The following is a 43,601-nucleotide window of genomic DNA, read 5'->3' as shown; positions in this document are numbered from 1 at the left end:
GTTCCGGCGGCCGCAGGCAGCGCGCTCGGCGGCGCCGTCGCGGGCACCCAGCCCCTCTGGGTGGTGGCAGCGTGGGTGCTCGGGATTACGGCAGCGGCGATCCCGGCGGGTGTGCATTTCTGGCAGGGTCCGCTGGTAGTGCTCGTCGCCCTGCTGTGCAGCGCGGCCCTGGTGTCGCACTGTGTGCGCCGGTTCGGCGGCATCACCGGCGACGTGCTTGGTGCCGCGGTCGAAATGACGACGACCGTTGCCGCGGTCGGGATGGCGATCAGCTGAGCCGGGCCATCCAGCCGTGGGTGTCGGCGAAGGTGCCGCGCTGGATGCCGGTCAACGTGTCGCGCAGCGCCATGGTGATCTCGCCGGGCTCGCCGTCGGCGATGGTGAACTCACCGTCACCGTGCTTGACGTGCGACACCGGTGTGATGACTGCGGCGGTGCCGCACGCGAACACCTCGGTGATCTCCCCTGCCGCGGCCTTCTTCTGCCATTCGTCGACGTCGATCTTGCGTTCCTCGACCGCGAATCCCGCATCGGTTGCCAACTGCAACAACGAATCCCGGGTGATGCCCGGCAGCAGCGAACCGGACAGCTCCGGGGTCACCAGACGGGCGGTGCCACCGCTGCCGAACACGAAGAACAGGTTCATGCCGCCCATTTCCTCGACATAGCGGCGTTCGGTCGCATCCAGCCAGACCACTTGATCACAGCCCTGCTCAGCGGCCTCGGCCTGCGCCAGCAGCGACGCCGCATAGTTGCCGCCGAACTTGGCGGCGCCGGTACCACCGGGACTGGCTCGCACATATTCGGTGGACAACCACACGCTGACCGGTTTGATGCCCCGCGGGAAGTAGGCGCCGGCGGGTGAGCCGATGACGAGGTACCGGTATTCGTTGGCGGGGCGCACCCCCAGCCCGGGTTCGGTGGCGAAGATGAAGGGCCGCAGATACAGCGACTCCTCACCACCGGCCGGCGGCACCCAGGGCTCGTCGACGGCGATCAGCTGCCGCAGCGACTCGATGAACAGCTCGGGAGGCAGTTCGGGGATCGCCAACCGCCGCGCCGATCTGCACAACCGGGCGGCGTTGGCGTCGGGCCGAAACGACACGATCGAGCCGTCGGACCAGCGGTAGGCCTTCAGACCTTCAAAAACCTCCTGCGCATAGTGCAGGACGATCGCCGACGGGTCGAGCTCGATCGGGCCGTACGGAAGGACCTTTGCGTCGTGCCATCCCTGTCCGGCGGTGTAATCGATCGAGACCATGTGGTCGGTGTGGAACTTGCCGAAGCCGGGATTCGCGAGGATCTCGGCCCGTACCCCGTCGCTCGCCGGATTCGCGTTGCGATCGACGGTGAACTCGAGGCCTGCAGTCATGAAAGCGATTGTATAACCGGCAGGCTAGCGATTTAGCGGGTGCGCGTGTCCACGAACGGTGGCTTGACGACCTCGCATTCGATCATGCGTCCGCGGACGTCGACGGCAACCTGCTGACCGTCGGCGATGTCGGCCGCAGTGTCGATCAGCGCCAGTGCGATCCCGATTTTCAGCGTCGGGGAGAACGTGCCCGATGTGGTCACACCGATCGGAGTATCGCCGTCGAGCACGGTGAGATCTCCTCTCAGCACCCCGCGGCCCACCGCCCGCAATCCGCGCAGTGTCCGTCGCGGCCCGGCTTCCTTCTCCGCGAGCAACGCCTCGCGACCCCAGAACGCCTGCTTCTTCCAGCCGACCGCCCAGCCGCAGCGCGCCTGCAGCGGTGAGATGTCCAGCGACAGTTCGTGTCCGTGCAGCGGATAACCCATCTCGGTGCGCAGGGTGTCGCGCGCGCCGAGGCCCGCGGGTTCCCCACCGGCCGCGGCGACGGCCTCGACCAGCGCGTCGAACACCACCGCAGCCTCGTCCCAGAGGGGTAGCAACTCGTAGCCGTGCTCTCCGGTGTAACCGGTGCGGCAGACCCGGACCTCGACACCACCGAACACCGCATCGGCGTAGCCCATGTAGTCCATGTCGGTGGGCAGACCCAGCCCGCCGACGACGTCGGCCGACTTGGGTCCCTGTACCGCCAGCACGGCGCGCGATCGGTGCTCGTCGGTGATGGTCAGGCCGTCGGGGGCATGCTCGATCAATGCGGCGACGACGGCCGCGGTGTTGGCGGCGTTGGGCACCAGGAAGATCTCGTCGTCGGAGACGTAGTAGGCGATCAGGTCGTCGATGACGCCGCCTGATTCGGTGCAGCACAGCGTGTACTGCGCCTTGCCCGGACCGATTCGGCCCAGGTCGTTGGTGAGGGCGGAGTTGACGAACTCAGCTGCCCCCGGCCCTTTCACCAGAGCCTTTCCCAGGTGGCTGACGTCGAACAGGCCTACCGAGGTGCGAGTCGCGGTGTGTTCGGCGACGGTGCCGACGTAGGACACCGGCATGAGCCAACCGCCGAACTCGGCGAAGCTCGCGCCGAGGTCGCGGTGACGGTTCTCCAGAGGGCCCTGCAACAGGTTGTCGGTCACGCCCAACCACACTAGTAGCCCAGTGGATAGGGTGAACCACCGTGAGCACTCCTGCCGGTTACCAGTCCCCCACCGTCACCGTCGCGAGCGCGTTGCCGAAGCGCAACGTCGCCTCTTCGGTGCTCATCGTGCCCGTCGTCGCCAGCGGTGCAGACCAAGATGGCACCGAAGCGGCGGCCAAGGTCGTCGCCAACCCCTACCTCGATGCCGAGGTGGTCGGCGAGATCGAGGCCGCCCTCAACGCGTTGGGCGCCAAAGGCGGTTCGGAACAGTTGACCCGGGTGGTGGCACCGTCGCTACCGCTGCGAAGCGTGCTGGCGGTCGGCTTGGGCAAAGAACGCGACGAGTGGCCGGCCGAGACGATCCGCCGGGCCGCCGGTGCCGCCGCGCGCTCGCTGACCGGCGTCGAGACCGTCTTCACCACCCTGTCGGATCTCGACCTGGAGGCGGCGATCGAAGGCCTGATCCTGGGCGCCTACCGGTTCACAGACTTCCGCAGCGAGAAGACCGCTCCCAAGGACGCGGGTCTGCGCAGGATCACCGCGCTCACTCCCGACACGAAGTCGGCGACGAAAGAGGCAGCCGCGCGCGCGGAGGCGATCGCCACCGCGGTCGCCACCGCCCGGGATTTTGTGAACACTCCGCCGAGCCACCTGTATCCCGCCGAATTCGCCAAGCGCGCCAAGGCTTTGGGTGATGCGACGGGTCTCGAGGTGGAGGTGCTCGACGACAAGACACTCGCCAGGGACGGCTACGGCGGCGTCGTCGGCGTCGGCAAGGGGTCCTCGCGCCCGCCGCGGCTGGTGCGCCTGACGCACAAGGGCGCCAAGAACAAGAAGTCGAAGAGGGTCGCGCTGGTCGGCAAGGGGATCACGTTCGACACCGGCGGCATCTCGATCAAACCCGCCGCCAACATGCACCACATGACCTCCGACATGGGTGGCGCCGCGGCCGTCATCGCGACGGTGGCCCTAGCTGCCAGACAGCAGTTGCCGATCGATGTCATCGCGACCGTGCCGATGGCCGAGAACATGCCGTCGGCCACCGCGCAGCGGCCCGGCGATGTTCTGACCCAGTACGGCGGCATCACCGTGGAGGTTCTGAACACCGACGCCGAGGGCCGGTTGGTCCTGGCCGATGCCATCGTGCGGGCGTGTGAGGACGAGCCCGACTACCTGATCGAGACCTCGACGCTGACCGGCGCGCAGACGGTGGCACTGGGAGCCCGCACCCCGGGCGTGATGGGCAGCGACGAGTTCCGCGACCGCGTCGCCGAGATCAGCCAGGGTGTGGGCGAGAACGGCTGGGCGATGCCGCTGCCCGAGGAGCTCAAGGACGACCTCAAGTCAACGGTCGCCGACCTGGCCAACGTCAGCGGCTCCCGGTACGCGGGCATGCTGGTCGCGGGAACCTACCTGCGGGAGTTCGTCGCCGACGGAGTGCAGTGGGCCCACATCGACGTCGCGGCCCCTGCGTACAACTCCGGCGGCCCCTGGGGTTACACACCCAAGGGCGGCACCGGGGTGCCGACGCGGACGATGTTCGCGGTCCTGGAGGACATCGCCGAAAACGGCTGATGGGCAGAGCCGAGAACGGCTGATCGGCAGAGCCGAGAACGGCTAGCAGCCGAGCGGCCTCACATCACGCTTCCGCCGCGTGCGGCGCTCCGCATCGCAGGCGGCAGCGCGTGAGCGGCGCCGTAGACGAAGTATGCCTCGGGGGTCACCGGCCGGATGGCCTTGTTCGCCGTCACCGCGGCGACGATCGCGCTGGCGACCTTCTCAGGTCCGTAGCGGCGTGCCCCGAATCCCTTGCGCGCCCGTCGGCGAACCGTTTCGGCGTCGTTGCTGCGGGACTCGGGCAGCGAGAAGCGGGTGGTCTCCACGATATTGGTGCCGACGACGCCGGGACAGATCGTCGTCAGCCCGATGCCGGCCGTATCCAATTCCGCACGTAGGCAATCCGAGAACATGTAGACCGCCGCCTTGGACGTGCAATAGGCGTTCATGACGTTCACCGGCGCATAGGAGGCCATGGACGCGACATTGACGATGTGCCCTCCGGTCCCCCGTTCGACAAGTCGCTTGGCGAACGACCGGCAGCCGTTGACGACCCCGCCGAAGTTGATGTCGAGCACCCGATCGAATTCCTCGGCCGGGGTGTCGAGGAAGAAGCCCGCATGGCCGACGCCCGCGTTGTTCACCACCACGTCGGGAACGCCGTGCTCGGTACACACCCGTTCGGCGAACGCTTCGACGGCGACCGGATCGGAGACGTCGAGGGTGTAGCTGTGCACCGCAGCGCCGGTGGCGGCGACCAGATGTGCGGTTTCGTCGAGCCCGGCTCGGTCGACGTCGCTGATCACCACGTCGGCCCCCTCCCGGGCGAAAGCCACCGCTGTTTCTCGACCGATGCCACTGCCGGCGCCGGTCACCGACACCAGGGTATCGCCGAAGGCTTTACGTTGGCGACCGACCTTGGCGCGCAACAGTTCCCGGCTGGCGGGAGCACCTTCGAGGTGTTCGACGAGTTGGCTGACCGAGCGCGCCAGCACCTGCGGGTGCGTAGCAGGCGCACGGTGTCCGGCGATGATGTCGCGGCGCCACAACCGCGGCGCCCACGTCGCGATGTCGTCATAGAAGTGCGGTCGCAGGTAGGGATCGTCGGCACCGACGATGAGCTGTACCGGCACGTCCACCCGGTGATCGGGACGGGCCCTGTTGAGCGTGGTGCCGAAGTTGGCGCGGTACATCTTCACCGGAACCGAACGGGGCACCATCAACACCAATCGCCCGGCCTGGCTGAGCCCCTTCAGGAACCGCCGGGGACGGTACGGCCGGCTCAACGTGTCGACGAGGTAGCGATTGACGTGATCGTGGCTCGGTCCCGAAACCGAGGTGAACGAGGCGACGCGCTCGGCGGCCTCGGGGCGGGCGAGGAACTCCCAGACTCCTGTTGACCCCCAGTCGTGGGCGAGCACGTGCACGGCGTGCCCGTCGGACACGGCGTTGACGACAGCGGCGAAGTCGTCGGCGAAGCGCGCCATGCGATACGCCGAAGTACGTTTGGGCGCAGAGGAACCACCCGCTCCACGGTTGTCGTAGCGCACGATCCGGAAACTGTCGGCCAGTAGCGGCACCACCGCATCCCAGAGCACATGGGAGTCGGGGTGGCCGTGGACCATCACCAGCGTGGGTCCGTCAGGGTTGCCCTCTTCGTACACGGCGATCTCGACGCCGTCGCTGCTCTCGACACACCGCTGGGTCATGACACCTCCGCGAGCGGACACTACTAGCGGTCGTCGAGCTCCTCGCGCAGGGCACGCTTTCGCTGCACCCGCGCGCGGGCGTCGTAGTCGCGCATGCGCTGCGGGTATCCGACCTTCTGGACGTCGTACACCGGGATCTTCAAGCGGTCGCTCAGCCGACGCGCTCCGCGGTCCCCTCCGGCCTTGCGCCGAGTCCATTCACCGTCGGCGGCAACCAGGACGACGGTGACCTCGGTGACCGTCGTCTTCGGTTCGATGAACGCCTCGACGCCCTTGTGCTCCGCGACCCACTGCTGCAGATAACGGAGATCGGAAGCCGGGCCCCCGGATGCGGCGCCACTCCCGCCGCGTCGGCGTCGAAGCTTGTCGAACAGTCCCACCTGGGTTGGCTCCTTCCGGCTTATCCGCGCTCAGTGCTTTCATTGCATTCTTTTCGATAGTGCCAGAGCAGCCAGTACCCCCGTCCGCGACGAAACGTGAGAGCGGACGTGACAGGATGGGAACCGACACTTCGATCACCTCAGACCGTGCAAGGGAGCCACGACACAATGGCCATCTCCGTCCAGATGCCCGCACTCGGTGAGAGCGTTACCGAGGGGACAGTGACCCGCTGGCTCAAGCAAGAGGGAGACACGGTCGCGGAGGACGAGCCGCTGCTGGAGGTGTCGACCGACAAGGTCGACACCGAGATCCCGTCACCGGCCGCGGGTGTGTTGAAGAAGATCGTGGCCCAGGAGGACGACACCGTCGAGGTCGGCGGCGAGCTGGCGGTGATCGGTGATGCCGACGACGACGGCGACAGCGGTGACGGTGATGACGCTGCCCCCGCCGAGGAGCCGGAAGCCGAACCCGAAGAGCCCGAGGCTGAGGCGGAACCCGAACCCGAACCGGAGCCGGAGCCGGAGCCGGAGTCCAAGCCCGCCGCGAAGAAGGCCGGCTCGTCAGGTTCGGCCACCCCGGTGAACATGCCTGAACTCGGCGAGTCCGTCACCGAGGGAACGGTGACCCGCTGGCTGAAGAAGGTCGGGGACAGCGTCGAGGTCGACGAGCCGCTGGTCGAGGTCTCCACCGACAAGGTCGATACCGAGATCCCGTCCCCGGTGGCCGGGACCCTGGTCTCCATCACCGCCGAAGAGGATGACACCGTCGAGGTCGGCGGCGAGCTCGGCAAGATCGGCGATGCGGATTCTTCGAGCGCTGACGAGCCGGAACCTGAGCCCGAGCCGGAACCCGAGCCCGAGCCGGAACCCGAAGCCAAGCCCGAACCGAAGTCCGAGCCCAAGCCCAAGCCCGAACCCAAGCCCGAACCCAAGCCCGAGCCCAAGCCCGAGCCCGAGCCGGAACCCAAGTCCGAGCCCGCGCCCGCTGCGGCCGAGAGCTCGTCGAGCGGGGACAGCGGTCCGTACGTCACCCCGCTGGTGCGCAAGCTGGCCAATGAGCACGGCGTCGAACTCACCTCCGTCAAGGGCACCGGCGTCGGTGGCCGGATTCGCAAGCAGGACGTTCTCGCGGCAGCCGACGAAAAGAAGGCTGCAAAGGAAACCCCCAAAGCGGAGCCTGCCACCGAAGCCCCCGCCAAGGCGGCCTCGGCCGCACCTCCTCCGGAGGCGGCGTTGGCTCATCTGCGCGGAACCAAGCAGAAGGCCAACCGGATCCGTCAGATCACCGCGAAGAAGACGCGCGAATCGCTGCAGACCACAGCGCAGTTGACGCAGACCCACGAGGTCGACATGACGAAGATCGTGTCGCTGCGATCGAAGGCGAAAGCGAAGTTCGCCGAGCGCGAGGGTGTCAATCTGACGTACCTGCCCTTCATCGCCAGAGCGGTGATCGATGCGTTGAAGATCCACCCGAACGTCAACGCGAGCTACGACGAGGACGCCAAGGAGCTCACCTACTACGACGCCGAGCATCTCGGCTTCGCGGTCGACACCGAGCAGGGTCTGCTCTCGCCGGTGATCAAGAACGCCGGTGACCTCTCCCTGGGTGGGTTGGCGCGGGCCATCGCCGACATCGCGGCGCGGGCTCGCTCAGGTGACCTCAAACCCGACGAACTGTCCGGCGGAACCTTCACCATCACCAACATCGGTAGCCAGGGAGCGCTGTTCGACACGCCGATCCTGGTTCCGCCGCAAGCGGCGATGCTGGGCACCGGGGCGATCGTCAAGCGGCCGCGGGTGATCGTCGACGAGTTCGGCAACGAGTCGATCGGCGTGCGGTCGGTGTGCTACCTGCCGCTGACCTACGACCACCGCCTCATCGACGGCGCCGATGCCGGTCGCTTCGTCACCACGATCAAACGGCGCCTCGAAGAGGGTGCGTTCGAGGCGGATCTGGGTCTGTAGCGCGCTGTGTCGATGCCATCAGATTCGGTCATCGCTATCGCGGGATCCTCGGGTCTGATCGGTACGGCCCTGGTCTACGCGCTCCGCGCCACCGACCGCCGCGTCCTGCGCATCGTGCGACGGGCACCGTCGAACGCCGACGAGGTGTACTGGGATCCCGACAGCGGCGAGTTCGATCCGGGTGCACTGCGTGGGGTGGGTGCCGTCGTCAACATGTGCGGGGTGAACGTCGGCCAGAAGCGATGGTCGGGGGCGTTCAAGCAGAGTCTGCGAGACAGTCGCATCGGCCCCACCGAGGTGCTCTCGAGCGCCGTCGTCGACGCCGGAGTACCCGTGTTGATCAATGCGAGCGCGGTGGGTTACTACGGTGACGCCGGCAGCCATCCGGTCGACGAGACGGCGCCTCCCGGGCGCAACTTCCTCGCCAGGCTCACTGTCGACTGGGAGGCCGCGACCGCTTCGGCCGCACGCGCCGGGGTGCGGGTGGTGCTGACCCGCACCGGCCTGGTGATGGCTCCGTCCGGGGGCATGCTGGGCCGACTCAAACCGCTGTTCTCGCTGGGTCTGGGCGCGCGACTCGGGAACGGGCGTCAGTACCTGCCCTGGATCAGCCTCGAGGACCAGGTGCGCGCTCTGCTGTTCGCCATCAGCCACGATGACCTGGCCGGCCCCGTCAACTTCACCGGACCTGCGCCGGTCACCAACGCCGAGTTCACCACCGCGCTCGGGCGCACCACCAACCGTCCCACGCTGCTGGCGGTGCCCGGCTTCGCGCTGCGAACGGTGTTCGGCGAGTTCGCCGACGAAGGACTGCTCGGCGGTCAGCGTGCCATTCCCGCGGAGTTGGAGCGCGCCGGGTTCCAGTTCCACCACAACACCATCGGCGAAGCCCTGGCTTTCGCCACCGCCCCCAAGGGCGACTGAGGAGTACCGTCGATATCCATGGCGGAATCGATCCGGTCCGGCAACGGAACCATTGAGGTCAGGCGGCTCGGCACCGTCGACTACCAGACGGCGTGGGACCTGCAACGCGAACTGGCAGACGCTCGCGTCGCGGGCGGTCCGGACACCCTGCTGCTGCTTCAGCATCCCCCGGTGTACACCGCCGGTCGGCGCACCCTGGCCGAGGAGCGCCCTGCCGACGGCACCCCCGTCGTCGACACCGACCGGGGCGGCAAGATCACCTGGCACGGGCCCGGACAACTCGTCGGATACCCGATCATCGGCCTGGCGGAACCACTCGATGTCGTGAACTTCGTTCGCCGCCTTGAAGATTCGTTGATGACAGTATGCGAGGAGCTGGGCCTGCCGACGGTCCGTATCGAGGGCCGGTCCGGGGTGTGGGTCCAGGGCGACCGCCACCGACCCGCACGCAAGGTCGCCGCGATCGGCATCCGGGTGGCCAGGGCGACGACGCTGCACGGCTTCGCGATCAACTGCGACTGCGACCTCGGCGCGTACGGATCCATCGTGCCGTGCGGGATCGCTGATGCCGGGGTGACGTCGCTGACCGCGGAACTGGGCCGCAGGGTCGGGGTCGAGGACGTCACCGACCGCGTCGCCGATGCGGTGTGTGACGCTCTCGACGGACGACTCCACCGAGACCTCGACGCAGTACCATCGATGCAGTGAGTGTCGAACCCGGTAACCGTAAGCTCCTGCGGCTCGAGGTGCGTAACGCCCAGACGCCGATCGAGCGCAAGCCCCCGTGGATCAAGACCAGGGCCAAGATGGGCCCGGAGTACAAAGAGCTCAAGAACCTGGTCAAGCGCGAGGGTCTGCACACGGTCTGCGAGGAAGCCGGCTGCCCCAATATCTTCGAGTGCTGGGAAGACCGCGAGGCCACCTTCCTCATCGGCGGCGAGCAGTGCACCCGCCGCTGCGACTTCTGCCAGATCGACACCGGCAAGCCCGCCGACCTGGACCGCGACGAGCCTCGCCGGGTCGCCGAGAGCGTGCAGGCCATGGGGCTGCGCTACTCCACCGTCACCGGCGTCGCCCGTGACGACCTCCCCGACGGCGGCGCCTGGCTGTACGCCGAGACAGTCCGGCAGATCAAGGCGCTGAACCCCAACACCGGCGTGGAACTGCTGATCCCGGACTTCAACGCCGACCCCGCACTTCTCGCGCAGGTCTTCGAATCACGCCCGGAAGTGTTGGCACACAACGTCGAGACGGTCCCGCGGATCTTCAAACGGATCCGACCGGGCTTCCGATACGACCGCAGCCTCTCGGTGATCACGATGGCGCGCGAAGACGGATTGGTGACCAAGAGCAACCTCATCCTCGGCATGGGCGAGACCCCCGAGGAAGTCCGCGACGCGCTGCGTGACCTGCACGAGGCGGGCTGCGACATCGTCACCATCACCCAGTACCTGCGACCGTCGGCCCGTCATCATCCCGTCGAGCGGTGGGTCCACCCGGACGAGTTCGTCGAGCACGAGCAGTTCGCGACGGGCATCGGCTTCGCCGGCGTACTGGCCGGCCCACTGGTCCGATCCTCGTATCGGGCGGGCAAGTTGTATGCGCAGACGGCGGCGTCCCGGCCCGCCGTATCCTGAACGAATGGCGAAAACGCGTAACCCCGCTGAGGTGAAGGCGGCCAAGGCCGAAGCGAAGGCCACCCGCAAGGCGGCCTCCAAGCAGCGCCGCAGCCAGCTGTGGCAGGCGTTCCAGATCCAGCGCAAAGAGGACAAGCGGCTACTGCCCTACATGATCGGTGCGTTTGTGCTGATCGTCGGCGCGTCGGTGGCTGCCGGGCTGTTCGCCGGCGGGTTCACGATGTTCATGATGATCCCGCTCGGCGTGCTCCTCGGGGGCCTGGTGGCGTTCATCATCTTCGGCCGCCGCGCCCAGAAGGCGGTGTACCGCAAGGCCGAGGGACAGACCGGGGCCGCGGCGTGGGCGCTGGAGAACCTGCGCGGCAAGTGGCGGGTCACTCCCGGAGTCGCGGCCACCGGTCACTTCGACGCCGTGCACCGCGTGATCGGCCGCCCGGGCGTGATCTTCGTCGGTGAGGGTTCCGCCTCCCGCGTCAAGCCGCTGCTCGCCCAGGAGAAGAAGCGCACCGCTCGACTCGTCGGCGACGTCCCGATCTACGACATCGTGATCGGCAACGGCGAGGGTGAGGTGCCGCTTTCCAAGCTGGAACGACACCTGACGAAGCTGCCGTCCAACATCACCGTCAAGCAGATGGATTCGCTCGAGTCCAAGCTCGTCGCGCTCGGGAGCAAGATCGGCCCGGCGGCGATGCCGAAGGGGCCACTGCCTGCGCAGGCCAAGATGCGCGGGGTCCAGCGCACCGTCCGGCGCAAGTGACGACCTTCACCGCCTGACAACGGCGGTCTTGGTCGCCAGATCGTGCAGGCCACGCAGATCGGAGTCGGTGAACAGGGCCGGGATGACAAGCGTGAGCAGCAACCCGCGGCCCAGCGCCCGTCCCGAACCCACATGGGCGCGGTTGTCGACCGACACCACCTTCAAGCCCAGCGCCAGCTGACCCGGGGTGAATCCGAACAATCGCACCGAGATGACGCTCAGCACCAACCAGACGACCAGGACGGCAGTCGAGAGCATCGACAGGCTGACCAGGCCGGCAGTCATCGCCAACGCCGCCAGCCCGTAGCAGACCAGCCAGTCGACACACAGCGCGCCGATGCGCCGGCCGAACCGGGCGATGGAATCCGACCCCGTCTGCGGCAGCCCGAGGCGCTCACCCGGGTAGGCCCCGGGCTCGGGGGTGCTGGGACCCGACAGAGACGAACCCAAACCGGAACCAGTTGCGCGGGCCATGCAGCCAGGATAAGTGTGCGCCGGAAGTGCGCTGGCAGAGGTACGGAGAAGGCCATGCGTAACGTCGGCGCAACATATGGTTGACAGCAGTGCAACATCGACTCCATAGCGTCGACCCGGGCCTACCACAAACAAGGAGACCAATCAGTGGCTGAAAAGACTGCCGACGACATCATCAAGCAGATCAAGGACGAGAAGGTCGAGTACGTCGACATCCGGTTCTGCGACCTGCCTGGCGTCGTCCAGCACTTCTCGATCCCGGCTTCGGCGTTCGACGAGAGCGTTTTCGAGGACGGCCTCGCATTCGACGGTTCGTCGGTGCGTGGGTTCCAGTCCATTCACGAATCGGACATGATGTTGCTGCCCGATCCCGAGACCGCACAGATCGATCCGTTCCGTGCCGCGAAGACGCTCAACCTCAATTTCTTCGTCCACGATCCGTTCACCCGCGAGGCCTACTCGCGCGACCCACGCAACGTCGCCCGCAAGGCCGAGAACTACCTGGCCAGCACCGGCATCGCGGACACCTGTTTCTTCGGTGCTGAGGCCGAGTTCTACATCTTCGACTCGGTGGCCTTCGACTCGAAGATGAACGGCACGTTCTACGAGGTGGATTCGGAGTCGGGTTGGTGGAATTCCGGCGAGCCGTTCGAGGCCGACGGAAGCCCCAACCGCGGATACAAGGTGCGCCCCAAGGGCGGCTACTTCCCCGTCGCCCCGTACGACCACTACGTCGACCTGCGCGACGAGATGGCCACCAACCTGATCAACGCGGGCTTTGTGCTCGAGCGTGGTCATCACGAGGTCGGCACCGCCGGCCAGGCCGAGATCAACTACAAGTTCAACACGCTGCTGCACGCGGCCGATGACGTGTTGCTGTTCAAATACATCATCAAGAACACCGCGTGGGCCAACGGCAAGACCGTCACGTTCATGCCGAAGCCGCTGTTCGGTGACAACGGGTCGGGCATGCACGCCCACCAGTCGCTGTGGAAGGACGGCAAGCCGCTGTTCCACGACGAGTCGGGCTATGCCGGCCTGTCGGACATGGCGCGCCATTACATCGGCGGCATCCTGCACCACGCGCCGTCGCTGCTGGCGTTCACCAATCCGACGGTGAACTCCTACAAGCGCCTGGTGCCGGGCTATGAGGCACCGATCAACCTGGTGTACAGCCAGCGCAACCGCTCGGCGTGTGTGCGTATCCCGATCACGGGCAACAACCCGAAGGCCAAGCGTCTCGAGTTCCGCTGCCCCGACAGTTCGGGCAACCCGTACCTCGCGTTCGCGGCGATGCTGATGGCCGGCATCGACGGCATCAAGAAGAAGATCGAACCGTTGGCTCCGGTCGACAAGGATCTCTACGAACTGCCGCCCGAGGAGGCCGCCAACATCCCGCAGGCGCCGACGTCGCTCTCGGCGGTGATCGACAAGCTCGAAGAGGATCACGAGTACCTCACCGAGGGAGGCGTGTTCACCAACGACCTGATCGAGACGTGGATCTCGTTCAAGCGGGAGAACGAGATCATGCCGATCCAGATCCGGCCTCACCCGTACGAGTTCTCGCTGTACTACGACGTCTAGTCGACACCACCGACGCGACGTTCAGTCGGACAACGCGCGACGAGCCCATCCCTTCGGCGATCTCCGCCGACGAGGTGGGCTCGTCGGCGTTTCAGGGTGCCGGTGGGTAGTCGGGTAGCCGCATGCCGTCGGCCGCGACGTGGACGAGTCGCTGGCCGAGCAGATTCATCACGGCTCGACCGGCCGGGCTTGCGACGATCCGCGCCCCCGCATGCAGAGCGCCGATACCTTTGCGGGACTGCGGATTCGCCCGGCGCAGCACGCTCATCCGAACGGGTGGGGTGGCGTCGGCCTGTCGACGCATGAATGCTTCGTAGCGATCGAGGCCGACGCGCAGATCGTCGGTGCGGGCCAGTTCTCCCGCCAGGACGTAGGCCCCGATGAGAGCCAGACTGGTGCCGCCACCGCCGAAGGTCGCGTTGCAGAACGCGGCGTCGCCGAGCAGTGTGACGCGGCCCCTGCTCCATTCGGCGGCGCGTACCTGGCCCACCGCCGAGAAGTACATCGGGGCGCCTTCGTCGAGTTCTGCGAGCACCCGCGGCGCCGCGCCGCCGACATCGGCGAAGGTTCGCTTGAGGATGGCGATCTGGTCGGTCGGCTGCAGGTCCTCGAGGCCGCGCACCTCGGAGATGAACGTCAGGATCGCGCGGGTGGTACCGAGGTTGTCCGGCCGCAGGTGCACGGCGCGCGAACCGGTGGCGTGCTGCCAGTTCCACCACTGGTCATCGGTGTCGTCGCGGGCCAGGGTGACGTAGGCGAAGTACATGCCGAGGTCGTTGACGTCGGCGGATGTGACGAACCTGCGCGACCGGGAACGCAATCCCTCGGCGATGACCACGAGGTCGGCGTCGATCGTCGTGCCGTCACTCACAGTGACCGTTGTCAGGTCGCGCCGATCGGTCAGATCGACGATCTGGGTGTCGAAGCGATATTCGGTGCTGTTGCGGGTGTGCTCGATCAGGATGCGGGACAGCTCTCCGCGTAGGATCTCGACTTCCGCTGTGGGGCCGTCGATTTCGCCGGGCGCACTCACGGGGAACGACGCTGCCGGCGAGCCGTCTGCCCGCAGGAAGCGCATTCCCACTTCCCCGGTGTTGGCTGCGAGGAGATCGTCCTCGATCCCCATTCGGCGGGCGACCTCGCGCGCCGCTCCGCGCACATCGATGTTCTGTCCCTCGTCACGTCGCTCAGGGAAACGCTCGATGACGGTGGTCCGCCATCCACGGGCGGCGAGCTGATGAGCCACCGCGGGGCCGGCGATGCCGGCCCCGGAGATGACGGCGTGGCGAGTCACGAAAGTTGATCCCGTCCTGGAGTTCGATGTCTGATTTATAGTGTCTAACTAGATTATCGAAATACATGTTCTTCGAAACATCTTCTCCAGGAGTGCACGGTGGACCACCAGCGCGACGCATCCGGGCACTGGCTGGCCGGACTCAGTGACCCCATGCTCTCGATGCGGGGATTCCTCACCGCCCACGACGAGTTGCAGCGACGTCAGGCACGACGGATGGGGCTCAACGCCACAGACATGCAGGCTCTCCGACTGCTCCACCTCCACGGCCCGTTGGGGCCCAGCGAGTTGGCCCGCCGCCTGGACCTGCGATCGGCCTCGGTGACGGTGCTGCTGGATCGCCTCGAGGGGGACGGATTCATCGAGCGCATTCGCAGCGATCACGACCGGCGTCGTGTCAGCGTGCGCGTCCTGCCGCACGCGGTCGATCTGCTCTTCGACACCTGGGCGCCGATCGTGCGTGCCATCGACGATGTCGGACACCGTCTCTCGCCGGCACACCAGCGGGCGGTCTGCCATTTTCTGAACGAGATCACTGCCGTCGTCGAACGCAGCGTCAATGAATCCGGCCATGCCGTGACGGACTGAAGAACTTTCGCCGCAGGGACATACGGACCGCAGTCCGCAGCGGTAGGCTCACAGCCATGACACAGAAACTGGACGCTCGACTGGCCGGCGTCTCCTCCCCCGTGTTGAGCATCTTCCGCATCGTGCTAGGGCTGCTGTTCACGCTGCACGGCACCATGAAGCTGTTCGGCTGGCCACTGGGCGAAGCCGTTCCTGTCGGCACCTGGCCGTACTGGTGGGCCGGCCTGATCGAATTGGTGACCGGCGTGCTGATCACCGTCGGGTTCTTCACCCGGATCGCCGCGCTGATCGCTGCCGGACAGATGGCGGTGGCCTACTTCTGGCAGCACTGGGCAATTCTCGGCGGCGAGCCGGCTAGCTTCTGGCCGTTCGCCAATGGCGGCAACGGAGGCGAGACGGCGATTTTGTTCTGCTTCGGCTTCCTGCTGTTGGCGACGACCGGAGCCGGCGCGTGGTCGGTCGACGGTCGACGTCGGGGATCGGTGGCCACCCGATTCTGAAATAGCATTTGCTGCGGCGCGCTCCGGGCTCGAGAGGCGCCCATGGCGTCCGGGTTTGTAGGCCGTCCGCGGTCCAATATCGGCAAAGCACCGGCACCTTCGTCCGCGGCCTGCATAGGATGACCCGTTAATTGACCGTGAGGCTAATTATCGGGGGCTGGCCGTGGGGTATGCACACAATGTCGGACGGATCGGTGCGTTGGCGCTCGCCCTGGGCGTGGGTCTCGGCCTGGGTACCACGCCCGGAGTCGCGTTAGCCGACGACACCGGGGGCACGGCGGATTCGTCCTCCGGGGGATCGTCGCCGAGTGCCGCGGATACATCCAAGCGTGCGCCCGCGACGGACACAAAGGACGCGACGGACGCGGATTCCGACGACTCCGCAGACAGCGCTCCTGCCGTTGACGACGAAGACACCGACACCGTCGACGCGGTCGCCGAATCGCAAGAGCCGCCACTGTCGGACGACGATCACGACGGTCCACGCAGAAAACGAGCGGGCCTCTCCACCGAGGCCGAACTCCAGCACAACGACGACGCGCCTGTTGATACGCCCGAACCCGAAGCGCCCGTGCAGAATCCAGCGCCCGCCGAGGCTGCCCCCGCTCCGCCGGAGGTGAGCGCACCACCAGCCGAACCTGCGGGGACCCCGGCGGACCAGGCTCCGCTCGTAACGCCCATCGCAGCGTCGACCGCCGTCGCCCTGCCCTCCGTTCTGGCACCGCTGCTGGGTGCCACCGGCGGACCGGCACAGTTGCCGGTCGAATCACCTGCCCTGTGGGTCCTGCTGGCTGCCGCCCGCCGCCAGATCGGCCAGACCGATCCCGCCACGCTCACCACACCGACCGGGGGTGCGGTCACGACCGCGCTGCTGACGCCGGAACAGGCCGCGGTCATCACCCGGGTGGGCGACATCGTGGCCGGCGAGAAGCCGACCGACGTGGTGGCCACCGATACCCGCGCCTACGTCGCCAATTCCGGCAGCAACTCGATCAGCGTGCTCGACACCCTCAACGGCACCCTGCTGCAGACGATTTCGCTGAGGTCCGCGCCCACCAGGCTGGCGATCACCCCCGACGGGGACCGTGTGTACGCCACCAGCGCGGAAGCCGGCACCGTGTCGGTGATCGACACGGCCACGTTCTCGGTGATCAGGACCATCGATGTTGGCGACACTCCCACCGGTATCGCGGTCAATCCCAGCGGCTCCAGGGTCTACGTCGTCAACAGCGGCGATGGCACGGTGTCGAAGATCAGCACAGCGACCAACTGGATCGTCGGCACGGTATACGGAGTCGGTACGGGGGTGTCGTCGATTGCGATCAGCGCCGACGGCGCCAGGATCTACACCACCAGCAACGCCACCGGTGACGTGTCCTACTTCTCGCCGTATTCGCTGTCCGCGGGCACGATCGCCGACGTCACGCCCGGATCGCTGGGAGTGGCCTTCAACGCCGACGGATCGCGTGTCTTCGTGGCCGACCCGACCGGCAGCATCCGGATCATCGACACGACCTCCCGTCAGGTGGTCGACAGCATCCCGGTCGCTGTGGGCGTGCCGTTCGACGTGGCGGTCAGCGCTGACGGTACGACGTTGTTCGTCGCCAGGAGCGACGACGGGAAGCTGTCGGTCTACGACATCGCCACCAAAGCCGAATTGACGACCATCGTCGCGAATCCCTATCTCATCGGAGGGCCTCCGGCTGTCGCTTTGAGTCCGGATGGGGCACAGCTGTATTGGACGGACTTCAGCTCCGACCGCATCCATGTGATCTCACTCATCGCGCCGAACGTCGACCCCACCGCCGCGGCGCCTGTGGTCAACGCCCCCAACGCTTCCGGTGTAGTCACCGGATCGGTGGTGGTACTCGACCCTGATGGCGACCCGCTGACACACACCGTGAGCACACCGGGCAAGGGCAGTGTGACCGTCACCCAGAGCAACGGAGTGTTCTCGTTCACCTACACCCCCACCGCCGCAGCACGCCACGCGGCCGCGGCGACCAACGCTCCGGACGGCGCCAAGCGGGACAGCTTCACGCTGACGGTCAGCGACGGCTACCGCGGTGTCGTCACAGTGCCGGTCACCGTGGTGATCGCGCCGGCCAACACGGCACCGACCGCCACTGCCAGAGCCGTCTCATCGTGGTTCAGCGCCAACGTCATCGTCACCGTCACCGGTAAAGACGCCGACAAGGACGCGCTGACCTACACCGCCTCGAGCGCCGCCAAGGGCGGCACCGTGGTGACCAACGGAAAAGGCACCTTCACCTACACGCCCACCGCGGCCGCACGGCATGCCGCGGCGAACAGCAATGCCACCGAGGCCGACAAGCAGGACACCTTCGTGGTCACTGTCGACGACGGTCACGGCGGCGTCACCCCCCTCACTGTGACGGTGAAGATCAAGCCCGGCAATGCGGCACCCACCGCGACCGCCCGAGCCACCTCATCGTGGTTCAGCGACAGGGTTTTTGTCACCATCACGAGCAAGGACACCGACAAGGATGCGCTGACCTACACCGCGTCGGCGACCGCACTGGGCGGAACCGTGGTGGCGGGATCGCGCGGCCGATTCACCTACACCCCGACCCCAGCAGCCCGGCACGCCGCCGCAGCAGACGATGCCACCGAGGACGCCACGCGGGACACCTTCGACGTCAGCGTCGACGACGGCCACGGCGGGATCACCACCGTCGCGGTCACCGTGACGGTCAAGCCCGTCAACTCCGCTCCGACGCGCGCCTCGGTCGCCGATGTGTTCACCAACCCCAACAGCGGCCTGGTGACCGGCAGGATCACCACAACCGATGCCGACGACGACGAATTACGTTATGCCACAGCATCGGTCACGAAGAAGGGGCAAGTCACGATCGGCAGCGACGGAACCTTCGCCTACACTCCCACCGACGACGCCAGGGCCGCGGCCAGTAGGCGATTCGCGCCCTCGTGGGACAGGACAGACAGCTTCCGCGTCACCATCGACGACGGCCACGGGGGCATCAGGGCCCTGACTGTCCGGGTCGACATCGCGCCGCTGGGACACCAGAATCAGGCGCCGGCGAACGGTAATTCTGTTGCCAGTCAACCGCAGTGGGCCAGCGGCAAGGTGACAGGCGTCGTGACGGCGGTCGACCCCGAGCGAGATCCGCTGACCTACACGGGTTCAGGTCTGACGAGCAAGGGCAGCGTGCTCGTCAGCGCCCTCGGCACATTCGTGTACACCCCCAGCGATGCGGCCCGGCACCAGGCGAACGCCGACGATGCGACCCCGGCTGACAAAGTCGACGAATTCACCGTCACCGTGCTCGACGGAAACGGCGGCGCGCTGGCCGTGCCGGTGACCGTCGACATCGGGCCATCGTTGAACCGGCCGCCCACCAACGGATCCTTCACTGCAGCGGCCAACCTGATCACCGGCGTGGTGATCGGCGGCGCGACCGCGACCGACCCCAACAACGACCCCCTGACCTTCACCGGCAGCACCACGACCATCAAAGGCAGCGTCGTCGTCGACACCGACGGCGGCTTCGAGTACACGCCCACCGAGGCCGCTCGCCTGGCCGCCGCGGCCATCGACGCTTCCCTTGCGGATAGACAGGACAACTTCACTGTCTTCGTCAAGGACGGTCACGGCGGCACGCTGGCGATCCCGGTCACGGTGCCGGTCGTGGGTGCGAGCGCAGGGCTCGGGCTGTAGCGCTCAGTCCTCCAAACCCAGATCCTTGCGGAAGCGCCGCATCCCGTCGATCTTGTCGTCGAGGGATCCGTCGGGTCCGCTGTAGAACATCCACGGCATCGTGATGATGCCGGTGATCCCGCCGGCCTCGGCCCGCGCGTAATGCTCGGGTGTGAAGGCATCGGTCAGCGGGGTGATGACCTCGAAACCATCCATGGACAAGCCTTTTTCGGTACGAAGCTCCCGCAACACCGAAATGCGCTCCAACGCTTTGTCGGTCGTGATCAGATCCCCGATCCAGCCGTCGTGGCGTGCGGCGCGGCGCAGCGCGATGTCCGACAACCCGCCGACGTAAACCGGGATGCGCGGCGGCGTCGGTTCCATCTCCATGCGCGGCGCGGTGTAGAACTCGCCGGAGAACTCCGTCCAGCCCGGCGACCACAACGCCTTCATCAACTCGAGCATCTCGTCAGTGCGCTTGCCGCGTCGTTCGAACTGCTGGCCGAGTAATTCGAATTCCTCGCGGCACCAGCCGACACCGATGCCGAGTTCCAGCCGGCCCTCAGCCAGAACAGCGGCCGTACCAATCGATTTCGCCGCCGAGTACGGATCACGCATCGCCGGCAGGTACACCGTGGTCACGAAGCGCAGCCGCGTGGTCGCCAGCGCGATCGCGCCGATCATCACCCACGGGTCGGGCCAATCGGTGAACGCCTCCCACCGCCTGCTGCCGTCCTTGGTGTACGGATACGGTGTCTGCAGCGTCTCGAGGTTGATGACGTGGTCGGGGATCGCCATCCCGTGGTAGCCGAGATCATCTGCCGCCTTGGCGATCTCCACTGCTTCGCGGGTGTCTAGGAAGGCGGTCGAGACGTAGAACTTCATCCGGCGTCACGCGCCCACGCGGGCATGATGAACACGCCCTCGGCCTCCACGGTGACGCCCTCGGCGTCGCGCAGATATCCTCGCGCGAAGGACTTGAATCCTTCGGACCGCTCCACAAATGCCTCTGCGCGCACCGGTCCCAGATGTGTTCCGCGCAGATACTTCACGCTGATGGTGCCGGTGAACTTCGGCAGGTTGAGCCCTTCGCTGGCCACCTCGCCGAGGATGTGGTCGAGCAGCAGCGCGCAGATCCCGCCGTGCACCCACCCCGGCGGGCCTTCATAGGCGGGGCCCAATGTGAACTCACTCCAGCAGGTTCCGTCAGGCTCGTGTTCGATGATCATCGGCGGCGCTATCGCATTGCGCAGGCCCACAGCGGGATTCGCCCATGCGAGCGGTCGGCCCGTGTCGGCATGCCGCAGTGTCGAGGTCGCCTGCCGCTGCTCGCCTTCCAGGAGCTTCGATGCCGCCTCGAGGTGCCCGAGAGCCTCCCGCACCGTGGCCTCGTCAACCGCCGTGTGGATGCCGACATCGATGAGCTTGCGCAGCGCATCGGTCAGCGGCACATAACTCGCCCGCTGTCGCGCGTAATCCTCGGCACTGATGAGGTCGAACGGGAACTCCACTTATCCTCCGAAAATCCGCAGTACCACAGCTTTTGCCCGTCGAGTGATCCTCAGGTAGTTGTCCAGGAACTCGCCGCCGTCCCCGTCACGCCAGCCGGCAGCCACCGCAACGGCATTGAGCAACCGGCCCGGACCGGGCAGCTGGTCGGTCGGCTTGCCACGCACCAGCACCAGCGCGTTGCGGGCACGCGTCGCCGTCAGCCAGGCGTCCCGCAGCAGTTCGATGTCGCCTTCGGCGATCAACTCGGCTGCACCGATGGCGTTGAGGGCCTCCAAGGTCGAGGTGGTGTGCAGGGCGGGCATCTTGTGTGCGTAGCGCAGTTGCAGCAACTGCACGGTCCACTCGATGTCGGCCAGCCCGCCGCGGCCCAGCTTGGTGTGGGTCTTCGGATCGGCACCGCGGGGCAGTCGTTCGGCGTCCATCCGGGCCTTGATCCGACGGATCTCCTGCACGGTCTCGGCCGACACGCCGCCCTCCGGGTAGCGCGTCTTGTCCGCCATCAGCAGGAAGCGCTCTCCCAGTTCGAGATCACCGGCGACTCGGTGTGCGCGCAGCAACGCCTGGGTCTCCCACGACTGGGACCACTGCTCGTAATAGGCGGCATAGGACGCCAGCGTCCGGACCAACGGACCGCTGCGGCCCTCGGGCCGCAGGTTGGCGTCGACCTCCAATGGGGGGTCGCCACTCGGGGTGCCCAGTCGCGTCCGGACCTGTTCGGCCACAGTGCCCGCCCACTTCACCGCAGCCGATTCCTCGACTCCGTCGTGGGGTTCGCAGACGAACATCACGTCGGCGTCCGAGCCGTAGCCGAGTTCGCCTCCGCCGAGGCGGCCCATCCCGATGACGGCGATGCGGGCCGGTGGTCCGGTCTCGGGGGTGTTCGCGCGGATCACCGCTTCCAGCGCGGCCTGCAGGACGGCCACCCACACCGACGTGAGCTGCCGGCACACGTCGGTGACCTCGAGCATTCCGAGCAGGTCGGCCGAGGCGATCCGGGCGAGTTCCCTGCGGCGCAACGACCGTGCCGCGGCGATCGCCCGCAGTGGGTCGGTGTGGCGGGCCGCCGAGGCCACCAATGACCGTGCCGCGCCTTCGGTGTCGACGTCACACAACTTGGGCCCGTTGGGTCCGTCGGCGTAGAGCTGGATCACCTCGGGAGCACGCATCAGGAGTTCGGGCACGTAGGCCGAGGTGCCCAGCACGTGCATCAACCGCTTGGCGACGGCCCCCTCGTCCCGCAATGTCGCCAGGAACCATCGCTGGTCGGAGAGTTCGTCGCTCAACCTGCGGTAGGCGAGCAGCCCGGCATCCGGGTCGGGGGTGTCCGACAGCCAGTCCAACAGGGTCGGCAGCAGCACCTGCTGCACCCGGCCGCGGCGCGCGGTCCCGCCGGTCAGCGCGGCGAGGTGGGTCAGTGCGCTCTGTGGTCCTTCGTAACCGAGAGCGGCGAGCTGACGTTCGGCCGATTCGGCGCTCATGCCGTCCGAAAGTCCCAGCGAGGCTTGAGCGACCGATTCCAGAAGGGGTTGGTAGAACAGCTTTGCGTGCAGCCGCGAGACCCGACGACTGTGCCGTTTGAGTTCCTCGCGCAGCACTCCGAGCGCGTCGTGGCGACCGTCGGGACGCATGTGGGCTGCCCGGGCCAGCCACCGCATCGCTTCCTCGTCGTCGGCTTCGGGCAGCATGTGGGTGCGTTTGAGGCGCTGCATCTGCAGCCGGTGCTCGAGCAGCCGCAGGAATTCGTAGGACGCCGTCAGGTTGGCGGCGTCGTCCCGGCCGACGTAACCGCCCATCCCCAGCGCCGCCAGTGCATTGACCGTCGACGCCACGTGCAGTTCGTCATCGTTTCGGCCGTGCACCAATTGCAGGAGCTGAACCGCGAATTCGACGTCACGGAGGCCGCCGCTGCCGAGCTTGAGCTCACGGGTCCGAACCCCGGCGGGCACCAGTTCCTCGACACGCCGGCGCATCGCCTGCACCTCGGGAACGAAGTCCTCCCGCTCGCAGGCCGTCCACACCATCGGCATCAGCGCCTCGATGTAGCGGCGGCCCAGATCCTTGTCACCGGCCGCCGGCCGCGCCTTCATCAGCGCCTGGAACTCCCACGTCTTGGCCCACCGTTCGTAGTACGCGACGTGCGAGTCCAGGGTGCGGACCAGTTGACCCTGCTTGCCTTCCGGCCGCAGCGCCGCGTCGACCTCGAAGAACGCGTCGGCACCGAGTCTCATCATCTCGCCGGCGATCCTGGTGGCCAGACCCAGGCTGCTGTGCGAACCGTCGTCGGTGACGAAGATGACGTCGACGTCGCTGACGTAGTTGAGCTCCCGCGCCCCGCACTTGCCCATCGCGATCACCGCCAGCGCGGGAGGCGTGGCGTCACCGCACACCGACCGCGACACCACGTCCAGCGCAGCGCCCAAAGCCGCGTCGGCGAGGTCGGAAAGATGTTCACCGACAACGGTGAACGGCAGCACCGGCTCGTTCTCGACCGTCGAGGCCACATCGAGTGCGCCCAGCACCAGCAGGCGGTCGCGGTACAGGGTCCGCAGTGCCGGAACGGCGGTGGCCGCTCCCGCGACGTCGACGGTTCGCTCGGCGAACATCGTCTGCAACTCCGCGGGCGACGGCAACACGATGTTGCCGGCCAGCAGGTGCCATGAGTCCGGGTTGGCGATCAGGTGGTCACCGAGCGCGAGCGACGAGCCCAGCACCGCGAACAGTCGGCCCCGCAGACTGCGGTCCTTGAGCAGCGCGCGGTCGAGTTCGTGCCAGTCGTCGCCCAGCGCTTCGGCGAGTCGCACGATCGCGCGCAGCGCGGTGTCGGCGTCGGGTGCACGCGACAGCGACCACAGCAGCTCGACATGGGCGTCGGTGTTCCAACCGAGCCCGTTCAGGTCAGCGTGCGCCTGCGGTTCGACCAGCCCGAGCCGCCCCACACCGGGCAGCTTGGGACGCTGCGTCGCTGGTTTGGCCACATCCAGAAATGTAGTGCAGCCACCGGCTCAGCCCGAATCGCGGCCCTCGCTCACAGAGAGAGGTAGGTCTTCAGCTCGAACGGGGTGACGTGGCTGCGGTAGTTCTCCCACTCGGCGCGCTTGTTCCGCAGGAAGAAGTCGAAGACGTGCTCGCCGAGTGCTTCGGCGACCAACTCCGAACCTTCCATCTCCCCCAGCGCGACGCCGAGGCTGCCGGGCAGCTCTTTGTAGCCCATGGCGCGGCGTTCCTCCGGCGTCAGGCTCCACACGTTGTCCTCGGCCTGCGGGCCGAGCAAGTAGCCCTTCTCGATGCCGCGCAGACCCGCGGCGAGAAGCACCGCGAACGTCAGGTACGGATTGCAGGCCGAGTCGGGGCTGCGCACCTCCACCCGCCGGGACGACGACTTGTGCGGGGTGTACATCGGCACCCGGACCAGTGCAGAGCGGTTGGCCGCACCCCAGGACGCCGCCGTCGGCGCTTCGCCGCCGTGCACCAGTCGCTTGTAGGAGTTGACCCACTGGTTGGTGACGGCGCTGATCTCGGTGGCGTGCTCGAGAATGCCTGCGATGAAGGACTTTCCGACATCAGAGAGCTGCTGCGGGTCGTCTGCGCTATGGAACGCGTTGTTCTCGCCCTCGAACAGGCTCATGTGGGTGTGCATTGCCGAGCCGGGATGCTCGGAGAACGGTTTCGGCATGAACGACGCGCGCACCCCGTCGCCGAGCGCCACCTCCTTGACGACGTAGCGGAACGTCATCACGTTGTCGGCCATGGAGAGGGCGTCGGCGTAGCGCAGGTCGATCTCCTGCTGACCCGGTGCGCCTTCATGGTGGCTGAACTCGACCGAGATGCCCATCTGCTCCAGCGCATCGATGGCGTGACGGCGGAAGTTCGGCGCCGAGTCGTGCACGGCCTGGTCGAAGTAGCCGCCGTTGTCGGCAGGGACGGGTTCACTCCCGTCGTAGGGGCCCGGCTTGAGCAGGAAGAACTCGATCTCGGGATGGACGTAGCAGGAGAAGCCCAGATCGCTGGCCTTCGAGAGTTGCCGGCGCAGCACGTGGCGCGAGTCGGCCCACGACGGTGAGCCGTCGGGCATGGTGATGTCACAGAACATCCGGGCCGAGTGATGGTCGCCGCCGCTGGTGGTCCACGGCAGCACCTGGAACGTCGACGGATCGGGTCGCGCGACCATGTCGGCTTCCGACACTCGCGCGAAGCCCTCGATGGACGATCCGTCGAAGCCGATGCCCTCTTCGAACGCGCCTTCCAATTCGGCGGGCGCGATGGCCACCGACTTGAGGTATCCGAGGACGTCGGTGAACCACAGCCGGACGAAGCGGATATCCCGTTCTTCCAGCGTGCGCAGCACAAATTCCTTCTGCCGATCCATGCCGGAAGCCTAGGTTCGGAGTGTTAATTCCGTGTTACGGCGCTGCTAGCAGCGTAATCCGGCCGGGGGAACGACGCCGTCGACGAGGAAGTCGACGACGGTGGTGTCGACGCACGCGTCCCCGTTGAAGACGACGGTGTGCTGGCTGCCGTCGAAGGTGATCAGCGAGGCGTCCATCTGCCGGGCCAGGTCGACACCGGCCTGGTACGGCGTCGCCGGATCTCCCGTCGTGGAGACGACGACGACCTTGCCCGGTCCCGGCGACGTCGCGGGACCGGTCAGGGCCGTCGGCGGCACCGGCCACATGGCACAGACGTTGCGCGGGGCGTGCCCGGTGAAGGCACCGTAGGCCTGGAAAGGCGCCACCTCGCGCGCGCGCCGATCGGCCTCGACCCACACAGCCGGGTCGGTCGGATAGTCCGCGTCGAGGCACCGGATGGCAGTGAACGCCTCCTGGCGGTTCTTGTAGCGCCCCGAGCTGTCACGCTGCTGGTAGTCGTCGGCGAGCAGCAGCAGATCGACGGGGTCGGTGCCACGCTGCAGGCCCAACAGGCCACTGGTCAGGTAGGTCCAGTAGCGCGGCGAGTAGAGCGCCCTGCCGGTGCCGGTGATCGCATCCTGATAGCTCAACCCGCGCGGGTCGGACGTCGCGGCGGGTTGAGCGACCAGCGGATCGACAAGCTGGTGGTAGCGGTTGACGAACTGCGCCGGGTCGGTGCCCAGTGGGCAGTCCGGGGACTGCGCACAGTCGGAGGCGTACCGCTCGAATGCCCGCTGGAATCCCTCGATCTGGTTGATGCTCTCGGTGATCGGATCGAGGCTGGGGTCCACCGCGCCGTCGAGGACCATGGCCCGCACCCGGTCGGGGTAGCGCTCGGCGTACTCGGAGCCGAGTCGGGTGCCGTAGGAGAAGCCGAGGTAGTTGATCTGGTCCTCACCGAGCGCTGCCCGCACCACGTCCATGTCGCGCGCCGCCGCCGCGGTCCCCATGTTCGCCAGGAAGTCGGCGCCCATCCGATCCACACACTGCGCGGCGAAGTCACGCTGCAGCCCCTCGATGTGGGCGACGCCCGCGGGGCTGTAATCGGCCAACGGCTCGGCGCGGTAGGCGTCGAACTCGGCGTCGGTGCGGCACCGGAGCTGCGGTGTCGAGTGTCCGACGCCACGCGGGTCGATGCCGACCAGGTCGAAACGGTCCAGGATCTCGGTACCCGCGAGCGCGGCACCCATCCCGGCAACGGTGTCGACCCCCGATGCCCCCGGGCCGCCGGGGTTGACGATCAGCACTCCGATACGCGGGCCGGTGGCCGGGACCTTGATGATCGCCAGCTGTGCTTGAGCGCCTTGTGGTTTCGTGTAGTCGACAGGCACAGCAACCGTGCCGCACTGTGCAGTCGGCAACCGCGAGACGTCGTCGACGAAGGCCGCACACGAACCCCACACCGGCGCAGCGGAGTACGTGTCCGCCGGGTCCTGCGGTTGCGCGGCCGCGACGGAGCACAGCGTGGTCGAGAGGGTGGCAATCGACAGCAGTGCTGCACCCAGTTGTCCCAGCCGCCGCATGGCTGCAATGGTTGCACGGGACCGAGGCGTGGGTCTGCCCCGGGAACCCAAAGGTGACCGGGCTGTTATCAGGCGTCGAGTTCGTAGGTGACCCAGGTCGACTTCTCGGCACCGATGCCGTCGTAAAGCCGTTGTGCCGTCTCGTTGTCCGGCGCCGTCTCCCAGACCAACTTTTCCGCACCGCGGTCGTGACAGAGCTGTAAGCAGCGGCCGATGAGGTGACGGCCGGCCCCGCTGCCCCGCGACTCCGGGGTCACGTACAGGTCGTTGAGCACGCCGACGCGGGCGGCGTACAAGGTCTGCCAGGTCCAGTAGATCGTGGCGAAACCCACCGGACGACCAGGTGTTGCCTCGTCGTCCCGGGCGATCAACTGAAGCCCCTCGTCGGGGTTCGCGATCAACGCGCGCGACAGCACCACGAGTTTCTCGTCGGACGGGTCCACCCGATAGAAGTCGCAGTAGTTGCGCATCATCGGCATCAACTCGCTCAGGTCGGCCTCTCCGACCACGGAGATGCTCAGCACCGGGTGCCCGGGGGCGGAACTTCCACGTCGATCAGGTAGCGCGCGGCGATGTCGTCGACACACGCATCACCGTTGAACGCCACGGTGTGCTGGGTTCCCTCGTAGGTCAGCAGGGTGCCGCCGAGTTGGCGGGCCAGGTCCACGCCAGCCTGATAGGGCGTGGCCGGATCGTTGGTGGTCGAGATCACCAGTACCGGAGGGAGCCCGGATGCTGTGATCTCGCCGGGACCGCTGGTCGGGGGCACCGGCCAGAACCCGCAGGTCGACATCGGTGCATATCCGGTGAATTCGCCGTAACTCATGAACGGGGCGGCCTCACGGAGGCGGCGGTCCTGCTCGACAAGCGTCGCGCGGTCGGTGATCGCCGGCTTGTCGACACAGTTGATGGCGACCCGCGCGTCCGTCGAGTTGTTGTACTGACCTTCCGGGTTGCGGCCCATGTACAGGTCGGCGAGCGAGAGCATGGTGTCGCCCGAGCCCTCGGTGATCTCGGTGAGCGCCTGTGTCAGGTGGCGCCACAGGTTGGGCGAGTACAGCGGCAGGATCGTTCCGACGATCGCATCGTTGTAGCTCAGCCCGCGTGGATCGTTGGTCTCCAGAGGCGTCTCCACCAGTGGGTTCACCAACGAGCGGTACACGTCGACGGCTTTGTCCGGGTCGGTTCCCAGCGGGCAGTTCGGGTCGGTCGCGCAGTCGGCGGCGTAGTCGTCGAAGGCCTGCTGGAACGCGGCAGCCTGGCGGACGTCAGCCTCGACCGGATCGGCGTTGGGATCGATCGCCCCGTCGAGGATCATCGCGCGGACATGCTCGGGGTAGGCCTCCGCGTAGCTCGTACCGATACGGGTGCCGTAGGAATAGCCGAGATAGGTCAGCTTGTCGTCACCGAGCGCGGCGCGCATCGCGTCGAGATCCTTGACCACACTGGCGGTTCCGATATTGGCCAGGAACTCTTTGCCCATCTTGTCCACACAGCGCTGGACGAACTCCTTGGTCTGGTTCTCGATGTGGGCCACACCTTCGGGCGTGTACTCCACGACGTTGTCGGCCCGCAGCCGGTCGTTGTCCGCGTCGCTGTTGCACCACAGCGTCGGCGTCGAGTTCGCCACCCCGCGCGGGTCGAAGCCGACGAGATCGAACCGCTGCCGCACCGATTCGGGCAGCGTGGTCGCCATCGACGCGGCGGCCTGCACCCCCGACTCACCCGGTCCTCCGGGGTTGATGATGAGCGAGCCGATCTTGTCGCCGGTGGCCTTGAACCGGATCATCGCGATCTGGGCGATTTCACTGTCCGGGCTGTCGGCGTTGTCCCAATTCACCGGCACCGACAGCATCCCGCATTCGGCGCCGGCGAGCTGCCGCGGCTGCTCAGACGGCCCGCCCTCACAGGACACCCACTGGATGGGCGCTCCGGGGCGGGGCACCGAGATCAGGGCCCGACCCTCCACCACGTTGCTGCAACCGGAGACCAACAACATCGCGGACGTGAGGAGTACGGCGGGTCGCACGACCCCCGTGTTGAGCTTCATGGCTCCACATGCTGCCATGAGGCTGCATCGTTGCTGGCGAGGCGGCTATCGCGAGCCTGTTCCCGTCAGCCTGTCGCGCTCAGCAATTCGTCGAGGGCCGGCCGGAAATCGTCGGCCATGTCCCACAGATCGGGCAGTAACTCCGGGCACGACACGATGCCTACATCGAGGGTGCCGTTGAGCGACATCACGGTGATGTTCAGGCCGGAGCCGTGGAAGATCGGCCCGAGCGGATACATCGCCTCCACCTCGCAGCCCAGCATGTACAGCGGCATCTGCGGGCCGGGGACATTCGACAGCACCAGGTTGTGCACGGGCCGGGCGCCGCTGAGCCTGCTGCTCGCGTAGACCCGCATCGCCACCCCGAAAACCGCGGGTGCGGCGAACTGCGTCCAGTCCTGCAGCAGCGTGGCACCGATTGCCGAACTATGTTGTTTGGCAACAGAATTCGCATCCGCGATGGCTTTGAGCCGCTCGGCGGGATCCTCGATGCTGGTCTCCAGCCGGGAAAACATGCCCGAGACCTGGTTGCGGCCGGGCCGGTCGGACTTGTCGTGCACCGACACCGGCACCATCGCTACCAGGGAGTTCTCCGGCAGTTCCCCGCGGTCGAGCAGGAACTTGCGCAGCACCCCGGAGACCAGCGCCATCACGACGTCGTTCACCTTCACTCCGAAGTGGCTCTTCACCTTCTTGATGTCGTCGAGGTCGAGTTGGGCGAACGCGATGTTGCGACGGCCGGTGACGTTGGCGTTGAAAGCTGTCTGCGGAGCGGCGAACGGCGGCGCCATCGAGTTCCCGTTGCGGGCACGCTTGGCGGTGTCGATGACGGTCGAGACGGTCATCGGCAGCACGTTGGCGAACCTCAACGGCCGCATGGCGAACTTCACCGCGCCACCGACCGCGATCTCCATGTGGTTCACCCCTCCGGGCCCGTCGACCGGATCTGGTGGCGGCGCGTCGGGCTCGGTCGAACACAACTGCGACATCAGGTTCGCGCCGGTCACACCGTCGACGCTGGCGTGGTGCACCTTGGTCATCACCGCGATGCGGCCGCCGTCGTGGGCATCTGTGCCGGCAACGTTCTCGATGACCCACATCTCCCACAGCGGGCGGGTGCGGTCCAGCGGCAGCGACGCGAGGTGGCCGCAGATCTCCGACAGTTCGTTACGCCCGCCCGGTGACGGCAAACCGATGCGGTGCAGGTGGCGGTCGACGTCGAAGTCCGGGTCGTCCACCCAGACCGGATGGTCGAGGTTGAACCGGTTGTCGGCCAGCTTCTCCCGGAATTCGGGCATCGCCCTGATCCGGAGTGCCAGGCCGTCACGGAGCTTGTCGAAGGTGTAGCCGCCGGGCATCGTCGAGGTGTCGAGCTCCAGGATCGAGCACACGTGCAGCGGCTGTGCGGCGGTTTCGAGGTAGAGGAAACTGGCATCGAGACCGCTGAGCCTTTGCATGAGCCGATGTTAGGCGCGGTGAGCGCGGGTGTGAGCAAATCCACTTAACGCGGCGTTCAACTTCTGGTGACGGAGTGGCAGACTTGGCGTGTCAGCGAAACCCGGGGACCGTTTCTGGCCTCGAGGATTCGAACCGACCCACCCGATGAGGGGACAATGATGTCCGAGCAGACCGTTTATGGTGCTGTCGCCGATTCCGAAACCGCCAAGCCGCGTGTGAAGGTCCGCACTCACCATCTGCACAAGTGGAAGGCCGAGGGCCACAAGTGGGCCATGCTGACGGCCTACGACTACTCCACCGCCGCGGTGTTCGACGCGGCCGAGATCCCGGTGCTCCTGGTGGGCGATTCCGCCGCCAACGTGGTGTACGGCTACGACACCACGGTGCCGGTGACCATCGACGAACTGATTCCGCTGGTCCGTGGTGTCGTGCGCGGCGCGCCGCATGCCCTGGTCGTCGCCGACATGCCGTTCGGCAGCTACGAGGCCGGACCGACCCAGGCTCTGGCCTCGGCGACGCGCTTCCTCAAGGAGGCCGGCGCCCATGCCGTGAAACTGGAGGGCGGCGAGCGGGTGGCCGAGCAGATCGCCGTCCTCAGCGCCGCAGGCATCCCGGTGATGGCGCACATCGGCTTCACCCCCCAGAGCGTGAACGGACTCGGCGGCTTCCGCGTTCAGGGCCGCGGCGACGCCGCGGAGCAGACGGTCCACGACGCCATCGCGGTTCAGGAAGCAGGCGCGTTCGCGATGGTCATGGAGATGGTCCCCGCCGAACTCGCCACCCAGATCACCGGCAAGCTGACGATCCCCACCGTCGGCATCGGCGCGGGTCCGAACTGCGACGCGCAGGTCCTCGTCTGGCAGGACATGGCCGGCCTCACCTCAGGCCGGACCGCGAAATTCGTCAAGCGCTTCGGCGCTGTCGGAGAAGAACTGCACCGTGCCGCGACGCAGTACGCCCAGGAAGTCGCGACCGGCGCCTTTCCCGCCGAGGAGCAGTCCTTCTAGCGACTCGGTCAGGCGAAGCCCGGCTTGCGCTTGGCCAGGAACGCGTCGACGCCTTCGCGTCCGTCGTCGGTTTCGGCGCGCTGGGCGATGAGGCGTCCCTCCGCCTCCATCTGCTCCTCCAGACCGCTGGAGAAGGTGCTCAGCAGCAGTGCTTTCACGCCGCCGTTGGACCCGCCGGACGTCGAAGCCATCTGCTCGGCCAATTGGTCGGCACGCGTGGCGAGTTGATCGTCGGCGACGACCTCGGTGACCAGTCCCCATCGCGACGCCTCGTCCGCGGAGAGGACGCGGTTGGTCAGCATCAGTTCCTTGGTCTTGGCGATCCCGATCAACCGGGGCAGGAAGTACGTTGCGCTGCCGTCGGGGCTGAGTCCGACCCGGGTGTAGGCCATCGTGAACGACGCCGACTGCGCGGCCAGTATCAAGTCGGCGGAGACCGCCAAGGAGAACCCCGCTCCGGCTGCGGTGCCGTTGACCGCGGCGATCACGACGGCGTCCATTCGCGCAAATGTCGAGATGGCGCGATGCAGATCGTCGGCCACCCCCTTGAGGTGGCGCCCACGGTGCGGTGCCGCCGCAAAGTCCTTCAGGTCCCCGCCTGCACAGAAGAACCGTCCGGCGCCGGTGAGCACCACGACCTTGATGGCTGCGGTGTCGCAGCGCGCCGCGGCGTCGGCGAGTTCGCGAGTCATGGTGTCGTTCATGCCGTTTGCGGCGTCGGGCCGATTCAGCACGATCCGGGCGACGGCACCGGACTGCTCGAACGTGATGGTCTGGTATTCGGTCACAGTCGGTGACTGTATCGGCGTCACCTGAGCCGGTAGTGACCGACGGGGTTCAGAGCGCGTTGTCGAGGTATTTCGTCCGGCACGCGCCGCGCGCCAGCTTTCCGCTCGTGGTCCGGGGAATGACTCCTGCCGCAACAAGTTTCACCTCAGCCACCGGCAGAGCGTGGACGCGTGACACCGCGGCGCGGATGGCCTCCTGGATGGGGGCCGCCTCGGCGCGGCCCGCCCCGACCGCACGTTCGGCGACGATGGCCACTTCCTCGCGCCCATTGCCGGGAACGGAGAATGCGGCGACGAATCCCGTCCGCACGGCCTGGGACGCCCGGGCGACGGTCGCCTCCACGTCCTGTGGGTAGTGATTGCGCCCGTCGACGATGATGAGGTCCTTGATCCTGCCGGTGATGTACAGCTCGTCATCGAGGTAGACGCCGAGGTCACCGGTGCGCATCCACAGGGCGCTCTCGTCGCAGCCCTCGGCGTGGCTGCCACGCGGCAGACGCGACTGGACCTTGTTCCGGAACGTCATCTCGGTGTCGTGCGGACGCCCCCAGTAGCCACGGCCGACGTTGTCGCCGTGCAACCAGATCTCACCGACCCGGCCGTCGGCGAGCTCGCTGTCGCTGGCGGGATCGACGATCACGGCCCACTGGCTGCGTGCGACCTTGCCGCAGGACACCTGGGCAGCCGCGTTCGGATGGTCAGGGGCAACCTGAACCGCACGTCCCTCGCTGAGCTCGTCGCGGTCGAGATAGATCGCCGTCGGCCGGGCGTCGTGCGCGGTGGTGGAGATGAACAGTGTCGCCTCGGCCATCCCGTAGGACGGTTTGATCGCCGCGGGGTTCAACCCGTACGGCGCGAAGGCGGTGGTGAACTTCTCGATCGAGGAGATGCTCACCGGCTCGGAACCGTTGATCAGACCCGCAACGTTGCTCAGGTCGAGCTCTTCACCGGGGCGCGGCAGTCCGCGCTGGGCCGCGAGTTCGAACGCGAAGTTGGGTGCCGCGGCGAACGTCGGCAGATCGGACGACCCCAACTCGCGCATCCACCGGTTGGGGCGGCGCACGAAGGCCAGCGGCGACATCAGGGTGATGTAGCCGCCCGCCAGCGCCGGGAACATGATCATCAGCAGGCCCATGTCGTGGAACAACGGCAACCAGCTGACGCTGCGAATGTTCTGGTCCAGTCCGACCGACAGGATCATCTGAACGACGTTGGTGCACGCCGATCGGTGTGTGATCTCTACACCGGCGGGAGCACGGGTCGACCCGGAGGTGTACTGCAGGTACGCGATCGCGTCGGTCTGCAGCGGAGCCGGAACGAAGCCGGTGCCGACAGCTTCGGGCACCGCGTCGATGGCGATCATGCGTGGGCGGCGGTCCCGGGGAAGGGTCCGCAGGAAGTCGCCGACAGACTTCGCGGCGGCGGTTGTGGTCAGGACAACCGTGGGCCGGGCGTCGGCCAGCACTGCTTCCAGCCGCTCGTTGTGGCCGGGGAGTTCGGGCGCGAACAGCGGGACCGCGATGGCGCCGGCCTGGATCGCGGCGAAGAAGCCGACGACGTAATCGACCCCCTGGGGAGTCAGGATCGCCACGCGGTCACCGGCGTGGGTGACCTGCTGCAAGCGGGCACCGACAGCACGCAACCGTGCCCCCAACTGCCGCCAGGACAGCTCGATGGTGTTGTCACGATCGAAGTCGAGATACCGGTAGGCCGGGGTGTCACCCAGCTCGGCGACATTACGATCCATGAACGACGTCAGCGTGACGCCCGCAGGGATCGCGATGTTGCCGTCACGGTCGAGGTAGTCGTCGACCCTCAGTCGTGCCGGGCCATCGGCTACCAGGCCTATTTCCCGGTTCATAAGACGATCTTAAGAGCATGTGCCCCGAAAGCGTGAACGCCCCGCCGCGAGGCGCCCCCACGTGTTGCGAGCCGACCGGCCCGACCCCGACTGCCGGTTCACGTGGATATGGCACTCTTGGCTTTCCCAGCTAATCGCTCCACTGCCCAGACAAGGGGACCATGGCCGCCAAAACGCCCGAAACCTCCAGGTACACGGAGACCGAGCGCAAGTTCGAGGTGGTCGAATCCACCGTGACACCCTCGTTCGACGGCCTGTCGTCCATCTCCCGTGTCGAGCGGTCTCCGTCACAACAGCTCGACGCTGTCTACTTCGACACACCGGGCCGCGATCTTGCGAGGCACCGGATCACGTTGCGGCGGCGCACCGGCGGACCGGACGAAGGGTGGCACCTGAAGCTGCCTGCCGGGCCCGACACCCGCACCGAGGTGCGCGCGCCGCTGCAGGACGACGTACCGGAGAGCCTGCGCGACGTGGTGCTCGCGATCGTGCGTGACAACCCACTCGCCCCGGTGGCGCGGATCAGCACATCCAGGAACGTGGAGATGCTCTACGGACCGGAAGGCTCCGCCGTCGCCGAGTTCTGCGACGACCAGGTCACTGCCAGCGCAGAGGGTGGCGACGAGCAGAGTTGGCGCGAATGGGAACTGGAGCTGGTGGAGAGCGCCGACACCGGGCTTCTCGATCGGTTGACCAATCGGCTGCTGGATGCCGGTGCGTTGCCGGCCGGGCACGGGTCGAAACTCGCCCGGGTTCTGGCATCGAGCGAACCCGCCGCCGACATCCCCGAAGTCTCCCCCGATCCCTTGCACCGCGCGGTGGCCGAGCAGGTCGGGGAACTGCTCGAGTGGGACCGCGCCATGAGGTCGGATGTATACGACTCGGTCCACCAGATGCGCGTGACAACCCGAAAGATCCGCAGCCTCCTGCAATCTGCGGAGGGATCGTTCGGGATCGCCGACGACGAGTGGATCCTGGAGGAACTACGCGAGCTCGCCGGCGTACTGGGCGTGGCACGAGACGCCGAGGTGCTCGCCGAGCGCTACGAGAACGCGCTCGACAATCTGCCGGAGTCCAACATCCGGGGCCCGGTGCGGGAGCGCCTGGTCGAGGGCGCCAAGAAGCGCTACCGGAACGGGTGGCGGCGGTCGTTGACCGCAGTGCGCTCGCCCCGGTACTTCCGGCTGCTCGATGCGCTCGAGGAGCTGGTGGCCGCCGAACCTCCCCCGCCGCCACCGGGCGAAGACGCTGCCGAGACGACGCTCGACTCGGCCTACAAGCGGATCCGAAAGGCCGCCAAGGCTGCGCGCGCCGCGGTCGACGATCCCGAGGTGGACAGCGACGAGGCGCTGCACCGGATCCGGAAGCGCGCCAAGCAACTCCGCTACACCGCAGCCGCGACCGGTGAATCCAAGGTGGCCGACCGGGCCAAGGCGATCCAAAGCCTGTTGGGCGATCACCAGGACAGCGTCGTCAGCCGCTCTCACCTGAGTCGGCAGGCCGAGTCGGCGCACGCCGCCGGCGAGGACACCTTCACCTACGGGCTGCTCTATCAGCAGGAGAACGACCTCGCGCTGCGATGCGAAGAGCAGATCGACGACGCCCTCAAGGCGTTGGACAAGGCCGTCCGCAAGTCCTGATGCGCCGGGTGAACCCGGAGGGCGGATGAGCTGGCCTGTAAGCCGGATTCTGTTCCCCGCTGCCATCGGCGGCGGGGCGGCGACCATCCATCTGGACACACCGTCACCGGGTGCCTCGAGCGGCCTACCCGCAGGCTCGGGCGAGCAACCCTCGAACGCCTGCGCTGCCGCACCTCCCGGCGCGACATACTTGGCCTTGCTTCGGGTGGGGTTTGCCTAGCCGCTCCGGTCACCCGGAGCGCTGGTGCGCTCTTACCGCACCGTTTCACCCTTACCACCGCGAGGGTGGCGGTCTGTTTTCTGTGGCACTTTCCCGCGAGTCACCTCGGATTGCCGTTAGCAATCACCCTGCTCTGTGAAGTCCGGACTTTCCTCGACACCCAGGTCACCCCGGGTCCCGCGGCCGCCCAGCCAGCTCATCCGCTCTAACAACGTAATGGTTCGGGTGCCGAATCGGGTAACAGCCGCCCACTCGGGCGGGCGGGCAGGACGGCGGTCAGGGCGCAGGCTCTCCCGGCCCGCTCGGGCCGGCAGCGTGCGGCTCACCCAGTTGGCTGACGTACCAGCTACTTCCGGCTAGGCGGCGTCGAAGGTGATGAGGTCGATGCTGAGGCGGCCTTCGAGCAGGCTCAGCCGTCGTCGGATCGGCGGCCCGGGTAGTGGTGGGGCGGTGGACTGATACGTCGCCCCGGATGGGGTGCTGAACTGCGCGGTGTGGGCGCCGTTGTCCTCGCTGGTGGTGACGGTCCAGCCGGGCGCGTCCTTGGCGTAATTGCAGGCCGCACAATCCCCGAGCCCGTTGCACGCGCTGGTTTCGCCGCCCGCCCGGACCGGGGTGGCGTGGTCGCGGTGGCGGATCGGGGCATCGCAGTACGGGGTCCGGCACCTCTGATCGCGCAATCCGATGAACGCCGCCAACCCTTTCGGGAAGATCCGTGATCGCGATTCCATCGCCACCAACTGCCCACTGGTGGGGTGGCGATAGAGCCGGCGCAGCGTGGCTTTGGTGTCCTTGTCGGCCACCGCGTCACCGGTGAGCGTGCGGGCGAACCCCGCCGGGATCGGCCCGTAGCCATCGAGCCACGCCGGTTCCTCATCGTCACCGGCCAGCGTGGTGTCGGCCATCACCATGTTCAACGCCACGGGCACCGGCGTGGCCGCCGAGCGTCCGGTGACCCGCTCATAGACGGTGTCGGCCATCACCTGTCCCCGCGACCGCCCGTCGAATGTGACGTCGGCCTGCCGCTTCAGCGCGGCATACACCTCCACCCCCTGCGCCACCGGCAGCAACGCAGACACCCAGGTCATGGTGTCCGGCGCCGGCCGGATCGTCACACACCGATCCCCAGCGGCCTTGGCGGCGCGTTCCACCACCGCCGCCGCGTCCAGACGCAGCGCGATCTTCTTGGCCTCGGCCTCGACCCGGTTGTTGCCCCACCCGACCAGCCGCGACATATCCGCACACAACTCGGCGTCCAACTCGCGGCGGTGCTCCACACTCAGACACGCTGATTCGCGCACGATCAGCGTCGCCCGCCACTCCGAGAGCACCCCGGCCTCCAACGCCGCCAACGTATACGGCATCTCGTGCACCAGCGCATTCGCGAAACCCAGATGCTGACTACCCTTCACCGGAGCCTCATGGCGCGCCAACGCCACCTCCGAAGCCAACCCCTTACCCCGCTTCGCCGCCGCCACCCCCGCCGCCCGCTCAGCAGCAGCACGCTTTTCGGCCCACAACGCCGTCAACCGCGCCTGGGCCGCAGCCGCCGCCGACTTCACTTGCTCCAAGTGCTCAACCTGCGCCCGCAGAGCAGCCTCACCCGCCCCCGGATCAACGTCGAACAAACTTTCGAACATACGGTCAACGGTAAAGCAAGGGTCCGACACCTCCGGCGCCGGACATCGCCCCTAATCCCCCTCTGACCGCCGCAGCACGATCAGGTTGTCCAACAGGACACCGGCCTGCCCGTCCGGGCCGACCGCGTCGCGATCCACAGTTCCGACGTGAAGCCGGTCCCACTGCCCCTCGCCGAGGTCGATCGAGTCGAACACCTCCTCGACGGTGGGAAACACGTGGTCCTGGATGTGGGCCGGTGCCCAGGGCGGCGCAGCGCCGTGGTCAACGATGATCAGCACTCCACCATCAGCGACGGCACCGGCGGCCCCTGCGAAGATCCGCTCCCGGTCGAGGTGCACCATCGACTGCAGGAATTGTGCCGACACCAGGTCGAAGGTTCCCTCAGGAAACGTCTCCGACAGATTCGTCTGCACGAAGTGCACACGCCCGCCCAGTCCTCGCGCCGTCGCTTCGGCAGCGGCGCGACCCAACGCGGTATCGGAGATGTCGATGCCCGTCACCTGCCAACCGTGTTCGGCCAGCCAGAGGGTGTCGCCGCCTTCACCGCAACCCAGGTCCAGTGCGCGCCCCGGTGTCAACGGCGCTGCGATCTCTGCCAGATGCGGGTTCACCCGACCACTCCAGATCCGCTCCCGCTCGGCGTACCGGTCTTCCCAGTGCTGCTTGACCTCTGATGCCGTCATCGTTGCTCCTCCATCAAACTCTGAACCACTGATACCGCAGCCAACGAGCCCGCTGAGACTGCGGCCGCCACCTGTGGCATCTGCGCACAGACGTCACCCGCGGCGAACACACCGGGAACCGATGTCCGCAACATCGCGTCCACCTCGATCGCGTCGACCGAAACCGGTCCCGCCGCAGCAAATTTCACGCCGAGTTGAGCAGCGAGGTCGGTGCGCTGGTGCAGCGTGGCGGGCACCAGCAGCCCGCGCCTCGGCAGCCGGGATCCGTCGGCGAACACGACCGCGGTCAACTCGCCTCCCTCAGAAGCCAGCCCAGCGACCTGCCGGTCGTCGACCTTTATCCCCGCGCCACTCAACCCGGCCCGCTGTTCGGCATCCAGACCACCGGAATCTCCGGTCAGCAGCACCACGTCGTCGCTCCACCCGCGCATCAACGTTGCCATGTGGACCGCCCGCTCCCCTTCCGCCAGCACCGCCAACGGTTGATCACGAACCTCCCAGCCGTGGCAGAACGGGCAATGGAACACCGAGGTCCCCCAGATTTCGTCCAGTCCCGGCAATTCCGGCGGACGGTAGTCCATCCCCAGCGCGAGCAACACCCTCTTCACTCGCTCGCGGGTGCCGTCGGCGAGTTCGACCTGGAAACCCGCCCCGCACCGTTTTGCGATCCGCACTTCACCACTGCGCACCTCGACGCTCGGATACCGTTCCAGCTCTTTCCTGCCGAGTTCGTACAACTCTGCGGGCGGACGACCGTCGTGACCGAGCAACCCGCCGATTCCGTGGGCCGCGCGGTTACTCTGACGGCCGGCATCGATCACCAGCGTGCGCTTGCGTGCTCGACCCAAGACCAGCGCGGCGCTCAATCCCGCCGCGCCGCCGCCGATGACGAGGCATTCCCATTCCATGTCCATGCCTCGAGCTTGCCCGCGCGCGACAGCCATGCCAAGCTGACTTGCCATGCAGGCAAATGACGACCAGGGTGTGGACTTGCGGGTGCGGCGCAGACTGCGGGAACTGCGGCTGCAGCGGGGCATGACGCTCGACGACGTCGCGAGCCGGTCGAACATCGACGTCTCGACGCTGAGCCGACTGGAGTCCGGCAAGCGCCGCCTGGCCCTGGATCATCTGCCGCGGTTGGCCGCCGCGCTGTCGGTGAGTGCCGACGAACTGCTGCGAGCTCCCGAGGCCCCCGACCCCCGGGTGCGCGGTGGCGCACAGACCCACAACCTGATCACGTTCTGGCCGTTGACCGGGCAGGGTCCGGCAGGTGGTCTGCACGCCTTCAAGATCCGAATAAGCGCCCGCCGACGCAAACCTCCGACGGAACTACCGGTACACGAGGGCTACGACTGGGTGTACGTCTTGTCGGGTCGGATGCGGCTGATCCTGGCCGAGCGCGATTTTGTCATCGAACCCGGTGAGGCGGTGGAGTTCTCGACGTGGACACCGCACTGGTTCGGTGTCGTCGACGGCCCGGTGGAAGCGATAGCACTGTTCGGGGCGCACGGGGAGCGGGCTCACCTGCACACCCCTTGATCACAGATACGCGGTCTGGTTCACCAGCCGCACGGATGCGGCCCCGTCGGGATAGAACTCGGCGATGGACAGTGACGCGAGGTCGAGGTGCAGCCGGTACAGGATGGCCGGTCCGGCGTCGAGCGCCATCCGCAGCAGCGTCTTGATCGGGGTCACGTGCGACACCACCAGCACCGACTGACCGGCGTGCTCGGCGATGAGCCGCTTCTGCGCGTTGCCCACCCGGGCGGCGACGGCGTCGAAGCTCTCGCCGTCGGGGGGCGGCACCGACGTGTCACGAAGCCAGGTCGTGTGCAGCTCGGGATCGCGTTCGGCCGCCTCGCTGAACGAAAGCCCTTCCCAGGCACCGAAATCGGTTTCGATCAGTTCATCGTCGACGAGGACGTCGAGTCCCAGCGCCTTGGCGGCAGCCGATGCGGTGTCATACGCACGCTGCAACGGTGACGACACGACCGCCGCGATCCCGCCCTTGTTCCCGAGGTATTCCGCAGCCGCGGCGGCCTGCCGCCTCCCGAGATCGGTCAGCGCGGGGTTGCCGTGTCCGGAGTAGCGACGCTGCACCGACAGCTCGGTCTGTCCGTGGCGGAGCAGGAACATCCGCGTCGGCGCTCCCTTGGCCCCTGTCCACCCGGCCGGATTCGTGACGACCTCCGTCTTCGCCGGGGTATCCGCCACCGGGGGCATGGGGAGCTCACCGGATTCGGCGAGCTCTGCGGCCGCATCCATGGCTTCGTTGGCCAGCCGGTCGGCGTCACTGTTCTTCTCGCGCGGGATCCAGGAGTAGCTGACTCGATCGAATGTGCGCGCCAGGTCTGTGGCCTGCCGGTGCAGCGGCGCGAGGTCGGGATGCTTGACCCGCCATCTACCCGACATCTGCTCCACCACCAGTTTGGAGTCCAGATAGGCGTCCACCTCGGTGGCACCGATGCCGGCCGCCTCCTGGAGTCCGGCGATGAGTCCGCGGTACTCGGCGACGTTGTTGGTGGCGCGGCCGATGGCCGACTTGGCCTCGGCGAGCACCGATCCCCGATCTGCCGACCACACCACCGCGCCATAGCCGGCGGGGCCGGGATTGCCGCGGGAGCCCCCGTCTGCCTCGACCCGCACCTTCATGCGTGAGACGCCTTGACCCGCAACAGGATCGCGGCGCACTCCGGACAGCGCAGCACCTCGTCGTCGGCGGCCGCGGCGATCCGCGCCAACTCGCCCTTGTCGATCTCGATCCGGCACGCGCCGCAGCGTCGCCCCTGCAACAGTCCGGCACCCACTCCCCCGCGGCTGCGTTGGCGTTCGTACAGCGCGACCAGCGACTCGTCCAGATGTGCGACGAGGTCTTCCCGGTGCGAGACCGACTGGTGCCGAAGCTGCGCCAGGTGGGTGCGGGCCTCGTCGCAGGCCTTCTGCGCGTCACTCAGCGAGCTCTGCAGCTCGTCGATGCTGGCCAGCTCGCGATCCTGTTCGGCGGCAAGCTCTTCACGGCGTTCCATCACCTCGAGCAACGAATCCTCGAGGCTCGTCTGGCGCCGCTGCAGGGTGTCGAGTTCGTGCTGCAGTTCGGTCATCTGCTTGGCGTCGACCGTTCCACCATCGAGCAGGCCGCGGTCACGATCCTCACGTTGGCGCACGCTGTCGATCTCGCTCTCGAACTTCGCGACCTGCGCATCGATATCGCCCAGAGCGAGCTGCACGGTCGCCAGCCGATCATTGGCCTCCCGGTGCGCGGCCTGCGCCGCCTCCAGCGCCTGCTGCTCGCCGAGGGTCTTCGTCCGGTGCTCGTTACGGCTGATCTCAGCGTCGAGTTCTGCCAGCTCTAGCAACGCCCGTTGTTGAGCCACATCAGCTTTCATGTTCAGCTTCCTTCGACATTCCATGGGTCGGTTCGCACGTCGGACACTGTCACCGGCAGGGTGTCACCGAAGTGATCGCGCAGCAGTTGCGCCGCCTGGCCGCACCACGGGTATTCACTTGCCCAGTGCGCGACGTCGACGAGCGCCACCTCCGATACCCGCCGGTGCTCGTCGGCGGGGTGGTGACGCAGATCAGCGGTGACATACGCGTCGACTCCGGCGGCCGCGACGGTGTCGAGCAGCGAGTCACCCGCACCACCGCATACGGCCACCCGCGACACCGGAGCCGTCGGGTCACCGGATGCTCGCACCCCCCACGACGTGGCCGGCAGCGCGCCCCCAACTCGGGAGACGAAGGCCGACAGCGGTTCTGGGGCCTGCAGCGTTGCGATGCGGCCCAGGCCAACCCCGCCCGGCGCCGACTGCAGGGCGACGATGTCGAACGCGGGCTCCTCGTACGGATGGGCGCTGCGCAAGCCGGCGAGCACCGAGGCCCGCAGCGGGGCCGGTGCCACCATCTCGATGCGATCTTCGGCGACCTTCTCCACAGCGCCCACCGTGCCGATCGCGGGCGAGGCGCCCGCGTGCGGCAGGAACTGTCCGGTACCCGCGACGGTCCAGCTGCACTGCGAGTAGTCACCGATGTGCCCTGCGCCGGCCGAGAACATCGCAGCACGCACCGCTGCGGCGTCCGCGGTGGGTGCAAAAACCACCCACTTGTCCAGCGCGGGACCGGACGGCACCGGGGAGAGCACGTCGGTCACCTCGAGACCCATGGCCAACGCCAGCGCGTCCGACACCCCGGGCGCCGCAGAGTCCGCATTGGTGTGTGCGGTGAACAGCGCGCGACCGGTGCGGATCATCGAGTGGATCAGGGCACCTTTCGCCGAGTCGGCCGACACCGAGTCCACCCCGCGCAGCAGCAGGGGATGGTGTGCCAGCAGAAGGCCGCGGTCGGGCACCTGCGCCACCACGGCGGGTGTCGCGTCGACGGCGATGGTCACCGTCTCGACACTTTCCGACGGGTCTCCGCACACCAGCCCGACCGAATCCCAGCTCTGCGCGAGCCGGGGAGGGTAGGCCGCATTGAGCACGTCGACGATGTCTGCGAGCCGGACCGTCATCGCATCACCCCGAGACTTGCCACCCCACGACAGTAGTGCGGTGCGACCGACTACCGGCGTCAGGGACAATGGACGGGTGACTGACACGCTGGCGGGCACCAGGAACGTCGCGCGGGCGGGCCGTGGCGATCTGGTGATCTTTGATCTGGACGGCACGTTGACCGATTCGGCCGAGGGCATCGTCGCCAGCTTCCGCCACGCGCTGGAGGCCGTCGGCGCGACGGTCCCGGACGGCGACCTCGTCAGCCGGATCGTCGGCCCCCCGATGCACGTCACCCTGCTCGAGATGGGTCTCGGGGAGCACGCCGACGCCGCGATCGCCGCCTACCGCGCCGACTACACCACCCGCGGGTGGTCGATGAACCGGCCGTTCACCGGGATCCCGGCGCTGCTCGCCGACCTGAGGGCGGCAGGCGTCCGACTGGCGGTCGCCACCTCGAAGGCGGAGCCCACCGCCAGGCGGATCCTCGCTCACTTCGATCTCGACGAGTGCTTCGAGGTCATCGCAGGGGCCAGTGTAGACGGCACCCGCGCGTCCAAAGCCGACGTGTTGGCGCACGCGCTGGCACAGCTGGCGCCGCTGCCGCAGCGGGTCGTGATGGTCGGCGACCGTTCGCACGACGTCGAGGGCGCCGCCGCGCACGGCATCGGCACGATCGTCGTGGGCTGGGGCTACGGACGCGACGACTTCACCGCCACCGACAGCCCCCGCGCCGCAGCCCACGTCGCCAGCGTCGACGACCTGCGGGA

37 protein-coding genes and 1 other RNA gene are annotated in these 43,601 nt (G+C 67.3%); 15 read left to right on the top strand and 23 right to left on the bottom strand.

What is annotated here, in order from left to right; all coding sequences use genetic code 11:
* On the top strand, positions 1-276 hold a 276-nt coding region (locus WA965_RS13210; RefSeq protein ID WP_526298401.1), incomplete at its 5' end, for an adenosylcobinamide-GDP ribazoletransferase.
* Here the strand turns inward: WA965_RS13210 and WA965_RS13205 are convergent.
* Positions 269-1,372 (bottom strand): branched-chain amino acid aminotransferase, encoded by a 1,104-nt coding sequence (locus WA965_RS13205; protein ID WP_526298399.1) that lies wholly within the window; start codon positions 1,370-1,372, stop codon positions 269-271. The two genes, WA965_RS13210 and WA965_RS13205, sit on opposite strands and share 8 nt — an antisense overlap.
* A gap of 32 nt (positions 1,373-1,404) precedes the next feature.
* Positions 1,405-2,502, bottom strand: a complete 1,098-nt coding sequence (gene gcvT, locus WA965_RS13200) for a glycine cleavage system aminomethyltransferase GcvT (protein ID WP_526298397.1) — start codon at positions 2,500-2,502, stop codon at positions 1,405-1,407.
* A 41-nt stretch (positions 2,503-2,543) separates the two neighbouring features.
* Here gcvT and WA965_RS13195 point away from each other — a divergent pair, with 41 nt between their 5' ends.
* Positions 2,544-4,079 (top strand): leucyl aminopeptidase, encoded by a 1,536-nt coding sequence (locus WA965_RS13195; RefSeq protein WP_526298395.1) that lies wholly within the window; start codon positions 2,544-2,546, stop codon positions 4,077-4,079.
* Between the two features lie 59 nt (positions 4,080-4,138).
* On the opposite strand, the gene WA965_RS13190 is transcribed toward WA965_RS13195, so the two are convergent.
* Positions 4,139-5,770 (bottom strand): SDR family oxidoreductase, encoded by a 1,632-nt coding sequence (locus tag WA965_RS13190; RefSeq protein ID WP_526298393.1) that lies wholly within the window; start codon positions 5,768-5,770, stop codon positions 4,139-4,141.
* A 23-nt stretch (positions 5,771-5,793) separates the two neighbouring features.
* The gene (locus WA965_RS13185; protein WP_526298391.1) at positions 5,794-6,150 is read right to left on the bottom strand and encodes an oxidoreductase; all 357 of its coding nucleotides are present in this window, start codon (positions 6,148-6,150) and stop codon (positions 5,794-5,796) included.
* Positions 6,151-6,318: 168 nt separating this feature from the next.
* On the opposite strand from WA965_RS13185, the gene sucB reads away from it, so the two are divergent.
* From sucB to WA965_RS13160, 5 genes are read left to right on the top strand one after another with little or no spacing between them, the layout of a single operon-like run.
* Entirely contained in the window at positions 6,319-8,115 is a 1,797-nt protein-coding gene (gene sucB / locus WA965_RS13180) for a 2-oxoglutarate dehydrogenase, E2 component, dihydrolipoamide succinyltransferase (RefSeq protein WP_526298389.1), read from the top strand.
* Positions 8,116-8,127: 12 nt separating this feature from the next.
* A complete protein-coding gene (locus WA965_RS13175) occupies positions 8,128-9,039 on the top strand; it encodes a TIGR01777 family oxidoreductase (protein WP_526298387.1) in 912 nt (303 codons plus the stop codon).
* A gap of 18 nt (positions 9,040-9,057) precedes the next feature.
* Positions 9,058-9,747, top strand: coding sequence for a lipoyl(octanoyl) transferase LipB (gene lipB / locus WA965_RS13170; RefSeq protein ID WP_526298385.1), 690 nt, complete (start codon positions 9,058-9,060; stop codon positions 9,745-9,747).
* On the top strand, positions 9,744-10,676 hold the full coding sequence (lipA, locus tag WA965_RS13165; RefSeq protein WP_526298384.1) for a lipoyl synthase: 933 nt from the start codon (positions 9,744-9,746) through the stop codon (positions 10,674-10,676). The genes lipB and lipA overlap by 4 nt, the downstream gene beginning before the upstream one ends.
* A 4-nt stretch (positions 10,677-10,680) precedes the next feature.
* Positions 10,681-11,433 carry a DUF4191 family protein gene (locus WA965_RS13160; protein WP_526298382.1) on the top strand — a complete coding sequence of 251 codons (753 nt, stop codon included), beginning with the start codon at positions 10,681-10,683 and terminating at the stop codon, positions 11,431-11,433.
* A 6-nt stretch (positions 11,434-11,439) separates the two neighbouring features.
* Here WA965_RS13160 and WA965_RS13155 read toward each other — a convergent pair whose 3' ends face one another.
* A complete protein-coding gene (locus WA965_RS13155) occupies positions 11,440-11,907 on the bottom strand; it encodes an RDD family protein (RefSeq protein ID WP_526298380.1) in 468 nt (155 codons plus the stop codon).
* Positions 11,908-12,054: 147 nt separating this feature from the next.
* Between WA965_RS13155 and glnA (WA965_RS13150) the strand changes: the two genes are divergently transcribed.
* Entirely contained in the window at positions 12,055-13,491 is a 1,437-nt protein-coding gene (gene glnA, locus WA965_RS13150) for a type I glutamate--ammonia ligase (protein WP_178360008.1), read from the top strand.
* Between the two features lie 91 nt (positions 13,492-13,582).
* Here the strand turns inward: glnA (WA965_RS13150) and WA965_RS13145 are convergent, their stop codons facing one another.
* A complete protein-coding gene (locus WA965_RS13145; RefSeq protein WP_526298378.1) occupies positions 13,583-14,785 on the bottom strand; it encodes an FAD-dependent oxidoreductase in 1,203 nt (400 codons plus the stop codon).
* 99 nt (positions 14,786-14,884) lie between these two features.
* Between WA965_RS13145 and WA965_RS13140 the strand changes: the two genes are divergently transcribed.
* The 3 genes from WA965_RS13140 (at position 14,885) to WA965_RS13130 (ending at position 19,573) form a co-directional block, all read left to right on the top strand.
* Positions 14,885-15,373: a MarR family winged helix-turn-helix transcriptional regulator gene (locus WA965_RS13140; protein WP_526298376.1), complete on the top strand. Its 489-nt coding sequence runs from the start codon at positions 14,885-14,887 to the stop codon at positions 15,371-15,373.
* Positions 15,374-15,429: 56 nt separating this feature from the next.
* Positions 15,430-15,873 (top strand): DoxX family protein, encoded by a 444-nt coding sequence (locus tag WA965_RS13135; protein ID WP_526298374.1) that lies wholly within the window; start codon positions 15,430-15,432, stop codon positions 15,871-15,873.
* Between the two features lie 163 nt (positions 15,874-16,036).
* Positions 16,037-19,573, top strand: a complete 3,537-nt coding sequence (locus WA965_RS13130) for a YncE family protein (RefSeq protein WP_526298372.1) — start codon at positions 16,037-16,039, stop codon at positions 19,571-19,573.
* 3 nt (positions 19,574-19,576) lie between these two features.
* Here WA965_RS13130 and WA965_RS13125 read toward each other — a convergent pair whose 3' ends face one another.
* From WA965_RS13125 to WA965_RS13090, 8 genes are all read right to left on the bottom strand, one after another.
* Entirely contained in the window at positions 19,577-20,437 is an 861-nt protein-coding gene (locus WA965_RS13125; protein WP_526298370.1) for a TIGR03619 family F420-dependent LLM class oxidoreductase, read from the bottom strand.
* Positions 20,434-21,063, bottom strand: coding sequence for a PaaI family thioesterase (locus tag WA965_RS13120; RefSeq protein ID WP_526298368.1), 630 nt, complete (start codon positions 21,061-21,063; stop codon positions 20,434-20,436). The genes WA965_RS13125 and WA965_RS13120 overlap by 4 nt, the downstream gene beginning before the upstream one ends.
* A complete protein-coding gene (locus WA965_RS13115) occupies positions 21,064-24,045 on the bottom strand; it encodes a bifunctional [glutamine synthetase] adenylyltransferase/[glutamine synthetase]-adenylyl-L-tyrosine phosphorylase (RefSeq protein WP_526298403.1) in 2,982 nt (993 codons plus the stop codon).
* A 44-nt stretch (positions 24,046-24,089) separates the two neighbouring features.
* Positions 24,090-25,430 carry a type I glutamate--ammonia ligase gene (gene glnA, locus WA965_RS13110; RefSeq protein ID WP_526298366.1) on the bottom strand — a complete coding sequence of 447 codons (1,341 nt, stop codon included), beginning with the start codon at positions 25,428-25,430 and terminating at the stop codon, positions 24,090-24,092.
* Positions 25,431-25,475: 45 nt separating this feature from the next.
* Positions 25,476-26,993 carry an alpha/beta fold hydrolase gene (locus tag WA965_RS13105; RefSeq protein ID WP_526298364.1) on the bottom strand — a complete coding sequence of 506 codons (1,518 nt, stop codon included), beginning with the start codon at positions 26,991-26,993 and terminating at the stop codon, positions 25,476-25,478.
* Between the two features lie 68 nt (positions 26,994-27,061).
* On the bottom strand, positions 27,062-27,517 hold the full coding sequence (locus WA965_RS13100) for a GNAT family N-acetyltransferase (RefSeq protein ID WP_526298362.1): 456 nt from the start codon (positions 27,515-27,517) through the stop codon (positions 27,062-27,064).
* Positions 27,511-29,043: an alpha/beta fold hydrolase gene (locus tag WA965_RS13095; RefSeq protein ID WP_526298360.1), complete on the bottom strand. Its 1,533-nt coding sequence runs from the start codon at positions 29,041-29,043 to the stop codon at positions 27,511-27,513. The genes WA965_RS13100 and WA965_RS13095 overlap by 7 nt, the downstream gene beginning before the upstream one ends.
* A 65-nt stretch (positions 29,044-29,108) precedes the next feature.
* Positions 29,109-30,500 (bottom strand): WS/DGAT/MGAT family O-acyltransferase, encoded by a 1,392-nt coding sequence (locus tag WA965_RS13090; protein ID WP_526298358.1) that lies wholly within the window; start codon positions 30,498-30,500, stop codon positions 29,109-29,111.
* A 159-nt stretch (positions 30,501-30,659) separates the two neighbouring features.
* Between WA965_RS13090 and panB the strand changes: the two genes are divergently transcribed.
* Positions 30,660-31,508, top strand: a complete 849-nt coding sequence (panB, locus tag WA965_RS13085) for a 3-methyl-2-oxobutanoate hydroxymethyltransferase (RefSeq protein ID WP_178359997.1) — start codon at positions 30,660-30,662, stop codon at positions 31,506-31,508.
* Between the two features lie 8 nt (positions 31,509-31,516).
* Here panB and WA965_RS13080 read toward each other — a convergent pair whose 3' ends face one another.
* Both WA965_RS13080 and WA965_RS13075 read right to left on the bottom strand, forming a co-directional pair.
* Entirely contained in the window at positions 31,517-32,296 is a 780-nt protein-coding gene (locus tag WA965_RS13080; RefSeq protein ID WP_526298356.1) for an enoyl-CoA hydratase/isomerase family protein, read from the bottom strand.
* A 49-nt stretch (positions 32,297-32,345) separates the two neighbouring features.
* Entirely contained in the window at positions 32,346-34,157 is a 1,812-nt protein-coding gene (locus tag WA965_RS13075; RefSeq protein ID WP_526298354.1) for a fatty acyl-AMP ligase, read from the bottom strand.
* Positions 34,158-34,318: 161 nt separating this feature from the next.
* Here WA965_RS13075 and WA965_RS13070 point away from each other — a divergent pair, with 161 nt between their 5' ends.
* The gene (locus WA965_RS13070; RefSeq protein WP_526298352.1) at positions 34,319-35,797 is read left to right on the top strand and encodes a CYTH and CHAD domain-containing protein; all 1,479 of its coding nucleotides are present in this window, start codon (positions 34,319-34,321) and stop codon (positions 35,795-35,797) included.
* Positions 35,798-35,819: 22 nt separating this feature from the next.
* On the opposite strand, the gene rnpB is transcribed toward WA965_RS13070, so the two are convergent.
* The 4 genes from rnpB to WA965_RS13050 all read right to left on the bottom strand — a co-directional run bounded on the left by rnpB (position 35,820) and on the right by WA965_RS13050 (position 39,255).
* An RNA gene (gene rnpB / locus WA965_RS13065) (RNase P RNA component class A) lies at positions 35,820-36,216 on the bottom strand.
* Positions 36,217-36,373: 157 nt separating this feature from the next.
* Positions 36,374-37,657: an HNH endonuclease gene (locus WA965_RS13060; RefSeq protein WP_526447607.1), complete on the bottom strand. Its 1,284-nt coding sequence runs from the start codon at positions 37,655-37,657 to the stop codon at positions 36,374-36,376.
* Positions 37,658-37,708: 51 nt separating this feature from the next.
* On the bottom strand, positions 37,709-38,341 hold the full coding sequence (locus tag WA965_RS13055; protein WP_526297467.1) for a class I SAM-dependent methyltransferase: 633 nt from the start codon (positions 38,339-38,341) through the stop codon (positions 37,709-37,711).
* Complete coding sequence (locus WA965_RS13050; RefSeq protein ID WP_526297469.1) at positions 38,338-39,255, bottom strand: NAD(P)/FAD-dependent oxidoreductase; 918 nt, start codon at positions 39,253-39,255, stop codon at positions 38,338-38,340. The genes WA965_RS13055 and WA965_RS13050 overlap by 4 nt, the downstream gene beginning before the upstream one ends.
* A gap of 46 nt (positions 39,256-39,301) precedes the next feature.
* On the opposite strand from WA965_RS13050, the gene relB reads away from it, so the two are divergent.
* Positions 39,302-39,880 carry a type II toxin-antitoxin system RelB family anti-toxin gene (gene relB, locus WA965_RS13045; protein ID WP_526297471.1) on the top strand — a complete coding sequence of 193 codons (579 nt, stop codon included), beginning with the start codon at positions 39,302-39,304 and terminating at the stop codon, positions 39,878-39,880.
* Here the strand turns inward: relB and WA965_RS13040 are convergent, their stop codons facing one another.
* From WA965_RS13040 to WA965_RS13030, 3 genes are read right to left on the bottom strand one after another with little or no spacing between them, the layout of a single operon-like run.
* Positions 39,881-40,993 (bottom strand): bifunctional RNase H/acid phosphatase, encoded by a 1,113-nt coding sequence (locus WA965_RS13040; RefSeq protein WP_526297473.1) that lies wholly within the window; start codon positions 40,991-40,993, stop codon positions 39,881-39,883.
* Positions 40,990-41,727: a zinc ribbon domain-containing protein gene (locus WA965_RS13035; RefSeq protein WP_526297475.1), complete on the bottom strand. Its 738-nt coding sequence runs from the start codon at positions 41,725-41,727 to the stop codon at positions 40,990-40,992. The genes WA965_RS13040 and WA965_RS13035 overlap by 4 nt, the downstream gene beginning before the upstream one ends.
* Positions 41,728-41,729: 2 nt before the next feature.
* Positions 41,730-42,851, bottom strand: coding sequence for a Nif3-like dinuclear metal center hexameric protein (locus WA965_RS13030; RefSeq protein WP_526297477.1), 1,122 nt, complete (start codon positions 42,849-42,851; stop codon positions 41,730-41,732).
* 76 nt (positions 42,852-42,927) lie between these two features.
* Between WA965_RS13030 and WA965_RS13025 the strand changes: the two genes are divergently transcribed.
* The coding region (locus WA965_RS13025; protein ID WP_526447605.1) for an HAD-IA family hydrolase at positions 42,928-43,601 on the top strand (674 nt) is incomplete at its 3' end.

It is taken from the genome of Mycobacterium sp. (genome assembly GCF_049683935.1).
In the GTDB taxonomy this organism is placed as follows: domain Bacteria; phylum Actinomycetota; class Actinomycetes; order Mycobacteriales; family Mycobacteriaceae; genus Mycobacterium.
The sequence above is the reverse complement of the archived record's forward strand: the minus strand, read 5'-3'. Positions and strand labels throughout refer to the sequence as shown.

Bases quoted from the DNA above. Each gene is read 5' to 3' on its own strand.
- WA965_RS13205 (WP_526298399.1), bottom strand. From the start codon at position 1,372: ATGACTGCAGGCCTCGAGTTCACCGTCGATCGCAACGCGAATCCGGCG.
- WA965_RS13190 (WP_526298393.1), bottom strand. From the start codon at position 5,770: ATGACCCAGCGGTGTGTCGAGAGCAGCGACGGCGTCGAGATCGCCGTG.
- sucB (WP_526298389.1), top strand. From the start codon at position 6,319: ATGGCCATCTCCGTCCAGATGCCCGCACTCGGTGAGAGCGTTACCGAG.
- WA965_RS13175 (WP_526298387.1), top strand. From the start codon at position 8,128: ATGCCATCAGATTCGGTCATCGCTATCGCGGGATCCTCGGGTCTGATC.
- lipB (WP_526298385.1), top strand. From the start codon at position 9,058: ATGGCGGAATCGATCCGGTCCGGCAACGGAACCATTGAGGTCAGGCGG.
- WA965_RS13160 (WP_526298382.1), top strand. From the start codon at position 10,681: ATGGCGAAAACGCGTAACCCCGCTGAGGTGAAGGCGGCCAAGGCCGAA.
- WA965_RS13155 (WP_526298380.1), bottom strand. From the start codon at position 11,907: ATGGCCCGCGCAACTGGTTCCGGTTTGGGTTCGTCTCTGTCGGGTCCC.
- WA965_RS13135 (WP_526298374.1), top strand. From the start codon at position 15,430: ATGACACAGAAACTGGACGCTCGACTGGCCGGCGTCTCCTCCCCCGTG.
- WA965_RS13125 (WP_526298370.1), bottom strand. From the start codon at position 20,437: ATGAAGTTCTACGTCTCGACCGCCTTCCTAGACACCCGCGAAGCAGTG.
- glnA (WP_526298366.1), bottom strand. From the start codon at position 25,430: ATGGATCGGCAGAAGGAATTTGTGCTGCGCACGCTGGAAGAACGGGAT.
- WA965_RS13105 (WP_526298364.1), bottom strand. From the start codon at position 26,993: ATGCGGCGGCTGGGACAACTGGGTGCAGCACTGCTGTCGATTGCCACC.
- WA965_RS13095 (WP_526298360.1), bottom strand. From the start codon at position 29,043: ATGAAGCTCAACACGGGGGTCGTGCGACCCGCCGTACTCCTCACGTCC.
- WA965_RS13090 (WP_526298358.1), bottom strand. From the start codon at position 30,500: ATGCAAAGGCTCAGCGGTCTCGATGCCAGTTTCCTCTACCTCGAAACC.
- panB (WP_178359997.1), top strand. From the start codon at position 30,660: ATGTCCGAGCAGACCGTTTATGGTGCTGTCGCCGATTCCGAAACCGCC.
- WA965_RS13075 (WP_526298354.1), bottom strand. From the start codon at position 34,157: ATGAACCGGGAAATAGGCCTGGTAGCCGATGGCCCGGCACGACTGAGG.
- WA965_RS13070 (WP_526298352.1), top strand. From the start codon at position 34,319: ATGGCCGCCAAAACGCCCGAAACCTCCAGGTACACGGAGACCGAGCGC.
- WA965_RS13060 (WP_526447607.1), bottom strand. From the start codon at position 37,657: ATGTTCGAAAGTTTGTTCGACGTTGATCCGGGGGCGGGTGAGGCTGCT.
- WA965_RS13055 (WP_526297467.1), bottom strand. From the start codon at position 38,341: ATGACGGCATCAGAGGTCAAGCAGCACTGGGAAGACCGGTACGCCGAG.
- WA965_RS13050 (WP_526297469.1), bottom strand. From the start codon at position 39,255: ATGGACATGGAATGGGAATGCCTCGTCATCGGCGGCGGCGCGGCGGGA.
- relB (WP_526297471.1), top strand. From the start codon at position 39,302: ATGCAGGCAAATGACGACCAGGGTGTGGACTTGCGGGTGCGGCGCAGA.
- WA965_RS13040 (WP_526297473.1), bottom strand. From the start codon at position 40,993: ATGAAGGTGCGGGTCGAGGCAGACGGGGGCTCCCGCGGCAATCCCGGC.
- WA965_RS13035 (WP_526297475.1), bottom strand. From the start codon at position 41,727: ATGAAAGCTGATGTGGCTCAACAACGGGCGTTGCTAGAGCTGGCAGAA.
- WA965_RS13030 (WP_526297477.1), bottom strand. From the start codon at position 42,851: ATGACGGTCCGGCTCGCAGACATCGTCGACGTGCTCAATGCGGCCTAC.